Raw genomic sequence first — 57,671 nt, 5'->3', positions numbered from 1 at the left:
ATAAGGTGTTCCCATCAGCGTCAGGGCATATGCAATTAATGAGTCCGTAGGAGTGGTGCCGCTGGCATTAATCCATCCCATATCAGCGTCGTTTGACCTGGAAGGTATAGCCTTCCTTATTTCAGACTCGGTTTTCAAGTTGTGCTTTTTTATAATGGCTGATTTTGGCAGGGCCTCTGATTTATCAGTTTTCAAGCTGGCAAAGTGTACTGCATTCGTTTCTCTGGAAGGAGAAGTTGTCTGATCGCTGTCTGCTGATATAATAAGCATCAGCAACACAACAGGAGCAAGCATCAAAGCAAATATCTTTTTCATAGCGTTGGGTTTAGGTTTAGTAACAATACCTATGGAAATATCGTGCCAAGATTCCCTATAGGATGTGTGCAACTGCCTAGTATGCTGGGGATAATGAGGAATCGCCTAATCAGTCGTGGCGATTTTGACAGGCATTTTGCAACCGTTTATCTGTGTTTTTGAGCTGTTCATATAAAAGACGCCCAAAATGAATTTATTATGGTATAATAATGTTAATTATTAGTATAAAATCTATATGTTTGTTACTGGGTTTAAAATGTAAAACAATGAAACTGTTTAAGTCAGATACTTGCGAAGTTGGCTATGTAGCAGATCGGTTGGAGCTGCACTTCAACCGAAACATGCAGACAGAGGATTTTAGGCAGGGCTTGCTTGCGGCACTTCGGTTTGCCCGGGAGCATCAGGTCAAGTTATGGCTGTTTGACCTTCGTAACATCGGTAGACTGAGTGAAGAAGAGGAAACCTGGTTGCAGGTACAGCTTTTCCCGCAGATCATGATGCACCTGGGTATCGGAAATCATGTTGCCCTTGTGGTGGACGAGCGCTGCTACGACGACATGGTCAAAGAATCGGGCTTGCTAGGGCTTCAAAGCTATAATTCCTTTATCATCATGAATACATTTTGCGACCTGCAGAATGCCATCCAGTGGCTCAACCACCGCCATTCGGAGTGCGCCTAAGCAGGTATACCTGCCTATATCTTACCAATGCGGATTTTGAAAAGCAGGCTTTTTATCGTAAAATGCCGGAAAGCTTTTAATCATCAACCCATTTAAACGGCATGTTTCAACCAAGGCAATCTACTCTATACTTTTTCTTATCCTGTTGTTTATTTTTCCTGACCGCTCTCTCGGCATACGCCGCTGACCTGCGCTATACCTTGTCAATGCCCGAGCCACATACCCATTATTTTGAAGTGGAGGTAGAGCTGAGTGGTGCCCGGCAGAATTACATTGACTATAAAATACCAGTATGGGCTCCGGGCTCATACCTGGTGCGCGAATTCGCCAAAAATGTGGAAGGTTTCAACGCAACCGACAAATCGGGCAAGGCGCTGCGTCACGAGAAAATCAGTAAAAACACCTGGCGTGTGTATAGCAACAAGGCTGATGCCGTGAAAGTGAGCTACAAGGTATACGCTTACGAGATGAGTGTGCGCACCAGCTTTCTGGATGCATCACATGGCTATGTAAACGGTACGAGCATGTTCATGTACCCGGAGGGCTACCAAAAGCAGCAAGGCACGCTCGTGGTGCAACCTTATGGAGACTGGAAAACAGTATCTACCGGCCTGAAAAGCACCGGAAGCTATACCTATACTTTTCCTGACTATGACGTGCTGGCCGACTCTCCGCTGGAGATTGGAAACCACGAGGTACTGCGTTTTGAGGCGGGCGGCGTACCCCACGAAGTAGCCATGTACGGCGAAGGCAACTACGAGCCTAAGCAACTGATGGCCGATATGAAAAAGGTAGTGGAGGAGTGCATCAGCCTGATGGGAAAGCTGCCGGTTGACCGCTACGTATTCATTGTACACAATCTGCACCGCGGTGGCGGCGGACTGGAACACCTGAACTCCACCACACTTCAGACGAGCCGATGGAACTACGGCACAGAGCGGGGCTATTCCGGCTTTATGGCGCTGGTAGCCCATGAGTACTTCCACCTCTGGAACGTGAAGCGTCTGCGCCCGGCACCGCTTGGTCCCTTTGATTATGATAAAGAGAACTATACCCGCCTGTTGTGGGTATCTGAAGGCATTACCAGCTATTACGACGATTTGCTAACCCAGCGGGCCGGGCTGATGAATACACAGCGCTACCTGGACGTGGTGGCGGGCAGCATCAACTCAGTAGAGAATACGCCAGGCAACCAGATACAGACAATAGCTGAGTCAAGCTTCGATGCCTGGATCAAGTACTACCGCCGCAACGAGAACTCTAACAATGCCGAGGTTTCTTATTATACCAAAGGCGGTGTATTGGGTCATCTGCTGAATATGGAAATCATGAAGAACACGAAAGGAGATAAGAGCCTGGATGATGTGATGCGCTACATGTATGACCGTTACTACACCAAGCTTAACCGTGGTTTTACGGAGCAGGAGTTCAAAGAAGCTTTGGAGCGATTCGCCGGCCGTAAACTGGATGATTTCTTCCAGAATTATGTGCACGGTACCCAAACACCAGACTACAATCGCTATTTTGAGGCTGCTGGTCTCCGCTTGATAAACCAGAATAAGGATGTGTTGAACCTAAATTGGGGTGCAGGAACAGCTGTAGAAAATGGCCGCACCATTGTCAAGAGCGTAGCTCGTGGCAGCAGCACCTGGGAGGGCGGCCTGAACGTAAACGACGAACTTATAGCGATAGACGGGTACAGGGTAGAAAGCGATATTTCCGCTTTGATCAGTGGACGTGCGATCGGGGATAATGTAACGGTAACAGTTGCGCGCGACGGTAAACTGATGGAGTTACAAATTCCGATAGTGGCCGATAAGAGTGTTCGCTATCAGTTTGAGCGGGTGGAGAAGCCAACTGCAGTACAACAGAAAATTTACAACAAGTGGCTGAAGCAGAACTAAACTGCACTCATAGTCATTGACCCAAAAGGCGACGCTTCAAAAAAGCGTCGCCTTTTTCATTAGTCTATACCTTAAGGAGGGATTATTCTGGTGTGCGTACTTTCGGGAGGTCAGAGTAGGAAGCAGGATCGTTTACTTTGTTAGAGAAGTACAAAAACTCTAAGTTGAAACAATGTATTTGAAATATAACTTTACTTACATTGCTTTAAATATTCAGAATAGCACTGAATTCGTCATGCTAAGCGAATCAGTAGTTGTACCGATTTTAGTAACATTTGTAATGCAGTATTTGCGGGAAAATAAAATTGAACTTATATTTCGAGTATAAATACCAGAAAACAAGCGGTTTGCTATATGGTGATAAGTGACTCGTCCTATGCTTTTGTTGCCTTTTTAAAGGAAGCAGGTGTGCTATGCATTAGCTGGAAATTGAAGCCAGACACCGAGCAATTCAGGAATATCTACTGGCAGGCGCTGCAATTTGTTAAGATCAATCCCAGTATCTGTTATTATAGTACTGACATTTCACGCATTGGCCCCCTTGATCCGGAGCAAGAGGCTTGGTTAAGCCGCGAGTATTACCCGCAGGTATCAGACATACTTGGCCAGGACATTTATGCAGCCGTCATTTTCTCTGAAGGGCATTTTAAAGCCTTGGTCAACAACTACATTGCGTCCCGCCTGCTTCCGGTGCATGATTTTATCCACTTCAATTATTTTACAGAAAAGGAAGAAGCGATGGATTGGCTCCTGTACATGCAAAAAGGCCGGGATTCCGCCATTTTAGCAAAATCCTGACCTCTGTTGCAATAGATTCACTTGCCGATCAAGGAAAGATACCAAGCGCCTCGTAGCTTACGCCTATCTTTTCAATAGCCGAAAGGAAAGCCGCTGTACGCATATCTTCTATATCTTTTCTGTTCATCACCCCCCTGATCTCGTGATAGGCATTAATCATGGTATCTTCTAATCCGGAACGTACCAGACTGATCTCATCCGAGCCCTGTATAAGTAAATTGCGTTCGTGCGTTGTCATGCTCTTACCGGACGCAGTTTCTATCGCGTTTACAAGCCGGCGGTGACTGGCTTCTTCTGCCCGTTTTCCCATACGCCCAAAACGCACATTAGACAGGTTTTTTAGCCACTCGAAGTAGGAAACCGTTACGCCACCAGCGTTGATGTACAGGTCAGGTATAATGATAATGCCTTTAGCCAGCAATATCTTTTCAGCATCACGGGTAACGGGACCATTGGCGCCTTCCGCCACTATTTTGGCTTTAATGCGGGCTGCATTGTCAGCATTAATCTGGTTTTCGAGCGCAGCCGGAAGCAGAACATCACATTCTTCCTCCAGCAGGTCGGCTGAGTTTTCAAAATTCTTGCACTGGCCAAAATTCAGAATAGACCCTGTTTCGCTACGATGCTTAAAGGCCTCGGCCACATCGATGCCGTTGGTATTATAAATGCCGCCTTCGCGCTCGGCTATACCTATGATAATGGCACCGTCCTGCTGGCAGAAGTGCGCGGCATTGTAGCCCACATTACCCAGACCCTGCACGATGATGCGCTTGCCCTCCATGGTATTGCCGTCTATACCTGCTTTTTTCATGAGGTCGGTGTCGCCCAAGGCTTCACGTATACCATAAAAAACACCCAAACCAGTGGCTTCCGCACGGCCTCGTATACCGCCCTGCCCGACAGGCTTACCGGTTACGCAGCCCAGCGCATTGGTTTCGCCATACTTAAGTGCCTGGTAGGTATCAGCAATCCAGGCCATTTCGCGGCTACCCGTTCCGTAGTCTGGTGCCGGCACGTCCATACCTGGCCCGATCAGGTTTTTCTTAATCAGCTCAGCTGCATATCGTCGGGTTACTTTCTCAAGCGTTTTTACAGAACTTGTACGCGGATTGATCTTTACGCCTCCCTTGGCACCTCCAAACGGAACATCCACCACAGCGCACTTAAATGTCATCAGCGTTGCAAGTGCCTTCACCTCATCCTCATCTACCTGCATGCTAAATCGTATACCTCCCTTAGATGGAAGTTTGTGATGGCTGTGCTGTACCCGAATGCCTTCGATCACTTCTACACGACCGTCAATCTCAACCGGAAACGATACTTTGTAAACACTGTTGCAGGTCTTTATCTGGGCCAGAATACCAGAGTCAAGCTTTGAATAACTGGCAGCGTGGTCGAAGAACTGGTGCACACTATCCAGAAATTTTTTGCCTTCATTTTGGGTGTTTGCCATGGGAATATTTCTTTTTTTGGTGAATGCATTAATTGAGTTTAGAACGTCACCCGGGTTAATTTGTTTAATTATCGGCTTTGGTTTCAAAAACGGGCCTGCTAAGACCGAAAATAAATCCATGCAGTAGTAACTTGTCAGTAAGCTAGTTAGAGAAACTTAATATATGATACCAATAAATTATTTAATTATTTTTTGTTTTATATATATAATTATTACATCTTTGTTTATGACATTATCATAATTGTATTGATTTTGTTTAAAAACTTCATCCATGTATTCTACTTTATGGCCTAGCGCCGCTTAATCTGCCACATACCATGTACACAGATAATTTAATGGGTGCCAATGCTTTTGGTATGCATTTTTCGGCAAAAGACCAGCACCGGAGTGTGCTCAAGGAGCAACTGATACTGAAGTATCAGCATGAAGAGGAAACACTTTTTATTAAATGGGAGGGAGAGGTAAGCTCCAGTGAGCTGCGTCAGGGGTATGCCCATATTATGAATATGGTGCTTACTTACAAACCCCAAAAGTGGGTTATGGATCTGCAAAGTAGGTTAGCGATCGAAAAAGTGGATCAGCAGTGGGTCTTTAAGTATATTTTCCCGGAAGTGCTGCGGGCTGTAAACAAAAATGTGTTTGTGGCGATCGTGGTGCCGGTATTTGCTTACAACAGCCTGGTAAATGAAATAAATGGGGATGAGCTGATGGATGGAGATAATTTTATGATCATAAATCATTTCCTATACCAGGAAGAAAGCCGTCGCTGGCTGCACGAAATGGTTGAAACCGATTTGAAGATAGCTTAGGTATAGCTCCGTCTTAAAAGAAAAGGTCCGGCTGACGTTATGATTACGTCAGCCGGACCTTTTTATATATGAGCAGGTATAGCTTAATGTACCGAGATCAGTTCTACATCAAAAATCAGAGTTGTGTTTGGTCCGATCACGTCACCGGCGCCCTGCGAGCCATAGGCCAGATCCGAAGGAATGAACAATCTCCATTTGGCACCTTCTTTCATTAACTGAAGCGCCTCTGTCCAGCCCGCAATGACACCGTTCACCGGAAAAGTTGCCGGCTGTCCGCGCTCATAGCTTGAGTCGAATACAGTACCGTCGATCAGAGTGCCGTGGTAGTGGGTTGTTACTTTATCGGAAGCAGCAGGTGATTTGCCCGTACCTTCTTCCAGTACCTGGTACTGCAGACCGCTTGGCAGTGTTTTTATACCTTCCTTGTTTTTGTTTTCAGCTAAAAAGGCTTCGCCGGCTTTCTGATTCTCACCACCTTTGGCACCTTGTTTCTCCTGCATTTCCTGCTGCAGCGCCATCATGGCCATCTGGATTTCCTGCTGGGATAAAGAGGAAGGCTCACCAGCAATGACCTCTTGCAAGCCATTCATAAAAGACGCTGCTTCGATTTCTATACCTTGTTTTTGGAGGTTGGCAGCCATGTCGCGGCCAATAATGTAGCTTATTTTTTCCTGTAGTGTCATGTATAATGATATGGATGATAGGATTGATTTTCGGGAGATAAAGGTACGGGTAATGGACCTATTAACCTAAGTGAGGCTCAATCAAGAGAAAAAAGCAGGTGCTATACCTGCTTTTTCGTATATAAACAACAGTCGCAAGTCTAGAGATACAAGTGTATATCTTCTTCGTGGAGATCCATTTGGAGTTGCTCCGGCGCTATCCAGCTCTTCATGAAGTAGCCAAATGTGGTGCCGATAAGCAGGAGAGAGGAGATTGTCGTAAAGCGCATCATGTTTTTTTGCCTGAAGAGTTAAACTTGCATTTTTTAACGCTATATAGTGGTTTAGGTTACTATCTTTATCGCTTCATTTATTGCATTTTAGTACTAAAGCGAGATAATGGAGAATTATCCTGCCTTTTGGGTCAAGATACTGCCTGCTTTATAATTATTAGTGACCAATTTTTGTGTTTTCTCCTTTTCTTTCCGCTAACTTTGCAGTATTAATCCTATAGATTATGAGGCCATCCGGCATATACTATTCTTCCTGGCTTGCTATACCTGCTTCGGGTCTGGTAGCGACATCTCACCATGTAGCCATGTGTGATGAGCTGAACGGTTATTGCCTTGACTTTTTTTCCTCTCCCAAGGCCTTTTGCAAGTAAGCCGGAGCTCTAGACTCTGGCATCCCACAAACAAGACTGGCAATTACTCAATGCTGGTTTAGCAATTTTACTTATCTAATTCATTTTCATTGGTTTTTCATCATGGCAAGTAAGGTCAGTGTGAGGCAATCCATGGGATATGCCTTCTTATCAGCTTATCTGATTACCTTGTTTTTATCGGTGTTCGAGCGGCAGTATCTGTGGCTACTTGTAGCCATTATACCGTTGCACCTGCTATACCTGGGCAACGTCCGGCAGGGCAGGCATTCGATTTTGCGCAACTACCCATTAGTAGGCTATCTGCGCTATTTCTTTGAGAGCATCCGCCCGGAATTACGGCAGTACTTTTTCGAGTCAGATCTAGATGGCAAGCCCTTTAGCCGCCGCCAGCGTTCTATTGTGTATCAACGCGCCAAAAACGTTCGCCAGACAGTTCCTTTTGGTATGCAGGCCAATAGCCAGGATCCCGGCTTTGAGTGGATTGCGCATACCATGTTCCCGGTGCATGTGCAGGCCCAGGACCTGCGCGTAACGATAGGGGGCAGCCGCTGCAGGCAACCTTATAGCGCCAGCATTTACAACATCTCGGCCATGAGCTACGGCTCATTGAGCAAAACCGCTATTACCGCACTTAGTTCTGGTGCCAAACTAGGTGGCTTTGCGCACAATACCGGCGAGGGTGGTGTGAGCCCTTTCCATATTGAGGGAGGCGGCGATCTGATCTGGCAAATTGGTACGGGCTACTTTGGCTGCCGTGACAAAGACGGCAACTTCTCCGAAAAACTGTTTCAGGAGCAGGTAAAGCACCCGAACATCAAGATGGTGGAAATTAAGTTGTCGCAGGGAGCCAAGCCAGGCCACGGCGGTATACTTCCCGCGGCTAAAAACACGCCCGAGATTGCAGCTATACGTAAGGTAGAACCTTATACCACAGTGGCTTCTCCGCCAGCGCACTCTGCTTTTAAAGACCAGTTCACTATGTTGCTGTTCATTGAGCAGCTGCGTGTATTGTCCGAGGGCAAACCTATCGGTATAAAACTTTGTATTGGCAACAAGCAGGAGTTTGAACTCCTGTGCCAGGAAATGAAGCACAACCGTCTCTATCCGGATTTTATTACAATTGATGGAGCTGAAGGAGGAACTGGTGCAGCGCCACTGGAATTTACAGATAGCTTGGGTATGCCGCTTTACGATGCGCTGGCTTACGTGCAGCACATGCTGGAGCTGTACGGACTGCGCGATCAAATCAAACTGATTGCAGCCGGTAAGATTATCACGGGAGTAGACATTATCAAAGCCATTTCGTTGGGTGCCGACAGTTGCTACAGCGCCCGCGGTATGATGTTCGCGCTGGGTTGTATTCAGGCACTGCAGTGTGACTCCGGTCGCTGCCCTGTAGGTATAGCCACACAGGATAAGAACCTGTACAAGGGGCTGGACGTAGCTGATAAACGGGTGCGTGTAGCCAACTTCCATGGCAATACCATTAAATCTACCATCGAGGTGATGGAAGCTTGTGGTTTTGCTTCGCTGGAAGGTATTACTCCGGACAAAATTTTCAGACGTGTGGAGCAGGGGCAAACGAAAAGCTTCCGGGATATTTATTTCCCAAAGAAGCCTTCATCCAGTCCTATCAGCAAAAATTACGTACTTAATTGATATGGAAAATGTGATCTATCTGACGGAGAAGGACTATAAGCGCCTGATTGACCTGGTGCAACAGCAAAGAAAAGGGCCGGGCATGCAAGCCAACATCGCCAAACTTGGGGAGGAACTGAAGCGTTCCAAACGGGTTGCTTCTGAAGAGATTCCGGCTGAGGTCGTGACCATGAACTCCAGTGTGTTGTTGCGGGACCTGAAAAGTGGCAATAAAATGGAAATTACATTGGTATACCCGAAAGATGCCGATGTAAATGCCCGCAGGATCTCGATTTTAGCACCAGTCGGCACGGCAATTATAGGCTGCAGAGAAGGAGATGAGGTGGAATGGCCTGTGCCATCCGGCACCATTAACTACAAGATAGAGAAAGTAACTTTCCAACCGGAGGCATCCGGCAATTTCGCATTATAAGGTTTAGTATATACCTGGCAAAAAGCCGGTTCGCAACCTGAAAAGGTATAGCGAACTGGCTTTTTGTTTTTGAAATCGGTGACGATCTATACCTGTTTTATCAGACATAATCGTTCACGTCTTCGTCCCATAGGTCAAAATCAATGTCATCTTCGACTATTCTCGTGCTGAGGTATACGTAAGTGGCCAGGCCTAGAAATAGGAGGGCGGAGCCAATGAGCACAAATGGAAAATCTTCTGAGTCTGTGTTTTTTGTTTTCATAAACGCGATGCTAATATCTTGCTGTATACCTTCCTAGGTTGCAATTTGTTGTCAGGCTGCTGTTTGTCAGCAGGTATAAAAAAGGCCGGACTATTGCCCGGCCTTTCTACTAACGCCAGCATCACTGGCATTATGTAAATTTAATTACATATTTCTGCGGTACTGTCCGCCTACCTCAAACAAGGCATTGGTGATCTGGCCCAGCGAGCAGAATTTCACTGTTTCCATCATCTCCTCAAAGATGTTACCGTTGTTGATGGCCACCTGCTGGATGCGCTTTAGCATTTCGGCAGATCTATCCGCATTGCGCTGTTGCAGCGATTGTAACATTGAGATCTGGTACTGCTTTTCTTCTTCGGTAGCACGGATTACTTCTGTTGGCAACACCGTAGGGGAGCCAGTTGACGAAAGGAACGTATTCACGCCGATAATCGGATATTCGCCCGTGTGCTTCAGTGTTTCGTAATACAGACTTTCCTCCTGTATCTTACCACGCTGGTACATGGTTTCCATAGCACCCAACACGCCACCACGTTCTGTGATGCGGTCAAATTCCGTTAATACAGCTTCTTCCACCAGGTCGGTCAGTTCTTCGATGATGAACGAGCCTTGCAGCGGGTTCTCATTTTTCGCTAGTCCTAACTCCCGGTTGATGATCAGCTGAATCGCCATGGCACGGCGTACAGATGCTTCGGTTGGCGTCGTGATCGCCTCATCATAAGCATTGGTATGCAGTGAGTTACAGTTGTCATAAATTGCATACAGTGCCTGCAGTGTGGTGCGGATATCGTTGAAGTCGATTTCCTGCGCGTGCAGCGAACGACCGGACGTCTGGATGTGGTACTTCAGCATCTGCGAACGGGCATCGGCGTTATACTTGTGCTTCATCGCTTTCGCCCAGATTCTACGCGCCACGCGACCAATCACCGCGTATTCCGGGTCGATACCGTTGGAGAAGAAGAAGCTCAGGTTCGGCGCAAACTTATTGATGTCCATGCCGCGGCTCACATAATACTCTACAAACGTAAAGCCGTTTGCCAGTGTGAAGGCCAACTGCGAAATAGGGTTGGCACCCGCCTCTGCAATGTGGTAGCCCGAGATGGAAACCGAGTAGAAGTTACGCACGTTCTTGTCGATGAAGTAAGCCTGCACGTCACCCATCAAACGCAGCGAGAATTCTGTGGAGAAAATACACGTATTCTGCGCCTGGTCTTCTTTCAGGATATCGGCCTGCACAGTACCGCGCACTGCTGCCAATGTACGCGTTTTGATCGGCTCGTATACCTCAGCCGGCAACACCTGGTCGCCGGTTACGCCGAGGAGCATCAGGCCTAAGCCATCGTTGCCTTTCGGCAACTCGCCCTGGTACTGCGGACGTGCTGTACCTTTCTCTTTGTAAATAGCCTCAATTTTCTGGTTGATCTCATCTTCCAGGCCGTGCTCTTTAATGTAAAGCTCACACTGCTGATCAATGGCAGCGTTCATAAAGAAGCCGGTCAGGATCGCAGCCGGACCATTGATGGTCATGGAAACCGAAGTCATCGGATCAGCCAGGTTAAAGCCGGAGTACAGCTTCTTGGCATCGTCGAGGCAGCAAATGCTCACGCCGGAGTTACCAATCTTACCATAAATATCTGGTCTGAAATCGGGGTCTTCGCCGTACAATGTTACCGAGTCAAAGGCGGTAGACAGACGCTTGGCTGGCATCCCCAAACTCACATAGTGGAAGCGACGGTTGGTACGCTCCGGTCCGCCTTCGCCGGCAAACATACGGGTCGGGTCTTCGCCTTCGCGCTTGAACGGGAACACACCCGCTGTGTATGGGAACTCGCCCGGCACATTCTCCTGCAGGTTCCACTTCAGTAAATCACCCCATGCTTCGTAGCGTGGCGTAGAAACTTTCGGAATTTTCAGGTGAGAAAGCGACTCGGTATGTGTCTTGATTTTCAGCTCTTTATCGCGCACCTTGAAGATATAGAACTCATTCTTGTAAGCCTGTACTTTCTCTTTCCAGTTCTCAAGAATTTTTTTGTTCTGCCCGTCCAGACTCAGCTCTACTTCGGCATAAGCCTGCTCGAGTTGCTTGATCAGGCGGTCTTTGTCTTCGACCTCTATACCTTGCACCGCCTCAATCGACTTCTTGATGCCGTAGAGTTTTTGAGCAATCTCGCCCTGATCCTTCGTCCACTTGTCGTAGCTGCGGATGGTTTCGGAGATTTCAGACAGGTAGCGGGTACGGGCAGGAGGGATGATGAACACCTTTTCCGACATCTCTTTGGAAGTCTGCAGGTTGGAGTTAAATTCCACGCCGGTTTTCTCGCTCAGCTTGGCCATCACGGCACGGTAGAGTTGGTTCATGCCCGGGTCGTTGAACTGCGATGCAATGGTGCCGAAAACCGGAATCTCTTCGTCGCTCACATCCCACAGCTGGTGGTTGCGTTTGTATTGTTTTTTCACGTCACGCAGGGCGTCGAGGGCACCGCGCTTGTCAAATTTGTTCAGGGCGATTACATCAGCAAAGTCGAGCATGTCGATCTTCTCGAGCTGCGTGGCGGCACCGTACTCCGGCGTCATCACATACAAACTCATGTCCGAGTGCTCAATGATTTCGGTATCTGACTGGCCTATACCGGATGTTTCGAGGATGATCATGTCAAAATCTGCGGCCTTCACGATATCCACCGCGTCCTGCACATACTTGCTCAGGGCGAGGTTGCTTTGGCGCGTGGCCAGCGAGCGCATGTATACCCGCTCGTTCGAGATCGAGTTCATGCGTATACGGTCACCAAGCAAAGCGCCACCTGTTTTACGCTTCGACGGATCTACCGAAATGATGGCGATTTTCTTTTGAGGGAAGTCTATCAGGAAGCGGCGCACCAATTCATCTACCAAAGATGATTTACCTGCACCCCCTGTACCTGTTATACCTAGCACCGGCGTTTTTACTTCTTTGGCCTGTTCTCTTACTTCATTCAGAATACTGCGGGCTTCTTCCGGGAAGTTTTCTGCTGCCGAGATCAGGCGGGCAATAGCTTTTGGATCTTTATCGCGCAGGTGACTGGCCTCGCCATTCAGGTCTTTGCCCGTCGGGAAGTCGCATTTCTCCAGCATGTCGTTGATCATACCCTGCAAGCCCATGGCGCGGCCGTCGTCAGGGGAGTAGATGCGGGCAACCCCGTATTCGTGCAGTTCCTCGATCTCAGTGGGTAGAATTACCCCGCCGCCGCCGCCGAAAATACGGATATGGCCGCAGCCGCGCTCTTTTAGCAGGTCGTACATGTATTTGAAGTACTCCAGGTGACCACCCTGGTACGAGGTAATGGCAATGGCCTGGGCATCTTCCTGCACGGCGCAGTCCACGATCTCCTGTACGGAGCGGTTGTGGCCCAGGTGAATCACCTCGGCGCCGGAGGCCTGAATGATGCGGCGCATGATGTTAATGGATGCATCATGCCCGTCGAACAGGGAGGCTGCCGTTACGATACGAATATGGTTAACGGGCTTATATGGCTCTATTTTAGTAATTTGCATAATTTACTAACAAGGATTTTTCAAATATGATGCGAATATAGTCATTTTTGCGCAGGATTGACAGCGCAGGCTATACCTTGCTTTACGTGATATACCTGCAAAAAAATAGCCCGAAGCGGTCTGGCATCAGGCTGTACTTGTACTGCAAATAAAACAATTGCCTTACCCTATACCTGCTTCTTTGCCAAGCGATACCAGGTCGGCCACGTTGTTGGTGCCCAGCTTGCGCTGAATGCTTTTGCGGTGTGTGCTTACAGTGTTGGGGCTGATGTAGAGGCGCTTGGCTATTTCCTTGGTGCTGCAGCCCTGGCAGATCAATTCCAGTATTTCAATTTCGCGTTTACGCAGACTTTTCAGAAGGAGCCTGTTCTTTTGCTTCAGATTTTCTTTGAGCGCCTGTATCAGCTGTTTCTCAGTATTCATGTGGGGACTCATGTCCACATCCACACAAATCACCTCTTTTACCTCACCCTGCTGGTTTTTACTGAATGCTTTGGCCCAGCCCAGGAACCATTTGTACTGACTTTCGTGCTTGTGTCTGGCCCGGAACAAGCCTCCGTACTCAGCCCCGTTAAATTGCTGGTAATGGTTGATGCTGTCTTCAGGTATGTGCTGGTCCTCCGGATGAACGATAGCCTGCAAATAGGCCATACCGCCCATCTCCAGAATCTCTGACAAGGTATAGCCGAGGGTTTCTTCGTTGGTTCTATTGCACCAGACCAGGCCCTGGTCAAGATTGGAGACGTAGACGTTGGCCGGCACCTCGTGGATGACTTTTTCCAGGAACTCACATTTCGCGCGCAGATTTTGGATCTCACGGTCCATGTCGGCAAACTTATCGGCATCGCAGGACGGGTCGGGCATAATGCAGGGGTTGTGCGTTTTAGCTAAATGGATTTTAAAGGTATAAGAACTACACGGGAAACTCAACAGTATGCCTGTCTAAATTAGTCGAACTGATAAGGCAAAAGGGGCAAACAAAAAATGATTTAAGCCGGAATACAGCAACAAACCCACTTTCTTCTTAACTTTGTTTTTCGTAATAACTATTTATGAAGAACATTCGCAATTTCTGCATCATCGCCCACATCGACCACGGTAAAAGCACCCTGGCCGATCGCCTGCTGGAGTTTACGTCTACAGTGGCTGAGCGTGAAATGCAAAACCAGCTGCTCGACAACATGGATCTGGAGCGTGAGCGCGGCATTACCATCAAGAGCCACGCTATCCAGATGAATTACCATTATAAAGGAGAGGATTACGTACTGAACCTGATCGATACGCCAGGCCACGTCGACTTCTCTTATGAAGTATCCCGTTCCATCGCCGCCTGCGAGGGTGCGCTGCTCATCGTTGACTCTTCGCAAGGTATAGAGGCCCAGACTATTTCGAACCTATACCTGGCTATTGGCTCTGACCTGGAGATTATCCCGGTATTGAACAAGATTGACCTGCCGCACGCCATGCCCGAAGAGGTAAGTGACCAGATCATCGATCTGATCGGCTGTGATAAAGAAGATATTATCCATGCCTCCGGAAAGTCAGGTATAGGTATAGAAGATATTCTGAGCGCCATTTGCGAGCGTATACCTGCTCCCAAAGGCGATCCTGCCGCTCCGCTACAGGCTTTGATTTTCGACTCGGTGTTTAACTCTTACAGAGGCATTGAGGTCTATTTCCGGATTTATAATGGTACACTCAGGAAAGGGGAGAAGGTAAAGTTCATCAACACCGGCAAAACCTACGAAGCAGACGAGATCGGGGTACTGAAACTGAACCAGGAACCACGCCAGGAGATGGCTGCCGGTAATGTGGGCTACCTGATTTCCGGTATAAAGAACGCCAAAGAAGTAAAAGTAGGCGATACCATTACACATGTCGACCGTCCTGCTGCAGGTATACAGGGTTTCGAAGACGTGAAGCCAATGGTATTTGCCGGTATATACCCGGTAGAAACAAGCGAGTACGAAGAGCTGCGCGCTTCCATGGAGAAGCTGCAGTTGAACGATGCCTCGCTGGTATGGGAGCCTGAAACGTCAGCAGCACTTGGCTTCGGTTTCCGTTGCGGCTTCCTGGGAATGCTGCACATGGAGATCGTGCAGGAGCGTCTGGAGCGTGAATTTGACATGACGGTGATCACAACCGTGCCGTCGGTACAGTTCCATGCCTATACTACCAAAAACGACATGGTGAAGGTAAATGCGCCTTCCGAAATGCCGGAACCCAATTACATCGACCACATCGAGGAGCCTTTTATCAAGGCGCAGATCATCTCAAAGGCAGAGTACGTGGGCCCGATCATTTCGCTTTGTATGGACAAGCGCGGTATCCTTAAAAACCAGACATACCTGACCAGCGACCGCGTGGAGCTTTCTTTTGAGATGCCGCTTGCAGAGATCGTATTCGACTTTTTTGATAAACTGAAGACCATTTCCAGAGGTTACGCCTCGCTTGACTACGAGCTGATCGGTTTCCGCCAGTCGAACATGGTGAAGCTGGACGTGATGCTGAACGGCGAGAAAGTGGATGCGCTGAGTGCTATCGTGCACCGCGACAAAGCCTACGACTGGGGCAAGCGCCTGTGCGAAAAGCTGCGTGAGCTGCTACCACGCCAGATGTTTGAGATTGCCATTCAGGCAGCAATCGGACAGAAGATCATCGCCCGCGAAACAGTGAAGGCCCTGCGCAAAAACGTATTGGCCAAGTGCTACGGCGGTGACATTTCGCGTAAACGCAAGCTCCTCGAAAAACAGAAAAAAGGTAAGAAGCGCATGCGCCAGGTAGGCAACGTGGAAATTCCGCAAGAAGCCTTCTTAGCTGTGCTTAAACTCGACTAACATTAGCAAGCCCCGACGTGCCTCCCCGCGCCGGGGCTTGTCGCTTAAAATGCTTAGTCCAAATACATATTGAAAAGAACAAAAAGACTTCATGATGACAAATTGATTTTTTGTCTTTAGTCAAATTTCCTCTCAAAAAACTCAGAACGCTTAATTCATAACTTTTAACTATAAACATGATTCTGCTCGACGGTAAAAAAACATCTGAAGCCATTCAGCAAGAGATTGCTGCTGAAGTTGCCGAAATTAAAGCCAATGGAGGCAAGGTGCCGCACCTTGCGGCGATACTGGTAGGCAATGACGGGGGTTCTGTCACGTACGTGAACAACAAAGTACTGGCCTGCGATCGTGTGGGTTTTGGCTCTACGCTGGTACGCTACGAAGACGATGTGACCGAACAAGAACTGCTCAGCAAGATACTGGAACTCAACGAGAGTGAAGAGGTGGATGGCTTTATCGTGCAGTTGCCGCTGCCCAGGCACATTAACACCCAGAAAGTGCTGGAGGCGGTAGATCCTAAGAAAGATGTGGATGGTTTCCACCCGGCGAACGTAGGTCGCATGGTAGCCGGTCTGACCTCTTTTCTGCCAGCTACTCCTTACGGAATCCTGCAGCTCATTGAGCGTTACGGCATTGAAACAAATGGCAAACACTGTGTAGTGATCGGAAGGAGCAACATTGTGGGCTCTCCTATGAGCATCCTGATGGCCAAAGCGGCATACCCGGGCAACGCTACAGTTACCCTTTGCCACCGCAACACCTTCGATCTGGGCTACCATACCCGCCAGGCCGATATCATCATTGCAGCAGTTGGTTTGCCCGGCTTGATAACTGCCGACATGGTAAAAGAAGGTGCTGTGGTAATTGACGTTGGCACAACCCGCGTACCAGACGCATCTCGCAAGTCAGGTTACAGATTGCGTGGCGACGTGGATTTTGACAACGTGGCACCTAAGTGCAGCTACATCACGCCGGTCCCAGGCGGGGTTGGTCCGCTCACTATTGCCATGTTGCTGAAAAATACACTGCGAGCCGCCAGGAAAGAGGTATACGCGTAGTCCGGAGTCAGAGCTTGAATTATTATAATGGGTAGGGAAATGCCGAGGCCTCGGCATTTCCCTACCCATTTCTGTTTTTACCCTATTTCTTGCTGCCCCTCTTTTTGATGTATACATTTCAGATCGATTGCTCTAGGTATATCCTGAGCAAGGTTTACCAATCCGCTTGATTGTGTCGTTTGCGCAATGCTGTAAATTTGCAGGAATGTACCTTGTTTTAATGCTCTAATCCCTGTTCCGGAACGGAACGCCCTGTATACCTTGTTGCTTTTTTAACTAACTTTGCAAGTTGGCTGAGATTTATACCTTGTACAGGTATAGCCGAACTATTATTTAATTAAGGTCTTTACCTGTGCTTATAGGTATAGCCGATGGAATACAGAATTGGAAACGACAAAAGCATACAAAACCGCCTCGATTCATACAGTGCCTAAAGATGGCAGCGAACTTCCGTTGATGGAGGCATTTTATACCATTCAGGGAGAGGGTGGTAACACCGGCACAGCGGCTTATTTTATCAGGCTTGGCGGCTGCGATGTGGGCTGCCACTGGTGCGACGTAAAAGAGAGTTGGGACGCTGAACAGCATCCGCTCACGCCTATATATGAAATTGTTAATACGGCCACAACCTTTCCCGGCAAAACTGTCGTAGTGACAGGTGGCGAACCTTTGCTCTACAACCTCAACCCGCTGACAGCCGGATTGCAGGAGGCAGGTATACGCACCATGATCGAAACCTCCGGGGCTTATCCTTTGAGCGGTCACTGGGATTGGGTGTGTTTGTCTCCAAAGAAGTTCAAGGCACCAGATGCTTCAGTCTATCCTTTTGCAGATGAGCTAAAAGTCATTATATTTAACAAATCGGATTTTGCGTGGGCAGAAGCGCATGCGGCAAAAGTGGGAGCTGACTGTAAGCTATACCTGCAGCCGGAGTGGAGCAAAGCCGGGCAATTGATGCCACTTATTGTCGAATACGTTAAAAACAACCCCCAATGGCGTGTGTCCTTGCAGACACACAAGTACATGGATATTCCGTAAAAGCTATGCTTAAGCCACTGCTTCTTCTGACTCTGATCACCCTAAGTATAGCGACCACTTGCCTGGCACAGGTTCGACCAGCCTCCAATTCCAGAAAAGCAGTTACACTCTACTACAAAGCTGAAGAAGCCGCACAGGCCCGCGACTTTAACAAGGCACTCACTTACCTCGACGAGGCGATAGAGCGCGATCCAAAGTATGCCGACGCCTACCTCAAAATAGCGCACCTGCACCGGGCCATGGGCAATAAACCGGAGGTATTTGAAAACCTGCAGAAAGGCTTGGCCCTCAAACCCTTTCATGCTGGTTTGATGAACAGCTACTTCGACCTGGCCGACCTGTACTTTGAGCGGGGCGATTACGAGAACGCCCGCAAAAACTTCGAGTTTTTCCTGCGTGGCAAGCCTCGAAATGGCCGCATGACAGACTTCGCCCGTCAGCAGATTCAGTCCGCTGATTTTGCTGCGGAAGCGATGAAGAAACCGGTGAGTTTTAATCCGGTCAGACTTCCCGAAAACGTCAATCGCTTCGAGCTGCAGTACTTTCCTTCCACCACTGCCGACCAGCGTCACCTAATCTTTACAGCACGTGCCGGCCATCGCCCTGACCAAGACGAGAACATATTTGTGAGTCAGTACCGCGATAACCAATGGAGCCCGCCGACTTCTATATCACCTTCCATCAACACGACCGCCAACGAAGGAGCCGCTACTATTTCCGGTGACGGCAAAACTATTGTGTTCACTTCCTGCAACCGTTCCGACAGCCAGGGCGACTGTGATCTTTACATCTCTTTCAGGAGCGGTGACGAGTGGAGCAAACCCAAGAACATGGGCACCATCGTAAACTCCAAAGCCTGGGACTCACAGCCCAGCCTGTCTGCTGACGGGCGCACCTTATACTTCACATCTACCAGGCCGGGAGGTATTGGCAAAGAAGATATTTGGGTAACACGGTTAAATGAAGACGGGTCGTGGCAAAAGCCCGAGAATATGGGCGAAACTGTGAATTCTAAAGGCCGTGACATGGCCCCTTTCATCCACGTGAGTGGGAGCACACTTTACTTTGTGAGCGACGGGCACTTAGGTATGGGTGGCCTCGACGTGTTTATGACCACGCAGGACAACAGAAGTAAGTGGAGTACGCCCGAGAACATGGGCTACCCATTGAACACACACGCCGACGAAGGTTCGCTATTCATTACTGCCGATAACAAAAAAGGCTATTACTCCCGCCAGGAAATGACCGAAGCCGGCGCCTCTACCATACAACTCTACGAACTGGACGTGCCTGAAAACTGGCGCAGCAAAGTGAAAAGCACTTACGCCCAGGGTCGCGTTTACCATGCTGATACCAAGAAGCCTATTGCTGCGGTGGTGCAGCTATACGATGTAAGCGCCGACTCGTTGGTGCAGCAGGTAAACTCCGACAAAGTATCAGGAGAGTATACCATTGTGTTATCTGAAGGGCGACAGTATGGTCTCTACGTATCAGCACCTGGTTTCCTGATGAACAGCTTGAGCTTTGACTATACCTCACACAAGTCACTAGACCCGGTAGTGCTCGACGTATACCTGAAGCCGATCAAATCCGGCGCAGCCATAGTGCTCAACAACCTGTTCTTCGACACTGGACAATACAAGCTGGAGCGTGAGTCAAAAACAGAGCTCGATAAGCTCATCACTTTCATGCAGCAAAATCCTTCTATTAAGATCGAAATATCAGGCCACACCGATGACATTGGTTCCGATGCTGATAACAAAGTACTCTCTGAGCGACGCGCCCGTTCCGTAGCCGACTACCTGCGCAGCAACAAAGTACCGAAGGAACGTATCACCTCCGTAGGTCACGGCGAGAACCGCCCGGTTAAACCAAACACTTCAGACGAAAACCGCAGTCAAAACCGCCGCATCGAAATGCGGGTGCTGTAGGAGAGGAGCTTGTATCACTACCACTGATCAGGTATAGTTTCGTAGTTTGCATATTCTTACTTCTTCAGCTAATTTAATACACCTTTATCCTATCTCAAGTGGGTTTTATATACCCCTGTCCCCTTCAAAGGGGGAGTTTTTGCTACTAACAATTCTCCAGTTACAGCATCATAGCAAATATCTCTGGGAATCATAGCAAGACTAACTTGCCCCGGAAGCGATGAAACAAAGAGCCTTAACCAGGTGCACCATTACGACACTCCACTGTTGGGGGTGAAGGGGTCCCCCTGTCAAGAGCGTTCAGCGAGTGGGGGTAGGGGCCCTCGATTTTTTTATCAAGACAAAAAGTAGGGCCCGCCGCACAGGCGAAGCTATGAAAGTAAATAAGTTAAGGTATTGATAATCAGTTACTACGCCAGTTGAAAACTTGGCCAAGGCATTACCACATTTCCGCTATACCTACAAAAGCAGTAAAACAAAACGGCCCGCTGCTCTAAAACAACGGGCCGTTCCCTTAAATAGCATTACAATATTATCTATTCTCGATATCCACATAGTTACGCTCTGTTTCACCAGTGTAGATCTGACGCGGACGGCCGATCGGCTCTTTCTGCTCGCGCATTTCTTTCCACTGTGCGATCCAGCCTGGCAGACGGCCCAGGGCGAACATTACCGTAAACATGTCGGTTGGGATACCAAGCGCACGGTAGATGATACCTGAGTAGAAGTCTACGTTAGGGTATAGCTTACGCTCTACGAAATACGGATCGTTCAGGGCAGCTTCTTCGAGTTCCATTGCAATGGTTAGGATCGGGTCGTTGATGCCAAGAGCAGTCAGTACTTCGTCAGCAGCTTTCTTGATGATGCGGGCACGTGGGTCGAAGTTCTTGTAAACACGGTGACCGAAGCCCATCAGACGGAACGGATCGTTTTTGTCTTTTGCTTTCGCAATGAATTTCTTAGAGTCGCCACCATCTGCTTTGATCTGCTCAAGCATTTCAATTACAGCCTGGTTTGCACCACCGTGCAGCGGTCCCCACAGGGCGCTAATACCGGCAGATACAGAAGAGTAGAGGCTGGCGTTAGCAGAACCTACCAGACGTACGGTAGACGTAGAGCAGTTTTGCTCGTGGTCGGCGTGCAGGATCAGCAGTTTGTTTATGGCATCTACTACTACCGGATTGATTTCGTAATCTTCCGTTGGGAAGGCGAACATCATGTGGAGGAAGTTAGAGCAGTAGTCCAGCTTGTTTTTAGGGTAGTTTACCGGATGCCCAACTGAGTTTTTGTAAGACCAGGCAGCTATGGTGGAGATCTTGGCCATCAAACGAATGATAGACAGGTCCATCTCCTCTTTTGACTGGTTTGGATTAAGCGACTCCGGATAAAAAGCAGTCAAGGAGCTGATCATGGCAGAAAGGATGCCCATCGGGTGTGCCGTTGACGGGAAGCCATCCAAAATCTTGCGCATGTCCTCATTCACAAGGGTATGCATTTTAATTTTGCCACTGAAGTCCTCTAGTTCCTGCGCAGTTGGCAGTGCACCGTAGATCAGCAGGTAGGCTACCTCAATGAAATTTGACTTTTCAGCCAGTTGCTCAATCGGATAACCTCTGTAATGTAGAATGCCTTGCTCTCCATCCAGGAAAGTGATGGCACTTTTAGTGGCACCCGTATTTTTATAACCTGAGTCCAGGGTGATGTAGCCTGACTCTGAACGCAAAGCAGCTATATCGATTGCTTTTTCATTCTCGGTACCAGTTACAACCGGGAACTTGTAGGACTTCCCCTCTAAAATTATTTCAGCGTGTTCTGACATGCCTGTATTTTTTATATGTCCGTGAATAGTCTCTTAACGAAGCGAAATTATGGAAAAATGTATTTAAAATGAAATGGAATGATGCGATATATGGTGAATTAACAATGTTTTAACCTACTTTTCTGTCCGCCATTTGTATAAACGACATTCTGTCAAAATGTTTCGGAATATTATGCAGTGTCTTGTACTTATCCGGTCCAGATTCTCACCAGGGAGAGGGACTCTCATCACTATCGGCAGAAGAGTTCCCGAAGCCATGGCGCGGGGTATAAGGTGTGCCTTTGCCTTCCAGGTGATTCTGCATATCCAGGTATAGCTTGATGCGATCCAGTTGGATGAACTCCTCCCAGCGCTCCTGATCAGTTGCCGACATCCGGCTGATCAAGTCAGTTAGCTGCAAGCCACCTTCCGATTTCTGAAGATCCTGGATGTAAGGGTCCGAGTCGATCATGCCCTGTATCTTTACTCTGAAGTAGGTATTCAGTTCCATATACCTGTCTTCATCCCAGTGTTCCATTTCTTGCATCATAATCCGCTGCATTTATCATCTATACTCATTCCCTGGCCAGAAGGCTACATTCTATTACTCTAAACCACCCAATCCCGGATTTTAGCTCCGCAATCTAAACACCGGCATGATTAAAAGACCCCGACGGTAAACAGTGTGATTCCAAACGTAACCTGTCCGCAGACTATAAACGTTACTCCTGTAGCGCCTTTCGTAAACGTTCGAGCCTCAGCACCGTCGCAATTCAGCGCATTAAAGTTCTGCAACTGAAGAGCCGGCGTTCTTCAGGTATAGGCTACGTGAACTTGATGATGATTTCGTAGATATCGAGGCCTCCTCTTAAAAGCGGTATCTGTCCTAAGTTTAGTTATTTCTTGTGCATTTTTGAAAATCATGTCAGAGATACCTTGCCTACAACAAAAGGTATAGGTATAGACAATCCTATTTAGAATACGTATAGATGTGAAGTTATAATATATTACCAATTTTGAATTTAAAATGCAGGTGCACTGTTCTGCAAATAAAGAGGGGCCGCACCCGACCATACAAAAGTTAAAATCTACGTATAGCATAACATAGGGCACAGGGGACAGCCCATTTTGTCGCCAAGCCACTCTTCCCCTGTTCCGGGCAATGGAAAGCGGCGCCCTGCTTCATGTGTACGCGTACACATTTCCTGCCCGCAAACCTGTGCATGAGCACACAGCCTCAGTACTTACCAAAGGCCTGGCCTTAGCGCAGGTTCCAGATAAACAAGCAAAGCGGCATTCCTTAAACGATAAGGCGTGCAGATCATACTATACTCAATATGATGACACATTCAACTGATAGGCAGTAAACGGGCTCTTCTTTTCGGGCTACTGTTTATTGCGCTCAGGTTCAAAATGATTCTCTAAAAATACGCCCTATGAACATTTTAGAAAAGATCAAGACCAATTACAGTGCCTCCATGAACGAGATGACAGTAGCTGCCTATCTTGAGGAGTGCCGGAAAGACCCGAAAATGTATGCCAAGCCAGCTGAGCGTATCCTCGACGCCATCGGTGAGCCGGAAATGCTCGACACGCGCCAGGATCCTAAACTTAGCCGCATCTTTTCCAACAAGAAAATAAAGATCTACCCTGCCTTCCGCGACTTTTACGGGATGGAAACGACCATTGAGCAGATCGTATCGTACTTCCGGCACTCGGCGCAGGGCCTGGAGGAAAAAAAGCAGATCCTATACCTGATGGGTCCCGTGGGAGGCGGCAAAAGCTCTCTGGCTGAAAAGCTGAAGCACCTGATGCAGCAGAACCCGATTTATGTGCTCAAAGCAGACGATCAGATCAGTCCGGTTTTTGAAAGTCCGTTGGGGCTATTTGCCGACTATGCTGAAGAACTGGAAGAGGAGTATGCTATACCTGCCCGCTACATTCCGGGTTGCATGAGTCCCTGGGCCTCCAAGCGTCTGCGAGAGTTTGACGGTGATATTAATCGCTTCCAGGTGGTGCGGCTCTTCCCGTCCATACAGGAGCAGATCGCTATTTCCAAAACTGAGCCGGGCGACGAAAATAACCAAGACATCTCAACGCTGGTAGGTAAAGTTGACATCCGCAAGTTGGCTGATTTTCAGCAAAGCGACCCGGATGCTTATTCCTATACCGGTGGGCTCTGCCTCGCTAACCAGGGTTTGCTAGAGTTTGTGGAGATGTTCAAGGCGCCGATCAAGGTGCTCAACCCATTGCTCACCGCCACCCAGGAAAAGAACTACAAAGGTACCGAGCCAATCGGCGCTATACCTTTCGACGGTATCATTCTGGCACACTCCAATGAGTCAGAATGGGCCAAATTCCTCAACGACAAAAAGAATGAAGCCTTCCTTGACCGTATCTACAAAGTTCAGGTGCCGTATTGCCTGCGTGTAAGCGAAGAGATCAAGATCTACGAAAAACTGATTCGGGAAAGCTCCCTCAAAGAAGCACCTTGCGCGCCGAAGACCATTGAGCTGCTGGCTGAGTTTTCGGTGATGTCGCGGTTGAAGGAGCCGGAGAACTCCAGCATCTATTCTAAAATGCGAGTATACAACGGCGAGACGTTGCGCGAGACAGACCCCAATGCAAAATCCATACAGGAGTACCGCGACGATGCAGGTATAAACGAGGGTATGCAAGGTATATCGACTCGCTTTGCGTTCAAGATCCTTTCCAAAGTCTTCAATTTTGACAGCGAAGAAATTGCCGCTAACCCAGTGCACCTTTTGTATGTGCTGGAGCAGGAAGTGATCAAGATGATGCTGCCGCCCGAAACAGAAACCAAGTACCTGCACCTTATCAAATCGGTGCTGGCCAGTAAGTATGCCGAGTTCATTTCAGACGAGATTCAAAAGGCTTACATTGAATCCTACAGCTCCTACGGTCAGAATATTTTCGAAAAGTATGTGGTATACGCCGACCACTGGATGCAGAACAATGATTACCGCGACCCGGACTCAGGTGAGATCTTTGACCGCAGCATTCTGAACGATGAACTGGAAAAAATTGAGAAGCCGGCAGGTATAGCCAATCCAAAAGATTTTCGCTCTGAGGTAACAAACTTCTTTTTGCGTCACAAAGCAAACCACGGCGGTAAGAGTCCGCGATGGGATTCCTATGAAAAGATCAAGAACGTGATTGAGAAGAAGATCTTCACTAACACCGAAGACTTGCTACCAGTTGTTTCCTTCAACGTGAAAACGAATGAAGAAGACGAGAAGAAGCACCGCGACTTCACCCGCCGCATGCGAGACCGCGGCTATACCGACAAGCAGATCCGCATCCTGGTCGACTGGTTCATGCGCGTACGCAAGACGATGGCTTAAACAAGTCACGAGTTCTGAGTCACGAGTTCTGAGTTGTTCTCAGTAAAAGGGACTCGAGCCTCAGAACTCGTGACTCAGAACTCAATAAAATATGTCCCACATCATCGACAGACGGAAGAACGACAAAGGGAAGTCTACTGGTAACCGGCAGAAGTTTTTGAAGCGGGTCGAGAACCAGATCAAAAAGGCTATACCTGACATCATCTCGCAGGAGAGCATCAAGGACAGCAGTACCGGTGGTAGTGTGAAGGTACCCGTGCGCGGACTTGAGGAGCCCACTTTTCACCACGATCCTAAAACTGGTAAGAAACAAACGGTGCGTCCCGGCAACGACAAGTATAGCGAAGGCGACCGCATAGCTAAACCCAAAGGGGGCGGCGGGGGCAGCGGACGGGGGAAGGGCTCCAATAGTCCGGAAGTGACCGAGGATGAGTTTACCGTGGTGCTGTCGCGGGAGGAGTTTCTGAAGTATTTTTTTGATGACCTTGCGCTGCCCAACATGGTGAAAAAACTGATGGACAGCACCGAGAATTTTGAAATGCGACGAGCCGGTTATACCCGCGACAGCGTTCCTTCGCGCCTCAACATTAAATCCAGCTACCAACAGTCGCTTGGGCGTCGACTGGCCCTAAAGGGCGTACTGGACAAGAAGTTGGTGTTGCTGGAGGAGCAGCTGTCGCTGGCGACCGACCCGCAACTGAAAATCGAACTCGCCGAAGAGGTAGAGAGAGTGCGGCGACAAGCGAACACCCTGCCTTTTTTCGAGGACATCGACTTACGCTACAACAATTTTGAACGGGTGCCTATACCTGTTACGTCGGCTGTAATTTTCTGCATCATGGACGTGTCCGCTTCGATGGGGCAGCACGAGAAAGACATTGCCAAACGCTTCTTCACGCTACTCTACATCTTCCTGACACGCCAGTACAAAAATGTGGAGCTGGTCTTTATCCGGCACCATACAGAGGCCAAAGAGGTGAGCGAAGAAGAGTTTTTTAACTCCCGTGAAAGTGGCGGCACCGTAGTAGCGCCCTCGCTCAAACTGATGGAGCAGATTAGGCGCACCCGCTACGACGATAGCTGGAATGTGTATTGCTGCCAGGCCTCTGACGGCGACGTGTGGTCGAAACAGGACGCGACCGAATGCAAGCGGATTTTGCTCGAGGATATCCTGCCCGCTATTCAGTACATGGCCTATATCGAGATCAGTAATAGTCCGCGTGAGAGTGACCTGTGGCAAGCCTACAACCGCATCAGCGACGACGACTCTTTTTCGATCCGGCAGGTATACGAACCCTACGAGATCTGGCCTGTTTTCCAAGGTTTGTTCAGGAAGAGGAGTACTGTTTAGTTAATCTTATGTTTGAACTTGTAGAGACAGGTAGCGACCTGTCCGCTCTGTAGATCTCAAAATTCTGCTCTTTCGGATTTGCAATCCGAAAGTTGGTAACCAGCGGATTTGTAATCCGCAAGGCAAAGGCGGTGGCTACCGACAAAGAGGCGAATTGCAAATCTGCATGAAAGATTGATCCGGATTACAAATCCGAAACAGCCATGAATTCAGCATATGAAATTTTTAAATTCATGGGTCTTATGAAGTCCACAAGGAGATCATCCTGAAAATCTTAAAATCTTGTAAATCCGGATTCAGACAAACATACAGCAGACCACCATGACAGACATAGAAAAATACCGGGCGATGTTTTGTGATCCGAACTGGGATTATGAAACGCTAAAGGCGGCAGATGAGGTGATCAGCCGAATCGGGCAGGAGTATCTGAAATTGAAGATCTACCCAAACCAGATCGAGGTAGTAACCTCAGAGCAGATGCTGGATGCCTATGCGCTCACGGGTTTGCCGACTTCGTATCCGCACTGGAAGTTCGGGAAGGACTTTGTGCTTAACCAGAACAATTACACCAAAGGCCGCATGGGGCTTTCGTACGAACTGGTGATCAACTCCAACCCATGCATCAGCTACAATATGGAGAACAACTCCACCTGTATGATGCTGCTCGTGATTGCCCACGCCTGCCAGGGTCACAATGCCTTTTTTGCCAACAACTACATGTTCCTCGACTGGACTTCCGCTGACTCCATTGTCGATTACATGGCTTTTGCGCGGGAATATGTGCTGCGCTGCGAAGAGGAACACGGGGAAGAAGAGGTAGAGAAGGTGCTGGATGCTGCGCATGCGCTCATGAATTACGGCGTAGATAAGTACAGAAAACCTACTAAGTTGTCGGCAGTGGAAGAGAATGAGCGTCTGAAGAAGCTTACCCTGATCCGACACGAGAACTATAACGAGCTTTGGCGCACCCTGCCGCAAAGTCCTTCCGAGTTCGAAAATGGTGCCTTAGACGAAACTCGCTTCCCGAAAGAGCCGGAAGATAACATCCTGTACTTCATCGAAAAATACGCCCCGACGATGCCAGCCTGGAAGCGTGAACTCATCCGCATTGTCCGCAAGGTGTCGCAGTACTTTTATCCGCAGGGCGCTACCAAGGTGATGAATGAGGGTTTTGCCACTTTTGTGCATTACCATATCATCAACAAGATGTTTGAGGAAGGCTACCTCAACGACGGCTTCATGCTGGAGTTTATCAAGAGCCATAGCAGCGTGCTTTTTCAGCCGGAATACAACAGCAAGTTCTACTCCGGACTCAACCCTTATACCCTGGGCTTCAATATTTTCATGGACCTCAAGCGCATTTGTCAGGAGCCGACCGAGGAGGACAAGGCCTGGTTTCCCGACCTGATCGGCAAGGACTGGCTGGAACAGGTACTTTATGTGATGGAGAATTTCCGCGACGACAGTTTTATCCTGCAGTACCTTTCCCCAAAAGTGATCCGCGACATGAAACTGTTTACGATCATAGACAACGAAGGAGAGACGGAGTTTGAAATCGGTGCCATCCACAACGAGCGGGGTTACCGCCGGGTGCGGGAGCAGTTGGCGGCGCAGTACGATCGTGCCAGTATTATCCCGAACATACAGGTTACCCGTGTAGACCGGCACCAGACCAGCAAGCTATACCTGACGCATTACATGCAGAAGGATCGCAAGCTTGAAACCAAGAGTGCCCGCCAGACAATGGCGCACCTGCGGTATTTATGGGGTTTCCCGGTGGAACTGCACTCTAAGAATAAGCTGGGGATTAATGAGAGTTCTTTTGAAATAAAGTGAGTGTGCTATGGCGTGAGTGTCCTCGCTCGTGTCTGGTAGAGTGGGGCCACTGGTCCAAGGTATAGGTAGGTATAGCTTACTATACTTTATAGCTACTGCTGTTAGCAGGTATAGCAACCTGACTTGTTTCATTGCTTCGCCTGTGCGGCGGGCCTTACTTTTTGTCTTGCCACAAAAAAATCGAGGGCCCCTACCCCCAGTAGGCAAAAAAGTCAAGACTCCCCAAATCGAGGGGCCCCCTACCCCCACTCGCTGAACGCTCAAACAGTGGGTAGTCAATTTGTGCACCTGGCACAGGTGATCCGCTTTGTAGCTAAGGTGCAAGTAAGTCTTGCTATACCTATCACTGATGTTTGCCACGGAGCTATACATAATAACTGGCAGTTACAGAGATTCCCCTCTCGGGAGGGGCAGGTTAACCGTGCACACGAAACCGCAGTTACAAAGCTATACCTAAATTCGTCGTAGTATTATGTCCACCTCCTGTTTTGGGAGATTGGGAGGAAACTCCCCCTTCGAAGGAGGCAGGGGGGATGTTAATCGTACACTGTTCCTTCCTCTATTTTGAGGAATGCTTGAAGGAGGTAACTCATTCCTGAAAAGCCTTTCTGATCCTGTAAATCTTGATTCAGACTAATACTTCCCCTTCGTCTTCATAAACTCCTTTAACCCCTGCTCAAACAGCGCTACCTCCTCCATAGTATTGTAAGGTGCAAGGCCGATGCGTACCCAGCCGCCCATGGGATTTACTCCTAACTTTTCAGCCATGGTGGAGGCGTAGAAGTGGCCGTCGGCGATACACATGTGGTAGTTTTCGGCAAACCAGCTTGTCACCTCACGGGCTTTTATACCCGGGATCGTGAAAGCGAAGGTCGGGGTTTTGTATACACTTTCTGCTGCACGGTAGAGTTTCAGGCCGGGCACTTGGCGCAGGAAACTGTCCAGGCGGGCTGTGAGTTGTTGCTCGTGTGCTTCGATGCGCTGCATACCTGAAACCAGCCGTTCTCTACGGTTTTTTCCCTCGCCCAGTTGCTCCATAAACGTGATGGCTCCAATCAAACCGGCTATGGCTTCGTGGTTCTGCGTTCCCGTTTCGAGTTTGTCAGGAATCTGCTGTGGGGCAGGTGCCAGTTTGTATACCTGCAACTTCTCGAAAAGTGAGGTCGCGATCACAGCTATACCGATGTGCGGACCAAAAAACTTGTAGGCAGAACACAGCAGTATATCGCTGCCCAGTTCCTTAAAATCGAAGGACAGGTGTGGCACCGCGTGCACAGCATCTAACACCACGATCGCGTTCACTTCCTTAGCCCGCGCAATCACCCGCCTGACATCTGTCACCGTTCCTGTCACATTCGACGACATCCCGATAGCGACCAGCCTTGTCTTTTCTGTGATTAGTTCGTCGAGCTTGTCTAGGTTCAGGGTATAGGTGTTGGGGTCCAACTCCAGAAATCTGACTTGAGCGCCTTTGTCATTGGCCAACGTCACCCAGGGATCCACGTTGGCGCGATGGTCCATTTCGGTCACTACCACTTCATCTTCAGCAGATAAAAAGCTACCCAGGCTGCGGGCAATGCTGAAAGCCAGCGTGGTCATGTTCTGCCCGAAAGCTACTTCCTCGGGAGCGCAGTGCAGCAGGTCCGCCACCGCTTTACGACCTTCGAGCAGCAGGTTGTCGGTACCCACGCTGGTCGGGAAAGCGCCGTGCAGGTTGGCCATGCCGCCTGTGATGTAAGCCAGCATACCGTCAATAGCCTGTTGCGCCATTTGGGTGCCGCCGGGTCCGTCGAAATAAATGAAGGGTTTTCTATCACCTGACTCCTGCAGGGCCGGGAAGGCCGCACGGAGGTTTGCTACTGCTAAAGAACTCATAAAATGTATTGCTGGATGGCCCGCCATAAGGCAGGTTAATCGTTAAAATGATACAGGAACGTGACCACGCCGGTATAAGCGGGTTTACGGCTGTTTTCGATTTCAAGGGTAACTTCAATCTGAGTTTTAGCGATGCCGCGCAGGTTTTTGACAGAAAGCATTTTGGCGCGCAGTCGTACCCGGCTGTTCACCGTCACGGCCTGGTTGAAGCGCAGACTTTCTATCTCGTAATTCACCTGCATCTTCACATTCCCGATCTTCACGATCTGGCCCCACAGGTATGGCAGCAGCGACACAGTAAGGTAGCCGTGTGCGATTGTTGACCGGAAAGGAGTTTCGATGGTAGCACGGTTCTCGTCCAGGTGAATCCATTGGTGATCGAGGGTGGCGTCTGCAAATTTTTTGATCTGCTCCTGCGTGATGGTGTGATACTCGGAAACACCCAGTTCTTTCCCCTGGTAAGACTCCAGTTCTTCCAGGCTATTGATGGTGATTTGGCTCATGTTAGGTTTAGTTGTTTGTGTTTGTGGTATAAACTTACGTTTTATTCTGGAAAATTAGTTGTTTCCTATGTTTAAGAATATGCTAATACTGGTGTTTTTAAGGATGTTGATGGAGGTTATGTGATAGGTTTTTGGTATATCGTAAGTTTTGGGGAGTGCAAAGGTTGTTTTGCATGAGGACGGTTTGTAACTGGTGTAGCGGCGCCTTTTGCAGGTATAGCAACTTGCATTGCTTTGTAGCATCGCCTGTGCAGCGGGCCTTACTTTTTTCCTTGATGGGGGTAGGGCCCCTAGCCCCAGTAAGCAAAAAAATCAAGACCCTCCAAATCGAGAGCCCTTACCCCCACTCGCTGAACGCTCTTGACAGGGGGACCCCTTCACCCCCAACAGTGGAGCGTCATTTAGTGCACCTGGAACCGCTATTTACTTCGTAGTAAGCGTACAAGTTAGTTTTGCTATACTTGCCAGAGCTATTTGCTATAAAGCTATACCTAACAACTGGCAGTTACAGAGATTCCCCTCTCGGGGGGCAGGGAAATGTTAATCGTGCATAGAAAATCCCGTAAATCTTTAGGGATGGAAGTCCTATAAATAGATTTAGAGAATTTCGCCGCTTTAACCCAAACCGAGCACATTTAACTTTCTCACTTCAAGTACGCTATTGTTAAAATCCACGCAAAACATCTGCCATGAATTACAAACAATTGGGAAAATCAGACCTTCTGGTAAGTGAAATCGCCTTTGGGTGTATGTCGTTGAGCGGCGACTATGCGGCCAATGCCAGGCTACTGCGCCGGGCGCTGGATCAGGGAATAAATTTCTTTGATACGGCTGATCTGTATGACAAAGGAGCGAACGAAGAAACAGTCGGGAAAGCGTTCGATGGAATGCGAGACAAAGTGATCATCTCAACCAAAGTCGGAAACCAGTGGCGGCCCGACGGTAGCGGCTGGGACTGGAACCCCACAAAAAGTTACATCCTGCAGGCTGTGGAAAATAGTCTCCGGCGACTGCAAACCGACTACATCGACTTGTACCAATTGCACGGCGGCACCATCGACGACCCGATAGATGAAACTATCGAAGCATTTGAACTGCTCAAGCAACAGGGTAAAATCCGAAATTACGGTATCTCGTCTATCCGACCCAACGTGATTCGGGAGTATGTGAAGCGCTCCAATATTGTAAGCGTGATGTTGCAGTATAGTTTGCTCGACCGCAGACCTGAGGAAGAGGTGCTGGAGTTGTTGCAGGAAAAAGGTATAGGCGTGTTGGTCCGAGGGAGTCTGGCACAGGGGCTGCTGGCCGGAAAAACTGCCAAGCCATACCTCGGCTATACCTTAGAGGAAGTGCAGAAAGCGGCGACTGCTCTACAGCATGTAGCAGGCAATGAACGCAAGTCAGTTGAGGTTACGGTGCGCTATACCTTGCACCATCCGGCGGTGACTGCGGCCGTGTTGGGTATGCGCACCGAAGAGCAATTGGAAGATGCGTTGCTGGTTTGTGAAAGCGTGCCGCTATCAGATAATGAAGTAAAGATTCTGCAGGCGCTGCTCACACCAAAGAAGTATGAGCAGCACCGCTGAAATTACTGTTTTTTATATTTGATAATAGGAACAGAGATGCTAAGGTTCAGGCGCAGGCCACTCCAACCCGGCTCCAGCTTGTCGTTTTTGCTGTTGCGGTCCAGTTTGAAATTAGGATTTCCAGATGTATGAAATGGTCCACTGGCACTGGCCATGTAGCCGGTTGTCAATTGAACAGGGATATTTCCTATACGGCATAGAAGCCCTGCATAAGGTTTGATGCCAAATCCGGTGGCGTTGTATTGCTTTTCGTTTTCATCTGTCCGTTCATATAGGCGGGTGTATTCTTCTGCATGAAGCTTGCTTAAAATCACACTTGCTTCCAAACCAGTCACAAAGCCGAAACGTGTGGCTCCTATGGGAAACTGAGAAGATACCAGTATACCCACTGATTTGTATTTCACTCTCAGGTCATGGCGTAACTCACCGGAATAATCCTCATAGTGTACGCGGCCGCCGGTTTCGCCTAATTCCCCAAAAACTCCCGTATGGATTCGCTCACTCAGGGCATAAACAACACCCAAGCCAAAATGATAGTGAGGATTAAAGGAGTTCACAGCCTGTGCATTGACATCCGACGCATAGCTAAGTGTTTGCTGATACTCTTTCATGGCTTCCATCCGGAAAGTGCCGTATCCTGCTCTCGGCTCCAGGGATAGCTTGGCCTGTGCCATGGCACTGCCAGACAACAGCAGGAAAATGCTTATAGATATTATCAATTTCATGTGTCGCATGGCTTAAAGGGGGATGTAGCTGAACTGAGAAAAAATCTTGTCTTTGTAAATAAATGCCGGACCCGCGACTCTCAGTTTGCGGATGAGCTGTCCCGTATCGAAGTTATAAATAAACAATGTACCTAAACCATTTACGCACAGGTATCCGGACGCCCCATCTATATAATAATCAACCAGTTCTTCTTCCTCTATCGTAATTGTTTTTACCCAGGCACCTGTCAAAGTGGAATAGAAAAGCAGTTGCCGGCCACTCTGCACTGAGAACAACGGCTTAGTGGGGTGATAAACGAGTTTGTTTACATCGACTGTCAGCTGCGTCTGCTGTTTCCAACTGCCGTTGCTCTGCTCAATAAACAGGCTTTCGTCCACCTTTATGGTTTTGCCGTCAGGGCTGATGGATGAAAAGTTCGGGAAGAAGCCGGCCATTCGCTTGGTTACTACCTTCTTGCGATTCATATCCACCAGGTAGACCGTGTCTCTGCCAGTAGAGTAACTGTTCGCTTCAATCAACAGCCTGTTTGTGTTGCTAACGCTTAAGCTGATGTTCTCATAATCAGAAAAAGGCAGCAGGCTACGTAAAGGGCTCATCTCCAAAGTTTGCAGCGATGTTGGGTCCAGTTTATGGATAACATCATCCAGTATTGTATACATGTGCTGCGCATTCTCAGATATCACGTTCTTCTGGAGATGCTCCTGCCAAATCTGCTGGTTATTGATGTCCCGCACCTGCTTTACCTGAAGCGTGCTGGCATCTATCACCTTGATACGGCCATCTTCGATGGTATAAAAATGGTTTATGGCCGGGCGGCGCTGAAGTCCTTCAATTGGGAATGGCCCCCATGGTGTGCCGAAAGCTGGTACGGTAAACGTGGAAGGAGAGAGGTACTGCAAATCATTGATTCCTTTCGGGTAAGTATAAAGCGAAACGGGATAACCGTTTCCTCCGAATGCTAGTTCACCATACGTGACTACCGTGTCTGCCACTTCGGTCGTTTTGTGTATGATGCTACTGAAAGAGGTTAGCGCGTACTGTCTGAAGTTCCTGTAAAATGGCGTGGAAGTATGGGTGATGGTTAGGTTATAATCCTTGTCATAGGTAGCAGAAAGAATCTTTGGCAGTGGGTAGTTGTAATCTTCTTTTAGGCCGACGGTGTGCTGACTGCTTGTTCTGGTATAGGTAATAACATGATAGAACGAATTTCCTCCTATATAAGATTGGTCCAAGAATGAAGTAAGGTTCCTGTCGCTGGACCGAGCAATAACTTCTTCGGAACTACCTATTGTTCTTATCAGCATATAGAATGCAAATCCTTTGTGGGTCGTCGGTTCCCAGGTAATGCGTAGTTGCCCATCTTCCGGTGCTATACTGACAATGCGGGCAGGACTTGGCAACGAGTTGTCGATATGTACTATCCAGGTGCGGTATACCTCCAAACCCTCGACTCCTTTTTTATCTGCCAGACTGCCAGAAGCAGAGTTAGTAATAGCAGACAGCTGCAATTTGTAATAGCCGTCTCTATAATTTTTTGTCTGCAGGAAATAATCACTGGAAATATCCCTTCCTTGTTTGACAACCGAGTTATTGAATTTGAGCTGATAGCCATACAATTCCCGGCCTGGCAGCGAAATAGTGAAATACAGTTGCTTGTCACCTTGTACATAAATCGTGTCACCTTGCTCATGCAGGTAAATTCCTCCCTCAACCGTAGTCGTAGGACTCACCTCCTCAAAATGACTACCGGATAGGTTATATTCACAGGAAAAGAGAAAGAACGGAAGCAATCCGGTCATGAGGCGTAAAAGTTGCTTCATAGGCTGGTAGGTCAATAAGTTTCAGCTAGGTATAGAAAAACGCAAATATACAGGTTGTCTGCTGTTTGCAGGTATAAATCGGGATAATTATATACCTGTTGTTATAGCAATAGAAATTACCCGCCTTAGGGCTGCCCGTCACTCAATGAAACAAAAAAGCAGCAAACGCTTCAGTCTGCTGCTTTTCAAAATGCTGTATGCTATACCTGCGCATTGAAGCAGGGCGTATACGTTAATCGTAGCTTTTCTTTTTCTTTTCGAGTTTAGCCGCCTGCTTTTCCTTTGGAGTTTTGGCTGGCTTTTTCTTTACATCCTTTTTTGCGTCTTGTGACTTTGCCATAGGTATAGATTTAAGGTATAGAATAAAGGTACGTAATTTTTCTATTCGTAATGCACCTCCAGCTCATCTTCCACCAAACCAAAGGCAATGCCACGCATCAGGATCTGGGCGTTGGGGTGGGAGGGATCCTGCAGGTCCTGCTCAATCTCCCCGATGCTCATGCCCAGCGTATCGCCTCCGAAAATGCGGATGCGCAGCGATCGTGTGTTTTCAACTTCGTCTTCGTCCTCATGTTCATCGTCGGCATCTGCCTGTAGCTGCAGCTCCATTTCCTGCAGACGCCCGATCAGGGTATCGCGGTCTATTTCCTGATCCAGGAACTGGCCGAACAACTGCCGGGCCATGGGGGAGTAATGGGGTTGATGGGGCATGGACATTTACTGTGCTGATGAAACGCAAGATAAGGGAATTGTTCATCAAATGACGTATTTATAGGCGGAAGACTGCCCGATAGCGCACCGCCTTCAGGCTAGTTCCTTCACTGCCTGCTTCAGGTTGCCCGAAATTGTGTGTAGCCATTTGAGCTGTTCAGAAATAAGGCGTGCCTCCTTCAGGTTTTTCAGAAAGTCAGGGGCGATGGGTTTGTAGGCTGCTCCTGCCAGTTCCTGGGTGCGTATAGCCACCAGCTCGTTATACCTGCCTTCCAGGTGCCCGTAAGCCGCTACCAGCTCTTCTCTCGAAACACTTACTTCCGGGGCTTCCTGTTCCAGAGTATGCAGGGCGTGCGCCAGGTTGGTGTCTATCGATTGTATGACCAGGTGAAAGTCTTCCGGTGCGGCCTCCGTCTGATTGTCGCGGATAAAGGTACCCAGCGCAGCGGCAGCAGCCAGAAAGGTATGGTTCAGGCCAACTATTTCGTAGAATTCCATCAGTTTCTGTTGCGCGGTTTTCGGCTCCTGGCTCATCCGTTGGAACGCTGCATTCAGGTTGCCCATTTGCAGAAAGGCTTCTTTCCTGGCAAGTTTGTAGGCTGTGGCATTCTGCGATTTTTGCTGATTGTATCGGTCAATTTCGGCCAGGTAGCTGCGGTTGGCGTTCAGGGTATTCACAATATTCTTTTTTATACTCGACGATTCCCACGAGGGCCACAAAAAGGAGATTGCCACGATGGAAATAACAGCACCTGTCAGGGTATCGATCACCCTGAACTGGATCGCGTCGAAGGCATCCGGGGTGATGAGGGCATAGATAAAAATGACGCCTGTGGTCACGAAAATAGAGGAGGTGCGGTAGTTGCGCTGGATAAAAGCGAAGGAAAGTATCAGCGAAACAAGCGCAAGCACGCCATACAGGTATACGTTTTGCACCAGGAGCACCACCAGGCCTGCTATAGCAGCTCCCAGTAAAGTGCCATAGAGCCTGTGTTTCGACCGCTCTTTGGTCAGGGTATAGCCGGGCCTCAGGATCACCACAATCGTGAGCAGAATCCAGTAAGCGTTCTGTATCGGGAAGATGATGCCCAGCACGTAGCCCAGCAACATTGCGATCGTCAGCCGGCCGGCATGTTTAAAGATGGGCGAATCTGCAGAGAAGTTATCCCGCAAGATCCGCACATCATAATCCTGCTGCGTGATGAACTGCCGGCTCTCTCTGCTTTGCATACCTATACTCTGCTGTTCCTCCAGGTCCAGGTATACCCGCTCGATGGAAGTTATTTTTTGCAGCAGCTTTTCTTCGTAGTCCAGCAAGTTGTGGAGCAGGAGGGCACCTTCCCGGGCCTGGGGTAATTTGAGCTCTTCCACATACTGCCGAATGCTGTCGCGGCACTTTTCCAGCAAAGGTTCTATGTCATTTTCGGACGTAAGGGCGCGCTCCTGCTGCATACTAAATGCGAGGTTTTCCAGCTTTGCAGACAGCTCAAAAACCAGTTTAATGAAGGGTAGCAATACCCTGACGGAGTTACCAAATAGTTCTCTGGCACGCTCATAGTTGGCCGGGTTGGCCAGCGATAGTTCCAGGATGTCGATCAGGTCGATAAAGATCAGGAGCTGTTTTCGGTGGTAGTTGGAAGTGCCGGAGCTTTGTCTTTCGTGCAGGAGCACCTCGCGCAGGGCTTCGTGCGTCTCGTTTAGTTTTACCTGCAGGTTGTAGAATTCTTTCTGAAGTGCATCGCGGTCCTGGCTCTCTGTGACCAGTTTGCCGCGCAACTGTATGTAGCGGGCAGTCTGACGGAGGCACTCTGTCAGTAGGTTTTCGGTCTGGCGTCTTTGCAGCAACGAATGGAAAACGAGTGAAAGCAGCAGCGCCCACAAGCCGCCAGCCCCCATCAACAGGCCATGTATAAAAATATCGGCACCTGTATGGGCGTGTACAAAGCTTAGCACCATGGCCATCAGTCCCGCAAAAGAGACCAACGAAGCCCGGAAGCCATAAACGGAGATAAAAGAAATGCAGAATACGAGCACCCCCAGTACCGGAAGCAACAGGTATAGACTCTCGGATGCCAGGTCAATGGCTATGCTGGCGAGCATGGCAATGGCAGCCGAAGCGATTATACCAACGTTTTTATGCTTTCTGCTGCCCGGCACAGCGCTACCTGAAGCCAGCACAACACCCATGGCAATGCTCAGAAAGTAGGGTACCTGCTCCAGCCATATCCCCAGCGAAACAGGCACAGCGGCACCAAACGTGATCACCAGCGCCTTTACAAAATCAGTACTTTTTAAAAAATGTTTCAGCTCCTGCAACATAACGCAAATGTACGGGAAGTGCCGGGGAGAAGCTGTGTCGGGAGGGGGAACAATTTTAATTCAGGCAGATTTTTGAGCCGGCTATACCTGGAAGTATAGCAATGGCCTGACTTCCGCGGGGAGTTACCCTAACCCGAATCCCAATCAGCAAAAAAAAAAAAAACACCTGCCGGTTTCCCGACAGGTGCTTTTTCATAAGTAAACAGCTGGCAATTATCTGTTTTTCATCAGTCGGAAAGTTTTAACCTCACCGGCAGTTACCAGGCGAACGATGTAGACGTTGTTTCGCAGGGTGCTACCGTTCAGCGTGAAGGTATAGGTTCTGTCGGCGTCGGCGCTGCCCTCAAACAGACGTGCTACGCTGTTGCCGTTCAGGTCGTATACCTCCAGCACTACATATCCTTCCTCCTGACCCAGTGTGAACTGCACCGTTGTCTCGCTCGTGAATGGGTTCGGATAAGCGTTCAGGACAGTGGCAATTCCTTTGCTGGCAACTGCAGCAGGAGCACATCTGCCTAGCGTGCCACCTTTGCTCAGGTGCACTGCTACTGCTTCTGGTGCTACACAGATGCCGTTGCTCGGATTCGTGGCGCTGCCTGTTTTGTGGCATACGAGCACCTTCTCATTGTTCTCGCCACAACGTACATCCAGCACCTCTACTGTAACCGTGGCAGTGGAAGTACAGCCGTAAGCATTGGTCGCTTCTACCATAAAGGTATACGTTCCTGCTGCCTGCGGCGCGAACTCAGTAACTGCGCCAGTGGTGGTGCTCAGGCCAGCAGCCGGTGTCCAGGTATAGGTTGTATTTGCGTTATCAGCAGTAGCATCTGCTGCCGTTAGTGTCAGCGATTGGGCACCGTAACCCAGGGTTATGGTATTATCTGGCAGACCGGTAAAGGTGTTGTCCGTTCTGCTTAGGCTGATAGCGGCCTGTGGCAGCACGCCTTCAATCGTTACCACGGCTGTAGCTGAGGCCTCATTTCCGCTCAGATCGCGGGCAGTAAAGGTTACGGTGTTCTCGCCGATGTGGCTGCAGTCGAAGCTGCTTTGGGAGATCTGAAGTGAACTTGCATCCAGACCGCAGTTATCCCAGGTGCCCAGGTCAAAGTCAGCTGCTGAGGTGTTCACGATGCCGTTGCTGAGCGAGCGTGTTATATCCTGAACCAGGATAACCGGAGCCGTAACATCTTTCTTAGTAAGGGTCATGCTACTGGAAGTAGACTTGCCGGAGGCATCCGTTGCAGTAAAGGTGATCTGCATGGTGCCTGCCCCGCTGATCTCTGTACCGGCTGCCGGTGACTGCGTGAGCATGATCTGATCCGGGAAGGAAACGTCGTCGCTCACGGTCAGCATAGCAGTGTAGTCAGGCAGGGTAACGGAGCAATTGGCGTCGTACAAGTCAATTTCCTGGTTACTCACACCGGCTATGATCGGTGCCTGGTAGTCGCTCACGTTAGAAGGTGCACTCTCGTTGTGGAAGCGGTCCAGTGCCGTCACGAAATAGTAGTAAGGCGCGTCCGAAGCCAGTGTATTGTCGGTATACCTGCCGGTTGCGGTGTTGGTGATAGCCAGTAGGTTATCGGTATTTTCCGGATTGATCATCGGGCTCAGGGAGCGGTATACGGCAAACTGCCTCACCTTATCAAACTCATTGCCGTTGTCTGTAGGCTTGGTCCAGGTAATGACCACCGAGTCGTTGCCGTGGCGTTCTGCGATCAGGTCTGCCGGGGCTGTGGGGGAGACATTGTCGCGCCAGGGCATGTTAGGTAGCAGGGCGGGCTTGCTGTAGAAGTCATAGCGCAGCGAGTCGCGGAAACCCAGTTTAGTGGCGTTGCGCATGCTGCTGGTGTTGTAAATGGCCTGGCCCTGGATGTTGCTGTGTGCTGCATCGCGGTTGAGGCGTATCTGGTCCGGAATCTGGGAAGGATTTGCCCAGTTTGCACCCTGTGCCGGATCGTTCACTTTGTAACCGGCCATACCGATGTAAATGTGGCGGCCATAGGCATTGTTGTTCCACCAGGGGATGAGTACGCCGTAATTGGCACCGGGCTGGTCGATGTACCAGTATACCTGCGGGGCCAGGTAATCGATCCAGCCTTCCTGCAGCCATTTGCGGGAATCGGCATAAAGCGATACGTAGTGCTGCAGGCCGCTGGTAGCCGAGCCAATGGCTGGGTTGGTGCTGTTGCGATAGATGCCGGAAGGTGAAATGCCGAACTTCACCCAGGGCTTAGCTGCCCTGATGGTTTCGCTTACCTGTTGCACGAGCATGTTCACGTTATCTCTTCTCCAGTCGCCACGGTCAATGAAGCCCCTTGGGTCAGCCAGGTAGCTGGCATCGTCGTTGAAAACTGCGTTCGGGTAAAAGTAGTCGTCAAAGTGAATGCCATCCACATCGTAGCGCGTCACGATGTCCTCGATCACAGAAGTTACGTAGTCGCGCACTTCCTGCAGGGCAGGGTTGAGGATACGCTGGTTACCGGCTGCCAGCAACCACTCCGGCTTGCGACGGGCCACATGGCTTGGGTCGAAAGTGTTGATATTGTTGTAGTTGGCAATGGCCCGGTAGGGGTTGATCCAGGCATGAAATTCCATGCCCCGCTTGCGGCACTCCTCAATCGCGAAAGCCATCGGGTCCCAGGGCGTGGCGGGCGCTCTTCCCTGCAGGCCCGTCAGGTCGGCCGACCAGGGCTCGAGTTGACTTGAGTAGAGGGCATCGCACTGGCTGCGCACCTGCACAAAAACGGCGTTGATGCCGGTGGCTTTGTGGTGATCCAGAATCGAGAGAAGAGCGGCTTGCTGCTGGGCCGGCGTCTGGTTTCGGTTGGGCCAATCGATGTTGGCATAAGTCGCAATCCAGGCGCCACGGAACTCCCGCTTGGGCGCACTTTGGGCCATTCCATTCAGGAACAGCGCCAGCGACAGGAACATTGAGAGTAAAGGTGTTTTCATAAGCACATTTCTTTAAGTTTTTATGCGTGAATGGTTTAAGGATAGACGAATAAACGCATTTATGTATAGAAATGTTTTAATATAATGTATTGGCTGATCCTAATGTTTTGGAAAGTCAGCTTAGAATTATGCAGGAGTAGTTTTGCAGGTATAGGAGAGGTTATTTTTGAAAGGCTCACGACTTAGAAAGCAGGCTATAGGTGGAATTGTGTGTCGTCTACTCTATACAAATTTGCATCATATTGCTATTGTGTAGGAGGTGCTGGCGCAAAGCATTCTCTGGAGAGTGGAGTTTTTGGGAGTGGTGCCGCGAATACATTAAATAATGTATTCGCGGCTTATGTACGGATGGTAAGAATAAATTCAGTTCTCTTTTGTGTTTGTTTCTCAATCATCAGTCGGATGTTAGTAATTGGGTATGGCAGAAAATGATGTAGAAGTAAAGCAGAATTTGTATGGAATTAATATTGATTATCCCATAGCCATTTTAGCGGCACCCTTCCATAAGAATGCAGGGATAGGTTCTTGTAACTCCTAATTTTTACTCTTAGCCTTTAAAAATATGTTCGCGATGCCAGGCAAGATTAGAAGCAGTTGGATAATGTTTTGCTCCAAAAGGTAGAGCTAGGCCCTTACCTTTTAAGTGTAGAAGCGCATAGGCATTCGTTAAATCTTCTGCTATCGCATCAGATACCAGAACTTTTAGCTTCTCATTAACTGATATTAAGCCACGGTCAAAGGCACGATGCAGGTTAGGGCAGAGCGCCAAACCATTGTTGATTTTGTCGTCCTTGCTCAGGCTGAAAGGAACGATATGGCAGGCATCAATCATTGAAAATCCGTGATTTGAAACCAGCCGCATACCTGAAATGCAGCAGGTATGGTTGTATACCTGAGGAACTAGTTTTTTGAACATACCGCCTCGTATAAAAGCTTCCTCTTCATCAGTTTCGTTCAACTCCAGGGTATAGCCTGCTGGACTCTCGTTGAGCAAATAGCTTTGAAGATTCTGGATATACCCACCTTGTTTAGTATTGAGATATTCGGCTTTTGTAACCGGAAAATAATGGTCAAGAATAGCAGTTTTCAGAATACTCCGAGCTTCTGTATCCAGAAGTAGGGTGTAGAGGTCTTCAGCAAAATAGCCGAAGTCTACTACTTCGCTGAGGGTATGGATGCTTTTAATGTGTACATGAAGAGTCGGGCCGAGCTTAGTTTTGACATTCCAAAAACCTTCAGTTGCCAGGTGATAAAAAGGCAATGAAAAATCAGAGGTATGCGCTGTTCTTACGAGTAACGCAAAGATTTCTTTAAACCTCGCTACCAGTTCTGGTGAAATGTATACCTTGTTTTCTGATAACTCAGCCTTCTCAAACAATTCAATAAAAGTAAGCAGCAGCACAGGCTTGTGTGGAGCCTTCCCATACCTGGTCACGCCCTGTCGCAACTTGCTAAACTTTTTCAGATAGTTACTGAGTGCCGTGGGAGTGGCAGCGGAGCTTGTCTGTTTCATGCTGACAATATAGCAATTTCAGGATTGCCTTATATTTTATTAAAAGCCTTAAACCAAAAGAGCCGCCTTCCATAATTGAAAGAGCGGCTCTTTTGCTTGTATGATCTCTGTTCGAAATTACTTCTGATCGCAATTGAACATCCAGTGGACGCCGAATTTGTCTTCGCAACTACCGTAGTAGTCGCCCCAAAACATATCCTGCAATTCCTGTTCTACCTTGCCGCCTTCCGAAAGCGTCTTGAACAAGCGCTGTGTTTCTTCGCGGGAGTCAGGGTGCAGGGTAATGTACACGTTATTGCCCTTTGTTAGCCGGAAACCCATCGATTCAGGCGCGTCCGTTCGCATGAGCAGGTGCCCGCCCAGTATTGGCAAACCAATGTTCATGATCAGGTTTTTGTCGGCTTCAGGTATAGGAGGCATGTCCTCGGAAGGAGGGATGTCGCCGAAGCGGGCGATGCTGCCGATGAACTCGGTTCCGAAAACAGATTTGTAGAAAAGAAAAGCTTCCTCGGTCTGGTTCGTGAAGTTGAGATAAGTGCTTACTGTTGCCATAATTTTATTTTGTAGGTAAGAAAGTTAAGATCCGGCTTCGCTCATTTCCTTTATTTTCTGCAGCGCCTTGGGCCAGGTTTCTGAAAAGTGGGCTTCATATTCCTCGTTTGTGTCCACGTCTATGGCAAGCACCGTTTCGCCCTGCGCCTCGGTAAAGGTATAGTTCTCCAGCGCACCCGCCCATTCGGTTACTTCCGGTCCGCTCGTAATTTCGGTATCGCCCTGCACCAGGCCCAGATGCTCGATGCTGATAAACTGGTTCGGTATGTTCTCTTTTATCCGGCTGACCATACCACCTGCAACGCCCTGCTCATCCAGACCAAGGAATAGTATTTTAGCGCCTTTTTCCCAGGAGCCTTTGTAATGTGAGGTCGGGTGAAACACGGCGGTCCAGGTTTTGTACTTTTCCTCGTCGAGCATGGTGCGGTATACCTTTTCGGCAGGCGCCTGTATGTTTATTTCGTAGTGCAGCGTGCGTGACTTTGCGGCGGCTTCCACATACTTTTTGAAATTATCCAGAATGGCCTGCCAGCCTGCCTGTTGCATCTCCACCGGATGACTTTGATCCGCTTCAAAAACCTCTGTCATATGGGTTTCAGTACCGTTTGGCTCAAATCTGATCTCTACTTTACGGCCGTCCTCCAAGGTGTAGGCAATGCGCGCATGCTCCTGCACATCAGTGTAAGTGCCGTTGAAGTCAAAGCCTGTGCTGCCGTCTTTAGCCTCCATTCTGGAGAGGAATGTGCCGCCCATCCGAAGGTCGTTTTCTGCCCGTGTGGTATGCCAGTCATCGGAAGCATTGTTCCACCTGGTGATGTGTTGCGGTTTGGTCCAGCATTGCCAGACCTTTGCGACCGGAGCCTGTACGTTTGCGCTGATGGTGACAGTCGCGGTTTTTGAAGTGTTTTCCATAGTAAGGTATTTAGTGAGAGATAATTATGTTTATGCTTTCACAAGTATACGCATTACCTGATTTACACAAAAATTATTTTGATCCGTCACATTCCGGCTTTCTTTTACGCACAAAAATATAGCCTGAAGGTGCTGCTATACGCTGGCAATTTTGCTTCCCATGCGCGTAACAAATTCTGCTTCTGAGCGGGTACCTGTCAGGTCAAGCGCCTTGAGCGAAAGCCGGGCGCATGCGTCGGCGTCGGAAGCGGCACGGTGATGCAGAAAATCGATGCGGTGCATGTTGCAAAGCGTTTTGAGGTCGTACTTGTGCATCCCTTTCCAGATGTTCTTCGAAAATTTGAGGCTGCAGGTATAGCGCGCTTCCGGCAGCGCAATGCCATAGGTGGTCAGTGTTTTGCGTAGTACGCTCATGTCGAAACTCGCATTGTGGGCGATCAGCAACTGGCCTTCCAGGTAAGGTTTTAACTCCGGCCAGAGCGCTTCAAAATCCGGCTGGTCCTTCACATCAGCCGGACGGATGCCATGTACAGCAATGTTAAATGAATTAAAATTGGGGTAGTACAAAGGCTTGATCAGCCAGGACCGCGTTTCAACGATCTGCCTATCGCGTACCACAGTTATACCTATCTCACAGGGGCTGTCACGTTGTGGGGTGGCCGTTTCGAAATCAAGCGCAATAAAATCCATCTGGCGGGTAAGTTTAAAAATATAAGGTATAGAAAAGCGAGGGTGCAATTTAGTCAATTTGCCAGTACTATTCTTTAAGCCCTAAGGCACTTTTGTCATCCCGACGATAGGAGAATTATGGATTATTGATATGCCTGTACGATGCTTCAGATTTCTTCGGTTGGTCGAAATGACAGAAGAATTCTATGAGTTGATGGAATGTGTCGCAACTACTCACTGCTCAAACGCACTTCGGGACATCCATGACCCGGAGAAAGCTGTTGGGGATATCCACATCCCCGTATGTGGGTTTCAGTTGCAGGTATACGGAGACAAGGATGTTCTCGGCAGAAATACCTTAGGACAGGGATGTCCGAAAGAGCGTTTATCAGTCAACTCCGGTTCGCGCGGATCTGGAGACCCGCAGCAGTTGGTGGTAGGGGGACCTCTATAGGGATTCGGATTGAGAAATACACATCAGCTATTCTAGTGAAGCAAGGGGCTATATTTAAAAATAAACTTTAACTTTAAACACGTCTTTCTAACCTGATTCCGAACCTATTGTCCATTCTATGAGAAGTATAGCCCTTTCCATTGTGCTGCTGCTACCACTCCTGGTCTTTGCACAAAAAAAGCCAGCAATCCCTGATCTGGTAAAGTACGTGAACCCCATGATCGGTACTGCCAAAATGGGCCATACCTATCCCGGTGCTACGGTTCCTTTTGGGATGGTGCAACTTAGCCCGGATACTGACACTATACCTTATGAAGTAAATGGCAAGTATAACAAGGACGTGTATAAGTACTGCGCCGGCTACCAGTACGACGATAAAACGATTGTTGGCTTCAGCCACACGCACTTCAGCGGCACCGGCCACTCCGATCTGGGCGACTTCCTGATTGCCCCAACCACCGGCAAACTGCAACTGAACCCGGGCACGGCCGACAAGCCGGAGAGTGGTTACCGCTCTGCTTTTTCGCATCAGAATGAAGTAGCCGAGCCAGCATATTACAAAGTAAAACTCGACGACCACAACATCCTGGCTGAACTCACGGCGAGCAACCGTGTAGGCATGCACCAGTATACTTTCCCGAAGTCGGATGAGGCACACATTATCCTCGATCTGATGTCGGGCATTTACAACTACGACGGCAAAACCACCTGGACCTTTGTGCGCGCGGAGAACGACACCCTGATCACGGGTTACCGCCAGACTAGCGGTTGGGCCCGTACCCGCACGGTATACTTTGCCATGTCCTTCAGCAAACCTTTCTACCAGTATGGTAACAAAGACTACTCAGAGGCACAGGTATACAAAGGCTTCTGGCGCAAGTTCGACCAGACTAAAAACTTCCCGGAATTCTCTGGCAAAAAGATTCGGGCCTTTTTCGATTTTAAGACTGAAGAAGGAGAGAAGATCAAGATAAAATTTGCGCTCTCGCCGGTGAGTACCGAAGGGGCTTTGGCCAACATGAAAGCCGAAATTCCGCACTGGGATTTTGAGCGGGTGAAGCGTGAAGGACAGGCCGCCTGGAACAAGGAGCTCAGCAAAGTGGTGGTGGATGCCGGCAAAGACGACCTCGTGAATTTCTATACCGCCATGTACCACGCCTTCCTGGGGCCGACTACTTATATGGATGTGGACGGCAAGTATAGAGGCCTCGACATGAATGTGCACCAGGCCAATGGTTTTACTAACTACACCAGCTTCTCACTTTGGGATACTTATCGGGCGCTGCACCCGCTGTTCAACATCCTGCAGCCCGCCCGCAACAACGACATGATCAAATCGATGCTGGCGCACTACGACCAGAGCGTGCATAAAATGCTGCCAGTGTGGTCGCACTACGCCAACGAAAATTGGTGTATGATCGGTTACCATTCCGTGCCGGTGATTGCTGATGCCGTGATGAAAGGGAATGGAGATTTTGATGCCAACCGTGCTCTGGATGCCTGCGTGCAGACCGCCCGCACCCGCTACTACGATGGCTTGGAATATTACATGGAAATGGGCTACGTGCCGGAGGACAAGAATGGCTCTTCCGTATCGAAGACACTGGAGTACGCCTACGATGACTGGTGTATTGCGCAAATGGCGAATAAGCTAAACCGACAGGACATTTACGAGGAATTCAGCAAGCGTGCACAGAACTACAAGAACGTGTATGACGCCAAATCCGGCTTTATGCGTCCCAAACTCAGCGACGGTACCTGGAAGAAAGAGTTCGACCCGCTGGACACACACGGACAGGGCTTCATCGAGGGCAATTCCTGGAACTACAGCCTCTACGTGCCACATGATCCGACCCAGATGATTGCCATGATGGGAGGGAAGACGCGCTTTGCCCAACATCTGGACTCGCTCTTCACGATGGAGCTGCCGGATAAATACTTTGAGAACACAGAGGACATTACCCGCGAAGGCATCATCGGCAACTACGTGCACGGCAACGAGCCCTCGCACCACGTGCCTTTCCTCTACAACTGGACCGATCAGCCCTGGAAAACCCAGCAGCGCACCCGCATGGTACTCAAAGCCATGTACAAACCCACTGTAGATGGCCTGGGTGGCAACGATGACTTCGGGCAAATGAGTGCCTGGTACATCTTCAGCGCCCTGGGCTTTTACCCGGTAGCTCCTGGCTCCGACCAGTACGCCATCACCAGTCCGGCCATCAAGTCAGCGAGCATCAACCTGGAAAACGGCAAGACCTTTACGATCGACGTGAAAAACCAGAGTGACAAGAACGTTTATGTGCAGAAAATGGAGCTGAACGGAAAGCTCGTTAACCGTACTTACCTGACGCACGATGAGATTATGAATGGTGGGAAAATTACTTTTTATATGGGAAGCAAGCCGAATAAGAAGCTTTTTTCGATGGCTCCCTGATCAGGTATAGACTTTGTAGGTGTGCTGTTGCAGGTATAGCAACTAGTATTGTTTTATAGCTTCGCCTGTGCGGCGGGCACCTATTTTTTTCTTGAGAAAAAAATCGAGGCCCCTAGCCCCAGTAGGCAAAAAAGTCAAGACCCTCCAAATCGAGGGCCCCTACCCACTACTGTTCGAAACGTGTTCAGGTGACGAATTTCTCCATTTTAGCGGGGTCTCCCCCGCAGAGCAGCACGATTTGCCTGACTATTTCCACGTCCAGCTCCTGTGCAAAGCGCAGTTTGGCGCGACGGTCGCTGTCGAGCTTGTTGAGCTTGCGGTAGACGATGAGCAGCAGGGCCACGATCAGGGTCATGTAGAGCATGACCTGAATGCCGTTCTCGTTGCGGGTGACCAGGTGCTCGAGCTGCAGGTGCTGTTTTAAGAACTTGATGAGCACCTCGATCTGCCAGCGCTCCTTGTAGAGGGCAGCCACCTGGTAGGCATCCAGCCAGGCGATGTTGGTGACAAACCAGATCGGCTCCCCCGATTCCAGGGTGGCCTTGACCAGGCGCAGGGGCTTTTCGAGGTAGCTTCCGGGCTTTTCCCGGAAGCTCACCCAGGCATCGCTCAGCACGGTGAGGGGCATCCCCTCGGGCCGCTGCCCCACGGCCAGCAGCTCCTGCTCGATGCAGTGGGAGCCCACCTTGCAGCGCGTGACAAAGAGGCGGCCCCGCTCGTCGAGCTCCTTGAGGGCTTTGCGCGACTGCACGCCCCGGTCGAAGACGACGATGCCCGAGCGGGAGATCTCCTCCGAGAGGATCGTCTCAGGCAGGGCGCAGTCCTCGCTCAGGGCCTGGCGGTTGGTGAACACGCGCACCTGGCAGGGCAGGCTGCCTTTCATGGCCAACGTGCACTTGAGCTGGCCACTGTCCTTGCTGCCCGCACGCGTGCGCATGCTCCAGGCCACCAGCCGGGCCGAGACGGCGATCAGGGTAGAGTCGTAGCGCACCAGCGCCCCCTCTTGGCCCAGCAGGCGGTTGAAGCGCTTGAAGAGCAGCTCGAAGATGGCCCGGAAGAAGTCGGGCCGCATGGTCACGATCCGGTCGCGGATGGAATTGTGGCGTGTGGTCTGCCCTTGCCCCACATCGGCCAGGGTCCGGAACTGCATAGAGCAGTAGAGCTCCTCCATCACCCGAAGGCTCGCCCGGCCTCCTTCCAGCAGCGAGAGCAGCAGCAGCTGGAACATCACCCGCCCGCTGAGCTTCTTGACCTGGTGGTCCACCCGGGTCTGGGCTGCCAGCTGCGAAAGATCCGCTTCAGGGATAAATGCCAATAAGTCCTTTGCCTTCATCTCAACCTCCTTCCCGATAAAATTCCTATCATAGAATACGTACCTTAAAAGGTTTCGAACAGTAGTGGCCCCTACCCCCACTCGCTGAACGCTCTTGACAGGGGGACCCCTTCACCCCCAACAGTGGAGTGTCAAAAGGTGCACCTGGTTGAGCTATACCTTCGTAGCTAGCGTGCAGGTTAGTCTTGTTATACCTGCCAGTGGTGTGAATTTTTACTGAAGCTACAACGCCTATACCTGATTCTGGTAATGGCGGAAAGTCCCCCTTTGAAAGGGGCAGAGGGATTTTCATCGTACACGAGAATCCTGTGTATTCTTCATAATCCTGTATCAGACAAAAAAAGACAGCAGGTTTTGATAAGGTATTTCGTCCTCATCCGGTGAGCTTTTATTCGTCACCTACACCTCCCTCACTCTATATCCTACAAACCCATAATATACAATATAAGCATAGCAAATCATCGGGATGATAAAGGAAAGCTGCAGGTTCCCAGTCAGGTCGGCGAACAGACCTTGCAGCGGCGGCACAATGGCACCACCTACAATAGCCATGACCAGCAGCGAAGAGCCCTGGCTGGTATGCCGGCCGAGCCCTTTGATGGCCAGGTCAAAAATGGTGGGGAACATGATGGAGTTGAACAGGCCGATGGCGATGATCGCCCACATAGCCAGCGAGCCTTCCGACAGCACGCCAATGAGCAGCAACCCGATCACGGCCATGGCAAATAAACCCACAGTTCGGTTAGGTATAAATCGGGCCAGTAGCAAGACGAACACATTCAGAGCGATCAGACTAAGTATGATCAGCGCCTGCTGGAGATCATACAGCAGATATACCGTCAGGAAAGTGACAAGCGCGATGAGGGCCATAACTACAAACTTTCCGCTGCGCCTCAAAGTGCTCAGCGCTACAGCCCCGAAAAAGCGACCAATCATGGCACCGCCCCAGTAGAAGGCCAGGTAATGCTTCGCCTCCGACTCTGACAAACCCGTAATCTGCGGTAGTTTAATGTAATTGATCAGCGCACTGCCAATGCTTACTTCACCACCCACATACATGAAAATACAGATGATGCCCAGCACCAGATGCGGGTGTTTCACAGCCACAGCACCGGTCTCAATCATACCGCTGCCCTCCAGCCGGGGGAGTTTCGCCAATTTAATTAACAAAGCCAACAGTAACAGCAGCGCCGCAAGTCCCAGATAGGGGAGTTTCACAGATTCGGCCGTATCTATCTGGGCAGATGCCACCTGGTCGAAAATCAGGTAACCGCCGATGATGGGCGCGATAGTGGTGCCAAAGGAGTTAAGCGCCTGCGACAGGTTCATGCGGCTGGAGGAAGTTTCAGGCGGACCGAGTATAGCCACGTAGGGGTTGGCCGTGATTTGCAGCACCGTAATGCCGGATGCCAGCACAAACAAGGCCATAAGAAAGAAGCTGTAGCTATGAAACAAAGCCGCCGGGTAAAACAGGGTGCAGCCAAGTGCCGCCACGATCAACCCAATGATGATGCCATTCTTATACCCGATTTTCTGGATGGGATCGCCTTTGGTGATGGACAACAAGAAGTAAAGAAAAGACACAATAAAGTAGGCTCCGAAAAAGGCTGTTTGGATGAGCATGGCCTGCCAGAGCTGTAACGTAAACACCTCCTGCAGCTTCGGGATCAGGATGTCGTTCATGCAGGTGATGAAGCCCCACATAAAAAACAGGAGCGTAACGACAATCAGCGGAGAGGTATAGTTTTTATAATCCAGCGCAATTTCTTTAGGCTGTGAACCAGCTTCTTCAGTCGTAACAGGCGTGATCGGTGGCATGGAGGTATAGGTTAGGCTTTAGAAGATCTATTTTAGGTGCTGTGTGGCAGTCTTGTCGTTAGAGAAAGAATAAGGCGCTGACTGCTCGTTCGTGCCCCGGCTCTTGTCAGGCACAGGCCCCATTTCGAATGTTAGTTTTCCGCCTTTCAGAATATCCTCGTGTGAGATCCAGTTCTGCGCGTGCTTTTTTCCGTTGAGGCTCACTTTCTGTACATACAGATTTTCCTTGCTGTTAGATGGGGCCTCGATCACGAACGTTTTGCCATTTTCGAGCTGGATGGTTGTTTTTTTGAATAAGGGTGCTCCCAGCACATACTGGTTCACGGCTGGCGTAACCGGATAAAAACCAAGGGCTGAGAATACATACCAGGCAGAGGTTTGTCCGTTGTCTTCGTCGCCGCAATAGCCGTCGGGAGTAGGTTGGTACATGCGGTTCATGGTTTCCCGCAACCAGTATTGTGCTTTCCAAGGTACTCCGGCGTAGTTGTAAAGGTAGATCATATGCTGAATGGGTTGGTTGCCGTGCGCGTACTGGCCCATGTTGGCAATCTGCATTTCGCGTATTTCGTGGATTACACTGCCATAGTAGCTCTCGTCGTAGAGCGGGGGCAACTTGAAAACCGAATCCAGCTTCGCCACAAAGTTTTGTCTGCCACCCATCAAGTCAATCAATCCCTGCACATCATGGAACACGGACCAGCTGTAGTGCCAACTGTTGCCCTCAGTAAAGGCATCCCCCCATTTAAACGGGTTGAAGGGTGACTGGAAGGTACCATTCTGGTTTTTGCCGCGCATCAGGCCTGTAGCAGGGTCAAACAAATTCCGGTAGTTCTGGCTGCGTCTGGCATAGAGGTTAATTTCCTCCTGCGGCCTGTTCAGCGCTTTGGCCAGCTGGTAGATGGCAAAATCGTCGTAGGCATACTCCAGCGTGCGGGCTGCATTCTCGTTTATCTTTACATCATAAGGCACATACCCGAGTTTATTATAGTAGTCTGCTCCAGCCCGACCGATAGCCGTGATCGGACCCTCGTTGTTGGCACCGTGCAGTAGCGCTTCATACAAGGTGTTGATGTCGTAGCCACGCAGGCCTTTCATGAAAGCGTCGGCTACCACCGAAGCGGAGTTGTTGCCAATCATGATGTTGGCATAGCCCGGACTGGACCACTCCGGCAGCCAGCCGCCTTCTTTGTAGTCGTTCACCAGACCAGCCTGCATTTCTGTGTTGATGCTCGGGTAAGCCAGGTTCAGAAAAGGGTATAAGGCCCGGAACGTGTCCCAGAAACCCGTGCCGGCAAAGCGGTAGCCGGGATATACCTTGCCGTCATAAGGACTGTAATGTACCGGGTTGCCGCTGGCATCGAGCTCGTACATTTTGTGCGGGAAAAACAGGGTGCGGTAAAGGCAGCTGTAAAAGGTACGCATTTGCTCGTCGGTACCACCCTCCACGGTAATGCGGCTCATGGCTTCGTTCCAAAGAGATTTGGCTTTTCGCTTCGTAGTTTCAAAATCATCGTTGGCCAGTTCACGCTTCAGGTTGAGCTCGGCCTGATCCAGACTGATAAAAGACGATGCCACGCGCAGTTTCACCTGTTCACCCTTCGCTGTTTTGAATCCCACAATGGCGCCCGCATGATTTGCGTTCATTTCCAGCTTATCCTTTACCAGCGTGGAATCGTGCCAGATATAGGCTATAGTAAAAGGCTTGTCTGCATAGATGACAAAGTGGTTTTTGAAGTCCTTGGGGTTGCTACGGGCATTTTTGGTGGTATAGCCTACAATCTTATTCTCGCCAGGTATAACTTTCACAAAAGAGCCTTTGTCAAGTGCATCAATCACGATAAACGCGCTGTCGGTAGCGGGGTAGGTGAAGCGAAACTGGGCAGCTCGTTCTGTAGGTGTGAACTCAGTAGTGACGTCGTGGTCGGCCAGGTATACGCTGTAGTAATAGGGCTTGGCTACTTCCGATTTGTGGGAGAACCAGCTGGCCCGGGCATCCTGGTCGAAGCGGAGTTTTCCCGTCACCGGCATGATTACAAACTGACCGTAGTCATTCATCCAGGGCGAAGGCTGGTGCGTCTGCTTAAAGCCTCTGATCTTGTCCGCATTATAGGTATAGGCCCAGCCATTGCCCATCTTGCCGGTTTGCGCCGTCCACAGGTTCATGCCCCAGGGCACAGCCACAGCCGGGTAGGTGTTGCCATTGGACAAACTTACTTTGGAATCAGTGCCCATCAGCGGATTGGCCAGTTCCTCCGGCTCAAAATGCACCTCATTTTTTTGTGCGAGTAAAGAGACAGGTACCAGCAGCAGGGTAGCGAGAACGATAGAGCGTAGTTGTTTATTCATGTAGATGCGATGCTTTTATAAGCTCCCGGCAACCTATTTCACTGTACCTGGCTGCTTATGAGGCGATAGTGACATCTAATATACTGAAATCCCGGAATAAAGTACTGGATGAGTAGAGAAGGGGGTAAGCCTAGAGGATTTTAGATTTGGGTAGCGGTACTTCCTGGTGGTGAGGTTAATAGAAGGTCTTCACAGCAAAAACGCCTGACTATGGAGTATAATCAGGCGTTTGCGGTTATTTTTGGTTTAAAATTTACTTTCCGATGTATAGCCTTCCGAAAGGGACGGCAGGCGGCCGTAAGCGCCACGGCCCGAAAGCTGGCCGTCATCATCTGGCATATGCTCACCTACCGCATACCCTACAACCCGCCCACTCAGTACCTGTTCCTCGATGAGAAAAGAAAGCTTAAGCTCGTGCAGCGGATTCGCAAAAACATCGCTAAATTAGACCTGAAACCTGAAGAATTAGGCTTCGCAACAGCCTGAAAAATAAACGTTAGTCAGGATTCCCGACATATTAACTATTAATTTCGGTAGCAAACGAGAGCTGATTATTTAGGTAAACCGTACTTTAAACTGATGCTCTTTGTTAAGACCGTATTTTAACTGGCGCAAGACAGCCCGCTCAGTATTCTGGTTCGGAATGCAGGCTCCTCCAAAAGAAAAGATATGATAATTTCATTGGTGGCTCATTGGAGACCCCGTTCAGGATATTTATAGCATTTGAAAGGCATTCCCTTAGAGCAGTTTATGAAGCACTTTTTTAAAATTGAGAAATCAATTACTGGTATTGCTTTGACCTCTCTGAAGGAAAATACTGTAAATTACCCTTTAGTAGGCTTTTACCAACAAAGGCGTTAGTCAGGATTAATACATTATTAGGAAATGAAGAAAGCTTTACTACTATTGTTCCTATTTCCGCTTCTATCGCATGGACAAAAGTTAAATAAGCAGGGACTTGAAGAGCACTATCTTCTAGCTAAAGGAGATAGTGTTAATTTTTATATTTATAACCCAGATAGGTTAAAAAAAACAAAGGTCTTCCTGTTCCTGCAGGGGTCTAAACCAACCCCTATGATAAGCAGTACCGACAGTGTGGAGTGCTGTTTTAACAATTTTCCAAGGTCTGTGATGAGGCGCTTCCCGAAGGATTATGCTTTTGTTTATATCCAGAAAGTTGGGGTTCCTTATTACGCCAACACAGACCACTTTACGGCTAGTGCTAAGTTCAATGAAAGGAACAATGTATTGGACAGGGCGGAAGTGGCGAGTAAGGTGCTAACTTATGTAGTTGACAAACTTTACCCTAAGGCGAATGTTGTCGCAGTCTTGGGGCACTCAGAAGGAAGCGACGTGGCTGCACGCTTGGCAGTTATTAACAAAAAAGTAACGCACCTAGGCTTTGCTTCCGGAAACGGTGCCCCGCAGATGTTTAATGACGTTCTGTTCATCAGGCGGAAGATGCACAGCGGGGAAATAGATGCAGAGGAGGCACAGGCCCAGCTCGACACTTACTTTACAGGTATGGAAAGCGTTTTTAAACGTCCTGGCTCAGTCACCGATACCTTTAGAGGCGACACCTATAAATGGCACTACGCTATCAACCAACCCCCAATAGAGAATCTTTTGAAATTGAAAATTCCCATCTTCTTGACGATAGGAAGTAATGATAATGCCGTGCCTATCGAAGCCTCAGACTACATTAAATCTGAGTTTATTCGCCTGCAAAAGGATAACCTGACTTACAAGGTATACCCCAACAGCAACCACAGCTATGTCGAAACTTTGCCTAATGGAGAAACCAGAGACCATTGGTTAGATCTATTCGACGACTTTGCCGAATTTATAAAAAATAACAGCCGCTAACAACTAAGGCTTCGTTGGGTACGGAGTGCCCACAATGAAGCCTTAGTTGCACGGAACCGGGCGACGCATTATGGGTTTTAAGTCGGAAGAGGCTTGCCGCTGAACTACTTCTTTGGGCTATCTGGTTACGTGTGATTCCAAAAGATAGCCCTTATCCGCTGCTTTTTAAAACCAGCTACCGAAGGTTTGTGTGTCACGAACAGTGTACTGGAAAGTACCCTGGTGCTGTAAGGATGATGAGGGTGGGCCCCTCGGGATCGGCGTTCAGGCGCGGGTTCCAAACCACTTTATGCTGCTTGGCTTAAAAGGCCGGGTGGTGAGCGATAAAGCAAAAGGCATCATTGAAGATGTCAGGTGTGTGCAAAGGAGACGAAGGCAAGTGAACCATCGAAGAAGCGTCGAAAGGTAGTTAAACGATGTCAAAACCAAGGCCTAAACCTTGTCTTGGGATAAGCAGAAGGGGTGCCTGATTACGGCTTCTGTGACATCCGGCGTATAGATGGTGTGACCTTAGCGCAGGCATCCTTATGGAACGTGATAACGTGTCGTCCTGATGGCAAGAGAGAAGCTCAAGTGGCAGCCCCACAAGAGCCAGAGTACCGATGCAGGGCACGCGGGCGGAACGCCTCGTAGTAGTGATGAAGTCCCTGTAATGGGGAGGGAGCGAAGGGAGCGTATTATCCAGTTTTCATCACTAGGAAAACTACCGGCTCAGGCCTGTAGGAGGTACCAACATGATTAAGACAAAACCGTTTAACATTTCCAGGGCTACTGTACAGAAAGCCTACCTGCAGGTTAAAAGGAACCGGGGCACTGCCGGGGTGGACTAGCTGAGCCTGGAGGAATTCGACAAGGACAGCAGAACTCACCTGTACCGACTATGGAACCGGATGAGCTCAGGGAGCTACATGCCTTCACCCGTACTGCTGGTGGAGATTCCCAAAAGCGGCGGGGGTACCCGTCCGCTGGGCATTCCCACTGTCACCGACCGGATCGCCCAAATGGTGGTCACCCTGACGCTGTCACCGGTGCTGGAGTCCGTGTTCCATGAGGACTCCTATGGCTACCGTCCCGGCAAAAGCGCCATAGAGGCAGTGAAAACAGCCAGGCAACGATGCTGGCGGTACGATTGGGTGCTGGATCTAGACATCAAAGACTTCTTCGACAACATGCCGCATGAGTTGCTGCTGAAGGCCGTGCGCAAGCACACAGACTGCAAATGGGTACTGCTCTACATCGAGCGGTGGCTCACAGCGCCTGTGCAGCAACGGGACGGCACGCTCATGGAAAGAGGAAAAGGAACACCTCAAGGCGCTGTTGTAAGTCCCTTGCTGGCTAATCTCTTTCTGCACTACTGTATGGATGAATGGCTTCGGATTCACTATCCGGGCTGCCCGTTCGAGCGTTACGAGGATGATAGTGTGATCCACTGCCAGACAGAAGAGCAGGCCGTGCAGTTGAGAGAGGCGCTGGGAGAGAGGCTAAAGGCATGCGGCCTGGAGCTGCATCCTGAAAAGACCAAGGTAGTCTATTGCAGGGATAGCAACAGGAAAGGCCCTTACCCTGCTCAACAATTTGACTTTCTTGGCTACACCTTCAGAGGTCGGAAATCAAAGGACAGGTATGGGCGGTACTTTACCAGTTTCTCACCAGCAATAAGTGGGAGAGCCAAAGTGTCCATTTGGGAAAAGATCCGATCATGGAAGTTGCATCGGAAGGAGGGAAGTGATCTTTTCAAAGTTGCAGCGGTAGCCAACCCGGCAGTGAGAGGATGGATCAACTACTACGGTGCCTTCTTCAGATCGGAACTTTACCGAGTGCTGGGACATCTAAATCTGATCCTGGCCAAGTGGGCAACCCGGAAATATAAAAGGCTGAGTGGTCGCAGCCAAGGCAAGGAAATGGTTAGGGGAGGTTGCAAAGTGATCACCCGAGCTGTTTGCGCATTGGGCTGTGGGAATAAAGCCAACGGTTGGATAATAACAGCCGTGTAAAGGGAGATCTTTACGCACGAATGTGTGAGAGGCTTGGACTGAATTGTCCTTGCCTACTCGACAGTGCAACCAGGCACATAAGCCTAGCTTCAGGCTGAAAGCCTCACGCACCTCATGCACCAGCCCGTCAGACTGTCTAATAACATCCTTCTTCCTGCAAATTTATCGAACAAAACGTCTAAGTGATGATAGACTTATCTGCTTAGCTATGAAATTCAATTCCGCCTGCAGCCGCACCGCCCGATGGCGGGGCTAGCCTAGAGGAGCTGATCTCCTCCGACAACGAGGTACGCCTGATCGACGCCTTTGTCAATTCGCTTCCCCCGGAGAAGCTGGGGTTCCGCACCGACCTTCCCGAGAACGGTTGCCCGGCCTACCACCCGACTGTTTTACTGAAGCTGCTCGTCTACGGCTACCTCAACCGCATCCGCTCCCCGCGCTGCCTGGAGCGAGAGTGCCCCCGCAACCTGGAGGTGAAGTGGCTGCTGAGCCAGTTGGCCCCCGACCACAATACGATCGCCAATTCCCGCAGGCACAACTCGAAGGCAATCACCCGCGTCTTCCGGGCCAGCGTGAAGATGGCTCAGCCATGACCCGCCACAGGCTGTGGCGCAAGTATTACCTGCAGCTTTTGCAAGAACTCCAGAACTCGGGCGAGGACCAGCTCTCCACCTCTGACATGGAGAGCCGGCCGCTGATCATCCGCCACAACGACTGCAGGGCCAGGGACTCGGCCGAAGGGCTGGGCGGAAGCAGCAGCCACGTGCAGAAAAAGAAAAAGCCCCCCCACAGGGCGAGGGCACTGAAAAAGTCTCCGTGAAAACTGGAGAATTACAGGAGCAGGAATTAAGTTTTCTGCTCCTTTTTTCGTATCTCCTGGTGGAATCAGAGAGCATTCAGATGGTAGCGCAACAGCAACAAA

43 protein-coding genes (1 of these 43 running past the window's edge) are annotated in these 57,671 nt (G+C 49.5%); 20 read left to right on the top strand and 23 right to left on the bottom strand.

All coding sequences use genetic code 11. From position 1 onward, the window contains the following. Nucleotides 1-315: the beginning of a C40 family peptidase gene (locus tag K3G39_RS06460; protein WP_220625364.1), read on the bottom strand. Its footprint begins 333 nt before the window's first position; the window shows 315 of its 648 coding nt (coding positions 1-315); it begins with the start codon at nucleotides 313-315; the stop codon falls past the left edge of the window. Between the two features lie 266 nt (nucleotides 316-581). On the opposite strand from K3G39_RS06460, the gene K3G39_RS06455 reads away from it, so the two are divergent. The 3 genes from K3G39_RS06455 to K3G39_RS06445 all read left to right on the top strand — a co-directional run bounded on the left by K3G39_RS06455 (nucleotide 582) and on the right by K3G39_RS06445 (nucleotide 3,697). Then, nucleotides 582-995 (top strand): hypothetical protein, encoded by a 414-nt coding sequence (locus K3G39_RS06455; protein ID WP_220625363.1) that lies wholly within the window; start codon nucleotides 582-584, stop codon nucleotides 993-995. Nucleotides 996-1,096: 101 nt separating this feature from the next. Next, complete coding sequence (locus tag K3G39_RS06450; RefSeq protein ID WP_220625362.1) at nucleotides 1,097-2,899, top strand: M61 family metallopeptidase; 1,803 nt, start codon at nucleotides 1,097-1,099, stop codon at nucleotides 2,897-2,899. Between the two features lie 354 nt (nucleotides 2,900-3,253). Further along, on the top strand, nucleotides 3,254-3,697 hold the full coding sequence (locus K3G39_RS06445) for a hypothetical protein (protein WP_220625361.1): 444 nt from the start codon (nucleotides 3,254-3,256) through the stop codon (nucleotides 3,695-3,697). 28 nt (nucleotides 3,698-3,725) lie between these two features. On the opposite strand, the gene K3G39_RS06440 is transcribed toward K3G39_RS06445, so the two are convergent. Beyond that, on the bottom strand, nucleotides 3,726-5,150 hold the full coding sequence (locus K3G39_RS06440) for a Glu/Leu/Phe/Val dehydrogenase (RefSeq protein ID WP_220625360.1): 1,425 nt from the start codon (nucleotides 5,148-5,150) through the stop codon (nucleotides 3,726-3,728). Nucleotides 5,151-5,467: 317 nt separating this feature from the next. Between K3G39_RS06440 and K3G39_RS06435 the strand changes: the two genes are divergently transcribed. Then, the gene (locus tag K3G39_RS06435) at nucleotides 5,468-5,959 is read left to right on the top strand and encodes a hypothetical protein (protein WP_220625359.1); all 492 of its coding nucleotides are present in this window, start codon (nucleotides 5,468-5,470) and stop codon (nucleotides 5,957-5,959) included. An 83-nt stretch (nucleotides 5,960-6,042) separates the two neighbouring features. Here the strand turns inward: K3G39_RS06435 and K3G39_RS06430 are convergent, their stop codons facing one another. Together K3G39_RS06430 and K3G39_RS20780 are read right to left on the bottom strand one after the other, a co-directional pair. Continuing rightward, nucleotides 6,043-6,642 carry an FKBP-type peptidyl-prolyl cis-trans isomerase gene (locus K3G39_RS06430; RefSeq protein WP_220625358.1) on the bottom strand — a complete coding sequence of 200 codons (600 nt, stop codon included), beginning with the start codon at nucleotides 6,640-6,642 and terminating at the stop codon, nucleotides 6,043-6,045. Between the two features lie 140 nt (nucleotides 6,643-6,782). Then, nucleotides 6,783-6,914: a hypothetical protein gene (locus K3G39_RS20780; RefSeq protein WP_255594073.1), complete on the bottom strand. Its 132-nt coding sequence runs from the start codon at nucleotides 6,912-6,914 to the stop codon at nucleotides 6,783-6,785. Between the two features lie 473 nt (nucleotides 6,915-7,387). Between K3G39_RS20780 and K3G39_RS06425 the strand changes: the two genes are divergently transcribed. Both K3G39_RS06425 and rnk read left to right on the top strand, forming a co-directional pair. Further along, nucleotides 7,388-8,944: an FMN-binding glutamate synthase family protein gene (locus tag K3G39_RS06425; protein ID WP_255594072.1), complete on the top strand. Its 1,557-nt coding sequence runs from the start codon at nucleotides 7,388-7,390 to the stop codon at nucleotides 8,942-8,944. Nucleotide 8,945: 1 nt separating this feature from the next. After that, on the top strand, nucleotides 8,946-9,356 hold the full coding sequence (gene rnk, locus K3G39_RS06420; protein ID WP_220625357.1) for a nucleoside diphosphate kinase regulator: 411 nt from the start codon (nucleotides 8,946-8,948) through the stop codon (nucleotides 9,354-9,356). A gap of 100 nt (nucleotides 9,357-9,456) precedes the next feature. Here rnk and K3G39_RS06415 read toward each other — a convergent pair whose 3' ends face one another. From K3G39_RS06415 to K3G39_RS06405, 3 genes are all read right to left on the bottom strand, one after another. After that, complete coding sequence (locus tag K3G39_RS06415) at nucleotides 9,457-9,618, bottom strand: hypothetical protein (protein ID WP_220625356.1); 162 nt, start codon at nucleotides 9,616-9,618, stop codon at nucleotides 9,457-9,459. A gap of 144 nt (nucleotides 9,619-9,762) precedes the next feature. Then, nucleotides 9,763-13,149: a methylmalonyl-CoA mutase family protein gene (locus K3G39_RS06410; protein WP_220625355.1), complete on the bottom strand. Its 3,387-nt coding sequence runs from the start codon at nucleotides 13,147-13,149 to the stop codon at nucleotides 9,763-9,765. Between the two features lie 162 nt (nucleotides 13,150-13,311). After that, nucleotides 13,312-14,013, bottom strand: coding sequence for a DUF4080 domain-containing protein (locus K3G39_RS06405; protein WP_220625354.1), 702 nt, complete (start codon nucleotides 14,011-14,013; stop codon nucleotides 13,312-13,314). A gap of 188 nt (nucleotides 14,014-14,201) precedes the next feature. Here K3G39_RS06405 and lepA point away from each other — a divergent pair, with 188 nt between their 5' ends. The 4 genes from lepA (at nucleotide 14,202) to K3G39_RS06385 (ending at nucleotide 20,013) form a co-directional block, all read left to right on the top strand. Further along, complete coding sequence (gene lepA / locus K3G39_RS06400) at nucleotides 14,202-15,986, top strand: translation elongation factor 4 (protein ID WP_220625353.1); 1,785 nt, start codon at nucleotides 14,202-14,204, stop codon at nucleotides 15,984-15,986. Between the two features lie 176 nt (nucleotides 15,987-16,162). Then, a complete protein-coding gene (locus tag K3G39_RS06395; protein WP_220625352.1) occupies nucleotides 16,163-17,044 on the top strand; it encodes a bifunctional 5,10-methylenetetrahydrofolate dehydrogenase/5,10-methenyltetrahydrofolate cyclohydrolase in 882 nt (293 codons plus the stop codon). Between the two features lie 384 nt (nucleotides 17,045-17,428). Then, nucleotides 17,429-18,082 carry a 7-carboxy-7-deazaguanine synthase QueE gene (locus tag K3G39_RS06390; protein ID WP_220625351.1) on the top strand — a complete coding sequence of 218 codons (654 nt, stop codon included), beginning with the start codon at nucleotides 17,429-17,431 and terminating at the stop codon, nucleotides 18,080-18,082. A 5-nt stretch (nucleotides 18,083-18,087) separates the two neighbouring features. Continuing rightward, the gene (locus tag K3G39_RS06385) at nucleotides 18,088-20,013 is read left to right on the top strand and encodes an OmpA family protein (protein WP_220625350.1); all 1,926 of its coding nucleotides are present in this window, start codon (nucleotides 18,088-18,090) and stop codon (nucleotides 20,011-20,013) included. A 532-nt stretch (nucleotides 20,014-20,545) separates the two neighbouring features. Here K3G39_RS06385 and K3G39_RS06380 read toward each other — a convergent pair. Next, nucleotides 20,546-21,832, bottom strand: a complete 1,287-nt coding sequence (locus K3G39_RS06380) for a citrate synthase (RefSeq protein ID WP_220625349.1) — start codon at nucleotides 21,830-21,832, stop codon at nucleotides 20,546-20,548. Nucleotides 21,833-22,037: 205 nt separating this feature from the next. Further along, nucleotides 22,038-22,361 carry a hypothetical protein gene (locus K3G39_RS06375; RefSeq protein ID WP_220625348.1) on the bottom strand — a complete coding sequence of 108 codons (324 nt, stop codon included), beginning with the start codon at nucleotides 22,359-22,361 and terminating at the stop codon, nucleotides 22,038-22,040. A gap of 886 nt (nucleotides 22,362-23,247) precedes the next feature. On the opposite strand from K3G39_RS06375, the gene K3G39_RS06370 reads away from it, so the two are divergent. The 3 genes from K3G39_RS06370 (at nucleotide 23,248) to K3G39_RS06360 (ending at nucleotide 28,363) form a co-directional block, all read left to right on the top strand. Beyond that, nucleotides 23,248-25,176 carry a PrkA family serine protein kinase gene (locus K3G39_RS06370; RefSeq protein ID WP_220625347.1) on the top strand — a complete coding sequence of 643 codons (1,929 nt, stop codon included), beginning with the start codon at nucleotides 23,248-23,250 and terminating at the stop codon, nucleotides 25,174-25,176. A gap of 91 nt (nucleotides 25,177-25,267) precedes the next feature. After that, nucleotides 25,268-26,527: a YeaH/YhbH family protein gene (locus K3G39_RS06365; protein WP_220625346.1), complete on the top strand. Its 1,260-nt coding sequence runs from the start codon at nucleotides 25,268-25,270 to the stop codon at nucleotides 26,525-26,527. A 321-nt stretch (nucleotides 26,528-26,848) separates the two neighbouring features. Next, nucleotides 26,849-28,363 (top strand): SpoVR family protein, encoded by a 1,515-nt coding sequence (locus K3G39_RS06360; RefSeq protein ID WP_220625345.1) that lies wholly within the window; start codon nucleotides 26,849-26,851, stop codon nucleotides 28,361-28,363. 633 nt (nucleotides 28,364-28,996) lie between these two features. Here the strand turns inward: K3G39_RS06360 and K3G39_RS06355 are convergent. Then, nucleotides 28,997-30,238: a cysteine desulfurase-like protein gene (locus tag K3G39_RS06355; protein WP_220625344.1), complete on the bottom strand. Its 1,242-nt coding sequence runs from the start codon at nucleotides 30,236-30,238 to the stop codon at nucleotides 28,997-28,999. Between the two features lie 35 nt (nucleotides 30,239-30,273). Further along, nucleotides 30,274-30,741 (bottom strand): MaoC family dehydratase, encoded by a 468-nt coding sequence (locus K3G39_RS06350; protein ID WP_220625343.1) that lies wholly within the window; start codon nucleotides 30,739-30,741, stop codon nucleotides 30,274-30,276. A 689-nt stretch (nucleotides 30,742-31,430) separates the two neighbouring features. Here K3G39_RS06350 and K3G39_RS06345 point away from each other — a divergent pair. Then, nucleotides 31,431-32,327 (top strand): aldo/keto reductase, encoded by an 897-nt coding sequence (locus tag K3G39_RS06345; RefSeq protein ID WP_220625342.1) that lies wholly within the window; start codon nucleotides 31,431-31,433, stop codon nucleotides 32,325-32,327. 2 nt (nucleotides 32,328-32,329) lie between these two features. On the opposite strand, the gene K3G39_RS06340 is transcribed toward K3G39_RS06345, so the two are convergent. The 9 genes from K3G39_RS06340 to K3G39_RS06300 all read right to left on the bottom strand — a co-directional run bounded on the left by K3G39_RS06340 (nucleotide 32,330) and on the right by K3G39_RS06300 (nucleotide 44,579). Next, nucleotides 32,330-33,052, bottom strand: a complete 723-nt coding sequence (locus K3G39_RS06340; protein WP_255594065.1) for a hypothetical protein — start codon at nucleotides 33,050-33,052, stop codon at nucleotides 32,330-32,332. Nucleotides 33,053-33,064: 12 nt separating this feature from the next. Next, nucleotides 33,065-34,873, bottom strand: a complete 1,809-nt coding sequence (locus K3G39_RS06335) for a hypothetical protein (RefSeq protein WP_220625341.1) — start codon at nucleotides 34,871-34,873, stop codon at nucleotides 33,065-33,067. A 381-nt stretch (nucleotides 34,874-35,254) separates the two neighbouring features. Further along, a complete protein-coding gene (locus K3G39_RS06330; RefSeq protein ID WP_255594063.1) occupies nucleotides 35,255-35,584 on the bottom strand; it encodes a hypothetical protein in 330 nt (109 codons plus the stop codon). Nucleotides 35,585-35,677: 93 nt separating this feature from the next. Beyond that, nucleotides 35,678-37,903, bottom strand: a complete 2,226-nt coding sequence (locus tag K3G39_RS06325) for an FUSC family membrane protein (protein ID WP_220625340.1) — start codon at nucleotides 37,901-37,903, stop codon at nucleotides 35,678-35,680. Between the two features lie 213 nt (nucleotides 37,904-38,116). Beyond that, nucleotides 38,117-40,855, bottom strand: coding sequence for a family 10 glycosylhydrolase (locus tag K3G39_RS06320; RefSeq protein ID WP_220625339.1), 2,739 nt, complete (start codon nucleotides 40,853-40,855; stop codon nucleotides 38,117-38,119). Nucleotides 40,856-41,402: 547 nt separating this feature from the next. Next, nucleotides 41,403-42,368, bottom strand: coding sequence for an HNH endonuclease (locus K3G39_RS06315; protein WP_220625338.1), 966 nt, complete (start codon nucleotides 42,366-42,368; stop codon nucleotides 41,403-41,405). A gap of 117 nt (nucleotides 42,369-42,485) precedes the next feature. Beyond that, the gene (locus K3G39_RS06310; RefSeq protein ID WP_220625337.1) at nucleotides 42,486-42,920 is read right to left on the bottom strand and encodes a VOC family protein; all 435 of its coding nucleotides are present in this window, start codon (nucleotides 42,918-42,920) and stop codon (nucleotides 42,486-42,488) included. 24 nt (nucleotides 42,921-42,944) lie between these two features. Then, nucleotides 42,945-43,832, bottom strand: coding sequence for an SRPBCC family protein (locus K3G39_RS21150; protein ID WP_220625336.1), 888 nt, complete (start codon nucleotides 43,830-43,832; stop codon nucleotides 42,945-42,947). A gap of 135 nt (nucleotides 43,833-43,967) precedes the next feature. Then, nucleotides 43,968-44,579 (bottom strand): 3'-5' exonuclease, encoded by a 612-nt coding sequence (locus tag K3G39_RS06300; RefSeq protein ID WP_255594062.1) that lies wholly within the window; start codon nucleotides 44,577-44,579, stop codon nucleotides 43,968-43,970. Nucleotides 44,580-44,652: 73 nt separating this feature from the next. Between K3G39_RS06300 and K3G39_RS06295 the strand changes: the two genes are divergently transcribed. Both K3G39_RS06295 and K3G39_RS06290 read left to right on the top strand, forming a co-directional pair. Further along, a complete protein-coding gene (locus K3G39_RS06295; RefSeq protein WP_220625335.1) occupies nucleotides 44,653-44,955 on the top strand; it encodes a hypothetical protein in 303 nt (100 codons plus the stop codon). Between the two features lie 118 nt (nucleotides 44,956-45,073). After that, a complete protein-coding gene (locus K3G39_RS06290) occupies nucleotides 45,074-47,392 on the top strand; it encodes a GH92 family glycosyl hydrolase (RefSeq protein WP_220625334.1) in 2,319 nt (772 codons plus the stop codon). Nucleotides 47,393-47,576: 184 nt separating this feature from the next. On the opposite strand, the gene K3G39_RS06285 is transcribed toward K3G39_RS06290, so the two are convergent. From K3G39_RS06285 to K3G39_RS06275, 3 genes are all read right to left on the bottom strand, one after another. Then, nucleotides 47,577-48,725 (bottom strand): IS4 family transposase, encoded by a 1,149-nt coding sequence (locus tag K3G39_RS06285; protein ID WP_220625333.1) that lies wholly within the window; start codon nucleotides 48,723-48,725, stop codon nucleotides 47,577-47,579. Nucleotides 48,726-49,124: 399 nt separating this feature from the next. After that, nucleotides 49,125-50,543 (bottom strand): sugar MFS transporter, encoded by a 1,419-nt coding sequence (locus K3G39_RS06280; protein WP_220625332.1) that lies wholly within the window; start codon nucleotides 50,541-50,543, stop codon nucleotides 49,125-49,127. Between the two features lie 27 nt (nucleotides 50,544-50,570). Next, the gene (locus K3G39_RS06275; protein ID WP_220625331.1) at nucleotides 50,571-52,889 is read right to left on the bottom strand and encodes a GH92 family glycosyl hydrolase; all 2,319 of its coding nucleotides are present in this window, start codon (nucleotides 52,887-52,889) and stop codon (nucleotides 50,571-50,573) included. A 210-nt stretch (nucleotides 52,890-53,099) separates the two neighbouring features. On the opposite strand from K3G39_RS06275, the gene K3G39_RS06270 reads away from it, so the two are divergent. The 4 genes from K3G39_RS06270 (at nucleotide 53,100) to K3G39_RS21145 (ending at nucleotide 57,342) form a co-directional block, all read left to right on the top strand. Continuing rightward, complete coding sequence (locus K3G39_RS06270) at nucleotides 53,100-53,375, top strand: hypothetical protein (protein WP_220625330.1); 276 nt, start codon at nucleotides 53,100-53,102, stop codon at nucleotides 53,373-53,375. Between the two features lie 399 nt (nucleotides 53,376-53,774). After that, nucleotides 53,775-54,755: a dienelactone hydrolase family protein gene (locus K3G39_RS06265; RefSeq protein ID WP_220625329.1), complete on the top strand. Its 981-nt coding sequence runs from the start codon at nucleotides 53,775-53,777 to the stop codon at nucleotides 54,753-54,755. An 890-nt stretch (nucleotides 54,756-55,645) separates the two neighbouring features. Then, the gene (gene ltrA, locus K3G39_RS06260) at nucleotides 55,646-56,749 is read left to right on the top strand and encodes a group II intron reverse transcriptase/maturase (RefSeq protein WP_370627206.1); all 1,104 of its coding nucleotides are present in this window, start codon (nucleotides 55,646-55,648) and stop codon (nucleotides 56,747-56,749) included. A 218-nt stretch (nucleotides 56,750-56,967) separates the two neighbouring features. Beyond that, complete coding sequence (locus tag K3G39_RS21145; protein ID WP_220625514.1) at nucleotides 56,968-57,342, top strand: transposase; 375 nt, start codon at nucleotides 56,968-56,970, stop codon at nucleotides 57,340-57,342. Nucleotides 57,343-57,671: the final 329 nt, after the last annotated feature.

The organism is Pontibacter sp. HSC-14F20, assembly GCF_019599265.1.
Lineage (GTDB): Bacteria > Bacteroidota > Bacteroidia > Cytophagales > Hymenobacteraceae > Pontibacter.
Note: the sequence above shows the minus strand (reverse complement) of the source record. Positions and strands in the feature narration are given on the sequence as shown.

What these genes read in the sequence shown, in the direction of transcription:
- K3G39_RS06455 (WP_220625363.1), top strand. Translation starts at nt 582, where the DNA reads ATGAAACTGTTTAAGTCAGATACTTGCGAAGTTGGCTATGTAGCAGAT.
- K3G39_RS06450 (WP_220625362.1), top strand. Translation starts at nt 1,097, where the DNA reads ATGTTTCAACCAAGGCAATCTACTCTATACTTTTTCTTATCCTGTTGT.
- K3G39_RS06445 (WP_220625361.1), top strand. Translation starts at nt 3,254, where the DNA reads ATGGTGATAAGTGACTCGTCCTATGCTTTTGTTGCCTTTTTAAAGGAA.
- K3G39_RS06440 (WP_220625360.1), bottom strand. Translation starts at nt 5,150, where the DNA reads ATGGCAAACACCCAAAATGAAGGCAAAAAATTTCTGGATAGTGTGCAC.
- K3G39_RS06435 (WP_220625359.1), top strand. Translation starts at nt 5,468, where the DNA reads ATGTACACAGATAATTTAATGGGTGCCAATGCTTTTGGTATGCATTTT.
- K3G39_RS06430 (WP_220625358.1), bottom strand. Translation starts at nt 6,642, where the DNA reads ATGACACTACAGGAAAAAATAAGCTACATTATTGGCCGCGACATGGCT.
- K3G39_RS20780 (WP_255594073.1), bottom strand. Translation starts at nt 6,914, where the DNA reads ATGATGCGCTTTACGACAATCTCCTCTCTCCTGCTTATCGGCACCACA.
- K3G39_RS06425 (WP_255594072.1), top strand. Translation starts at nt 7,388, where the DNA reads ATGGCAAGTAAGGTCAGTGTGAGGCAATCCATGGGATATGCCTTCTTA.
- rnk (WP_220625357.1), top strand. Translation starts at nt 8,946, where the DNA reads ATGGAAAATGTGATCTATCTGACGGAGAAGGACTATAAGCGCCTGATT.
- K3G39_RS06415 (WP_220625356.1), bottom strand. Translation starts at nt 9,618, where the DNA reads ATGAAAACAAAAAACACAGACTCAGAAGATTTTCCATTTGTGCTCATT.
- K3G39_RS06410 (WP_220625355.1), bottom strand. Translation starts at nt 13,149, where the DNA reads ATGCAAATTACTAAAATAGAGCCATATAAGCCCGTTAACCATATTCGT.
- K3G39_RS06405 (WP_220625354.1), bottom strand. Translation starts at nt 14,013, where the DNA reads ATGCCCGACCCGTCCTGCGATGCCGATAAGTTTGCCGACATGGACCGT.
- lepA (WP_220625353.1), top strand. Translation starts at nt 14,202, where the DNA reads ATGAAGAACATTCGCAATTTCTGCATCATCGCCCACATCGACCACGGT.
- K3G39_RS06395 (WP_220625352.1), top strand. Translation starts at nt 16,163, where the DNA reads ATGATTCTGCTCGACGGTAAAAAAACATCTGAAGCCATTCAGCAAGAG.
- K3G39_RS06385 (WP_220625350.1), top strand. Translation starts at nt 18,088, where the DNA reads ATGCTTAAGCCACTGCTTCTTCTGACTCTGATCACCCTAAGTATAGCG.
- K3G39_RS06380 (WP_220625349.1), bottom strand. Translation starts at nt 21,832, where the DNA reads ATGTCAGAACACGCTGAAATAATTTTAGAGGGGAAGTCCTACAAGTTC.
- K3G39_RS06375 (WP_220625348.1), bottom strand. Translation starts at nt 22,361, where the DNA reads ATGATGCAAGAAATGGAACACTGGGATGAAGACAGGTATATGGAACTG.
- K3G39_RS06370 (WP_220625347.1), top strand. Translation starts at nt 23,248, where the DNA reads ATGAACATTTTAGAAAAGATCAAGACCAATTACAGTGCCTCCATGAAC.
- K3G39_RS06365 (WP_220625346.1), top strand. Translation starts at nt 25,268, where the DNA reads ATGTCCCACATCATCGACAGACGGAAGAACGACAAAGGGAAGTCTACT.
- K3G39_RS06360 (WP_220625345.1), top strand. Translation starts at nt 26,849, where the DNA reads ATGACAGACATAGAAAAATACCGGGCGATGTTTTGTGATCCGAACTGG.
- K3G39_RS06355 (WP_220625344.1), bottom strand. Translation starts at nt 30,238, where the DNA reads ATGAGTTCTTTAGCAGTAGCAAACCTCCGTGCGGCCTTCCCGGCCCTG.
- K3G39_RS06350 (WP_220625343.1), bottom strand. Translation starts at nt 30,741, where the DNA reads ATGAGCCAAATCACCATCAATAGCCTGGAAGAACTGGAGTCTTACCAG.
- K3G39_RS06345 (WP_220625342.1), top strand. Translation starts at nt 31,431, where the DNA reads ATGAATTACAAACAATTGGGAAAATCAGACCTTCTGGTAAGTGAAATC.
- K3G39_RS06340 (WP_255594065.1), bottom strand. Translation starts at nt 33,052, where the DNA reads ATGAAATTGATAATATCTATAAGCATTTTCCTGCTGTTGTCTGGCAGT.
- K3G39_RS06335 (WP_220625341.1), bottom strand. Translation starts at nt 34,873, where the DNA reads ATGAAGCAACTTTTACGCCTCATGACCGGATTGCTTCCGTTCTTTCTC.
- K3G39_RS06330 (WP_255594063.1), bottom strand. Translation starts at nt 35,584, where the DNA reads ATGCCCCATCAACCCCATTACTCCCCCATGGCCCGGCAGTTGTTCGGC.
- K3G39_RS06325 (WP_220625340.1), bottom strand. Translation starts at nt 37,903, where the DNA reads ATGTTGCAGGAGCTGAAACATTTTTTAAAAAGTACTGATTTTGTAAAG.
- K3G39_RS06320 (WP_220625339.1), bottom strand. Translation starts at nt 40,855, where the DNA reads ATGAAAACACCTTTACTCTCAATGTTCCTGTCGCTGGCGCTGTTCCTG.
- K3G39_RS06315 (WP_220625338.1), bottom strand. Translation starts at nt 42,368, where the DNA reads ATGAAACAGACAAGCTCCGCTGCCACTCCCACGGCACTCAGTAACTAT.
- K3G39_RS06310 (WP_220625337.1), bottom strand. Translation starts at nt 42,920, where the DNA reads ATGGCAACAGTAAGCACTTATCTCAACTTCACGAACCAGACCGAGGAA.
- K3G39_RS21150 (WP_220625336.1), bottom strand. Translation starts at nt 43,832, where the DNA reads ATGGAAAACACTTCAAAAACCGCGACTGTCACCATCAGCGCAAACGTA.
- K3G39_RS06295 (WP_220625335.1), top strand. Translation starts at nt 44,653, where the DNA reads ATGCCTGTACGATGCTTCAGATTTCTTCGGTTGGTCGAAATGACAGAA.
- K3G39_RS06290 (WP_220625334.1), top strand. Translation starts at nt 45,074, where the DNA reads ATGAGAAGTATAGCCCTTTCCATTGTGCTGCTGCTACCACTCCTGGTC.
- K3G39_RS06285 (WP_220625333.1), bottom strand. Translation starts at nt 48,725, where the DNA reads ATGAAGGCAAAGGACTTATTGGCATTTATCCCTGAAGCGGATCTTTCG.
- K3G39_RS06280 (WP_220625332.1), bottom strand. Translation starts at nt 50,543, where the DNA reads ATGCCACCGATCACGCCTGTTACGACTGAAGAAGCTGGTTCACAGCCT.
- K3G39_RS06275 (WP_220625331.1), bottom strand. Translation starts at nt 52,889, where the DNA reads ATGAATAAACAACTACGCTCTATCGTTCTCGCTACCCTGCTGCTGGTA.
- K3G39_RS06270 (WP_220625330.1), top strand. Translation starts at nt 53,100, where the DNA reads ATGGAGTATAATCAGGCGTTTGCGGTTATTTTTGGTTTAAAATTTACT.
- K3G39_RS06265 (WP_220625329.1), top strand. Translation starts at nt 53,775, where the DNA reads ATGAAGAAAGCTTTACTACTATTGTTCCTATTTCCGCTTCTATCGCAT.
- ltrA (WP_370627206.1), top strand. Translation starts at nt 55,646, where the DNA reads ATGAGCTCAGGGAGCTACATGCCTTCACCCGTACTGCTGGTGGAGATT.